General features: G+C 71.2%; 50 protein-coding genes and 1 pseudogene (2 of these 51 running past the window's edge). 28 read left to right on the top strand and 23 right to left on the bottom strand.

What is annotated here, in order from left to right; genetic code table 11:
* Positions 1–119, bottom strand: the start of a protein-coding gene (locus ABTU92_RS13860; protein ID WP_408091539.1) for a hypothetical protein. The gene continues 265 nt to the left of window position 1, outside the view; the window shows 119 of its 384 coding nt (coding positions 1–119); the start codon lies at positions 117–119; its stop codon lies beyond the left edge, outside the window.
* 268 nt (positions 120–387) lie between these two features.
* The gene (locus ABTU92_RS13865) at positions 388–1,449 is read right to left on the bottom strand and encodes a hypothetical protein (RefSeq protein ID WP_408091541.1); all 1,062 of its coding nucleotides are present in this window, start codon (positions 1,447–1,449) and stop codon (positions 388–390) included.
* Positions 1,450–1,616: 167 nt separating this feature from the next.
* Between ABTU92_RS13865 and glmU the strand changes: the two genes are divergently transcribed.
* The 4 genes from glmU to ABTU92_RS13885 all read left to right on the top strand — a co-directional run bounded on the left by glmU (position 1,617) and on the right by ABTU92_RS13885 (position 6,462).
* A complete protein-coding gene (glmU, locus tag ABTU92_RS13870) occupies positions 1,617–2,978 on the top strand; it encodes a bifunctional UDP-N-acetylglucosamine diphosphorylase/glucosamine-1-phosphate N-acetyltransferase GlmU (protein ID WP_408091543.1) in 1,362 nt (453 codons plus the stop codon).
* 108 nt (positions 2,979–3,086) lie between these two features.
* Positions 3,087–4,910 (top strand): glutamine--fructose-6-phosphate transaminase (isomerizing), encoded by a 1,824-nt coding sequence (gene glmS / locus ABTU92_RS13875; protein WP_408091545.1) that lies wholly within the window; start codon positions 3,087–3,089, stop codon positions 4,908–4,910.
* Between the two features lie 105 nt (positions 4,911–5,015).
* The gene (locus ABTU92_RS13880; RefSeq protein ID WP_408091650.1) at positions 5,016–5,858 is read left to right on the top strand and encodes a DUF502 domain-containing protein; all 843 of its coding nucleotides are present in this window, start codon (positions 5,016–5,018) and stop codon (positions 5,856–5,858) included.
* A gap of 22 nt (positions 5,859–5,880) precedes the next feature.
* The gene (locus ABTU92_RS13885) at positions 5,881–6,462 is read left to right on the top strand and encodes a hypothetical protein (protein ID WP_408091547.1); all 582 of its coding nucleotides are present in this window, start codon (positions 5,881–5,883) and stop codon (positions 6,460–6,462) included.
* Between the two features lie 188 nt (positions 6,463–6,650).
* Here ABTU92_RS13885 and ABTU92_RS13890 read toward each other — a convergent pair whose 3' ends face one another.
* From ABTU92_RS13890 to recG, 3 genes are all read right to left on the bottom strand, one after another.
* A complete protein-coding gene (locus ABTU92_RS13890) occupies positions 6,651–7,061 on the bottom strand; it encodes a flagellar basal body rod protein FlgC (protein ID WP_408091549.1) in 411 nt (136 codons plus the stop codon).
* Between the two features lie 329 nt (positions 7,062–7,390).
* Positions 7,391–7,747, bottom strand: a complete 357-nt coding sequence (locus ABTU92_RS13895; protein ID WP_408091551.1) for an HdeA/HdeB family chaperone — start codon at positions 7,745–7,747, stop codon at positions 7,391–7,393.
* Positions 7,748–7,896: 149 nt separating this feature from the next.
* Positions 7,897–9,996: an ATP-dependent DNA helicase RecG gene (gene recG, locus ABTU92_RS13900; protein ID WP_408091553.1), complete on the bottom strand. Its 2,100-nt coding sequence runs from the start codon at positions 9,994–9,996 to the stop codon at positions 7,897–7,899.
* A 254-nt stretch (positions 9,997–10,250) separates the two neighbouring features.
* Here recG and ABTU92_RS13905 point away from each other — a divergent pair, with 254 nt between their 5' ends.
* The 4 genes from ABTU92_RS13905 (at position 10,251) to mfd (ending at position 15,021) form a co-directional block, all read left to right on the top strand.
* Complete coding sequence (locus ABTU92_RS13905) at positions 10,251–10,820, top strand: DUF2087 domain-containing protein (RefSeq protein ID WP_408091652.1); 570 nt, start codon at positions 10,251–10,253, stop codon at positions 10,818–10,820.
* A gap of 193 nt (positions 10,821–11,013) precedes the next feature.
* Complete coding sequence (locus ABTU92_RS13910) at positions 11,014–11,304, top strand: succinate dehydrogenase assembly factor 2 (protein WP_111359882.1); 291 nt, start codon at positions 11,014–11,016, stop codon at positions 11,302–11,304.
* A gap of 49 nt (positions 11,305–11,353) precedes the next feature.
* Positions 11,354–11,533, top strand: coding sequence for a hypothetical protein (locus ABTU92_RS13915; RefSeq protein WP_408091555.1), 180 nt, complete (start codon positions 11,354–11,356; stop codon positions 11,531–11,533).
* On the top strand, positions 11,491–15,021 hold the full coding sequence (gene mfd / locus ABTU92_RS13920; protein WP_408091557.1) for a transcription-repair coupling factor: 3,531 nt from the start codon (positions 11,491–11,493) through the stop codon (positions 15,019–15,021). The genes ABTU92_RS13915 and mfd overlap by 43 nt, the downstream gene beginning before the upstream one ends.
* A gap of 159 nt (positions 15,022–15,180) precedes the next feature.
* On the opposite strand, the gene ABTU92_RS13925 is transcribed toward mfd, so the two are convergent.
* Positions 15,181–15,894 (bottom strand): DsbA family oxidoreductase, encoded by a 714-nt coding sequence (locus tag ABTU92_RS13925; protein WP_408091559.1) that lies wholly within the window; start codon positions 15,892–15,894, stop codon positions 15,181–15,183.
* A 211-nt stretch (positions 15,895–16,105) separates the two neighbouring features.
* Between ABTU92_RS13925 and ABTU92_RS13930 the strand changes: the two genes are divergently transcribed.
* Positions 16,106–16,288 (top strand): hypothetical protein, encoded by a 183-nt coding sequence (locus tag ABTU92_RS13930; protein ID WP_408091561.1) that lies wholly within the window; start codon positions 16,106–16,108, stop codon positions 16,286–16,288.
* A 24-nt stretch (positions 16,289–16,312) separates the two neighbouring features.
* Here the strand turns inward: ABTU92_RS13930 and ABTU92_RS13935 are convergent, their stop codons facing one another.
* From ABTU92_RS13935 to ABTU92_RS13945, 3 genes are all read right to left on the bottom strand, one after another.
* Complete coding sequence (locus ABTU92_RS13935; RefSeq protein WP_408091563.1) at positions 16,313–17,590, bottom strand: GGDEF domain-containing protein; 1,278 nt, start codon at positions 17,588–17,590, stop codon at positions 16,313–16,315.
* Between the two features lie 115 nt (positions 17,591–17,705).
* Positions 17,706–19,274, bottom strand: coding sequence for an AMP-binding protein (locus tag ABTU92_RS13940; RefSeq protein ID WP_408091565.1), 1,569 nt, complete (start codon positions 19,272–19,274; stop codon positions 17,706–17,708).
* Between the two features lie 85 nt (positions 19,275–19,359).
* Complete coding sequence (locus ABTU92_RS13945; RefSeq protein ID WP_408091567.1) at positions 19,360–21,159, bottom strand: extracellular solute-binding protein; 1,800 nt, start codon at positions 21,157–21,159, stop codon at positions 19,360–19,362.
* 483 nt (positions 21,160–21,642) lie between these two features.
* Between ABTU92_RS13945 and ABTU92_RS13950 the strand changes: the two genes are divergently transcribed.
* The gene (locus tag ABTU92_RS13950; protein WP_408091569.1) at positions 21,643–22,410 is read left to right on the top strand and encodes an invasion associated locus B family protein; all 768 of its coding nucleotides are present in this window, start codon (positions 21,643–21,645) and stop codon (positions 22,408–22,410) included.
* A gap of 304 nt (positions 22,411–22,714) precedes the next feature.
* Here the strand turns inward: ABTU92_RS13950 and hspQ are convergent, their stop codons facing one another.
* Together hspQ and ABTU92_RS13960 are read right to left on the bottom strand one after the other, a co-directional pair.
* Complete coding sequence (gene hspQ / locus ABTU92_RS13955) at positions 22,715–23,047, bottom strand: heat shock protein HspQ (RefSeq protein ID WP_408091571.1); 333 nt, start codon at positions 23,045–23,047, stop codon at positions 22,715–22,717.
* A gap of 152 nt (positions 23,048–23,199) precedes the next feature.
* Complete coding sequence (locus tag ABTU92_RS13960) at positions 23,200–24,243, bottom strand: HpcH/HpaI aldolase/citrate lyase family protein (RefSeq protein WP_408091573.1); 1,044 nt, start codon at positions 24,241–24,243, stop codon at positions 23,200–23,202.
* A gap of 297 nt (positions 24,244–24,540) precedes the next feature.
* Here ABTU92_RS13960 and ABTU92_RS13965 point away from each other — a divergent pair, with 297 nt between their 5' ends.
* On the top strand, positions 24,541–25,503 hold the full coding sequence (locus ABTU92_RS13965; RefSeq protein WP_408091575.1) for an AEC family transporter: 963 nt from the start codon (positions 24,541–24,543) through the stop codon (positions 25,501–25,503).
* A gap of 118 nt (positions 25,504–25,621) precedes the next feature.
* Here ABTU92_RS13965 and ABTU92_RS13970 read toward each other — a convergent pair whose 3' ends face one another.
* Positions 25,622–26,827, bottom strand: coding sequence for a UbiH/UbiF family hydroxylase (locus ABTU92_RS13970; protein WP_408091577.1), 1,206 nt, complete (start codon positions 26,825–26,827; stop codon positions 25,622–25,624).
* Between the two features lie 222 nt (positions 26,828–27,049).
* Between ABTU92_RS13970 and ABTU92_RS13975 the strand changes: the two genes are divergently transcribed.
* The 4 genes from ABTU92_RS13975 (at position 27,050) to ABTU92_RS13990 (ending at position 31,192) form a co-directional block, all read left to right on the top strand.
* Positions 27,050–28,126, top strand: a complete 1,077-nt coding sequence (locus ABTU92_RS13975; RefSeq protein ID WP_408091579.1) for a YeiH family protein — start codon at positions 27,050–27,052, stop codon at positions 28,124–28,126.
* Positions 28,127–28,283: 157 nt separating this feature from the next.
* Positions 28,284–29,159, top strand: coding sequence for a LysR family transcriptional regulator (locus ABTU92_RS13980; RefSeq protein ID WP_408091581.1), 876 nt, complete (start codon positions 28,284–28,286; stop codon positions 29,157–29,159).
* A 147-nt stretch (positions 29,160–29,306) separates the two neighbouring features.
* Entirely contained in the window at positions 29,307–30,272 is a 966-nt protein-coding gene (locus ABTU92_RS13985) for a DUF2182 domain-containing protein (RefSeq protein ID WP_408091583.1), read from the top strand.
* A gap of 167 nt (positions 30,273–30,439) precedes the next feature.
* Entirely contained in the window at positions 30,440–31,192 is a 753-nt protein-coding gene (locus ABTU92_RS13990; RefSeq protein ID WP_408091585.1) for a TerC family protein, read from the top strand.
* Between the two features lie 197 nt (positions 31,193–31,389).
* Here ABTU92_RS13990 and ABTU92_RS13995 read toward each other — a convergent pair whose 3' ends face one another.
* The 4 genes from ABTU92_RS13995 to ABTU92_RS14010 form a co-directional block, all read right to left on the bottom strand.
* Positions 31,390–32,202, bottom strand: coding sequence for a DeoR/GlpR family DNA-binding transcription regulator (locus tag ABTU92_RS13995; protein ID WP_408091587.1), 813 nt, complete (start codon positions 32,200–32,202; stop codon positions 31,390–31,392).
* A gap of 198 nt (positions 32,203–32,400) precedes the next feature.
* Positions 32,401–33,393: a 4-hydroxythreonine-4-phosphate dehydrogenase PdxA gene (pdxA, locus tag ABTU92_RS14000; RefSeq protein WP_408091589.1), complete on the bottom strand. Its 993-nt coding sequence runs from the start codon at positions 33,391–33,393 to the stop codon at positions 32,401–32,403.
* A gap of 3 nt (positions 33,394–33,396) precedes the next feature.
* On the bottom strand, positions 33,397–34,710 hold the full coding sequence (locus tag ABTU92_RS14005; RefSeq protein WP_408091591.1) for a four-carbon acid sugar kinase family protein: 1,314 nt from the start codon (positions 34,708–34,710) through the stop codon (positions 33,397–33,399).
* A 1-nt stretch (position 34,711) separates the two neighbouring features.
* Positions 34,712–35,734, bottom strand: a complete 1,023-nt coding sequence (locus ABTU92_RS14010) for a 2-keto-3-deoxygluconate permease (protein WP_408091593.1) — start codon at positions 35,732–35,734, stop codon at positions 34,712–34,714.
* A gap of 291 nt (positions 35,735–36,025) precedes the next feature.
* Between ABTU92_RS14010 and ABTU92_RS14015 the strand changes: the two genes are divergently transcribed.
* Entirely contained in the window at positions 36,026–37,255 is a 1,230-nt protein-coding gene (locus ABTU92_RS14015) for an MFS transporter (protein WP_408091595.1), read from the top strand.
* A 170-nt stretch (positions 37,256–37,425) separates the two neighbouring features.
* Positions 37,426–39,546, top strand: a complete 2,121-nt coding sequence (locus ABTU92_RS14020) for a sodium-translocating pyrophosphatase (RefSeq protein ID WP_408091597.1) — start codon at positions 37,426–37,428, stop codon at positions 39,544–39,546.
* A gap of 116 nt (positions 39,547–39,662) precedes the next feature.
* On the opposite strand, the gene ABTU92_RS14025 is transcribed toward ABTU92_RS14020, so the two are convergent.
* A complete protein-coding gene (locus tag ABTU92_RS14025; RefSeq protein ID WP_408091599.1) occupies positions 39,663–40,130 on the bottom strand; it encodes a MarR family winged helix-turn-helix transcriptional regulator in 468 nt (155 codons plus the stop codon).
* A 376-nt stretch (positions 40,131–40,506) separates the two neighbouring features.
* Here ABTU92_RS14025 and ABTU92_RS14030 point away from each other — a divergent pair, with 376 nt between their 5' ends.
* Positions 40,507–42,369 (top strand): phosphoenolpyruvate carboxykinase (GTP), encoded by a 1,863-nt coding sequence (locus ABTU92_RS14030; protein ID WP_408091601.1) that lies wholly within the window; start codon positions 40,507–40,509, stop codon positions 42,367–42,369.
* 149 nt (positions 42,370–42,518) lie between these two features.
* On the opposite strand, the gene ABTU92_RS14035 is transcribed toward ABTU92_RS14030, so the two are convergent.
* The gene (locus ABTU92_RS14035; protein WP_408091603.1) at positions 42,519–42,989 is read right to left on the bottom strand and encodes an outer membrane protein assembly factor BamE; all 471 of its coding nucleotides are present in this window, start codon (positions 42,987–42,989) and stop codon (positions 42,519–42,521) included.
* Positions 42,990–43,350: 361 nt separating this feature from the next.
* On the opposite strand from ABTU92_RS14035, the gene ABTU92_RS14040 reads away from it, so the two are divergent.
* The 6 genes and pseudogenes from ABTU92_RS14040 (at position 43,351) to ABTU92_RS14065 (ending at position 48,684) form a co-directional block, all read left to right on the top strand.
* Entirely contained in the window at positions 43,351–43,896 is a 546-nt protein-coding gene (locus ABTU92_RS14040; protein ID WP_408091605.1) for a YceD family protein, read from the top strand.
* 141 nt (positions 43,897–44,037) lie between these two features.
* Positions 44,038–45,087, top strand: coding sequence for a phosphate acyltransferase PlsX (gene plsX, locus ABTU92_RS14045; RefSeq protein ID WP_408091607.1), 1,050 nt, complete (start codon positions 44,038–44,040; stop codon positions 45,085–45,087).
* Complete coding sequence (locus ABTU92_RS14050; RefSeq protein WP_408091609.1) at positions 45,084–46,061, top strand: beta-ketoacyl-ACP synthase III; 978 nt, start codon at positions 45,084–45,086, stop codon at positions 46,059–46,061. Before plsX ends, ABTU92_RS14050 begins: the two co-directional genes overlap by 4 nt.
* A gap of 178 nt (positions 46,062–46,239) precedes the next feature.
* The gene (locus ABTU92_RS14055) at positions 46,240–46,548 is read left to right on the top strand and encodes an integration host factor subunit alpha (RefSeq protein WP_378476215.1); all 309 of its coding nucleotides are present in this window, start codon (positions 46,240–46,242) and stop codon (positions 46,546–46,548) included.
* Between the two features lie 25 nt (positions 46,549–46,573).
* Positions 46,574–46,838: pseudogene (locus tag ABTU92_RS14060) on the top strand (MerR family transcriptional regulator); the annotation flags it as partial.
* 607 nt (positions 46,839–47,445) lie between these two features.
* Positions 47,446–48,684, top strand: coding sequence for a lipid A biosynthesis lauroyl acyltransferase (locus ABTU92_RS14065; RefSeq protein ID WP_408091611.1), 1,239 nt, complete (start codon positions 47,446–47,448; stop codon positions 48,682–48,684).
* Between the two features lie 148 nt (positions 48,685–48,832).
* Here ABTU92_RS14065 and ABTU92_RS14070 read toward each other — a convergent pair whose 3' ends face one another.
* From ABTU92_RS14070 to ABTU92_RS14080, 3 genes are all read right to left on the bottom strand, one after another.
* The gene (locus ABTU92_RS14070) at positions 48,833–49,690 is read right to left on the bottom strand and encodes a universal stress protein (RefSeq protein ID WP_408091613.1); all 858 of its coding nucleotides are present in this window, start codon (positions 49,688–49,690) and stop codon (positions 48,833–48,835) included.
* A gap of 1,854 nt (positions 49,691–51,544) precedes the next feature.
* Positions 51,545–52,111, bottom strand: coding sequence for a glutathione peroxidase (locus ABTU92_RS14075; RefSeq protein ID WP_408091615.1), 567 nt, complete (start codon positions 52,109–52,111; stop codon positions 51,545–51,547).
* Positions 52,112–52,361: 250 nt separating this feature from the next.
* Positions 52,362–52,688, bottom strand: a complete 327-nt coding sequence (locus ABTU92_RS14080; protein ID WP_408091617.1) for an ATPase inhibitor subunit zeta — start codon at positions 52,686–52,688, stop codon at positions 52,362–52,364.
* A 359-nt stretch (positions 52,689–53,047) separates the two neighbouring features.
* Between ABTU92_RS14080 and ABTU92_RS14085 the strand changes: the two genes are divergently transcribed.
* Both ABTU92_RS14085 and ABTU92_RS14090 read left to right on the top strand, forming a co-directional pair.
* Positions 53,048–53,293 carry a hypothetical protein gene (locus tag ABTU92_RS14085; RefSeq protein ID WP_408091619.1) on the top strand — a complete coding sequence of 82 codons (246 nt, stop codon included), beginning with the start codon at positions 53,048–53,050 and terminating at the stop codon, positions 53,291–53,293.
* A gap of 106 nt (positions 53,294–53,399) precedes the next feature.
* Positions 53,400–53,990, top strand: a complete 591-nt coding sequence (locus ABTU92_RS14090) for a nucleoside deaminase (protein WP_408091621.1) — start codon at positions 53,400–53,402, stop codon at positions 53,988–53,990.
* 39 nt (positions 53,991–54,029) lie between these two features.
* On the opposite strand, the gene ABTU92_RS14095 is transcribed toward ABTU92_RS14090, so the two are convergent.
* Complete coding sequence (locus tag ABTU92_RS14095; protein ID WP_408091623.1) at positions 54,030–54,203, bottom strand: hypothetical protein; 174 nt, start codon at positions 54,201–54,203, stop codon at positions 54,030–54,032.
* Between the two features lie 279 nt (positions 54,204–54,482).
* Here ABTU92_RS14095 and ABTU92_RS14100 point away from each other — a divergent pair, with 279 nt between their 5' ends.
* Positions 54,483–54,665 (top strand): hypothetical protein, encoded by a 183-nt coding sequence (locus tag ABTU92_RS14100; protein ID WP_408091625.1) that lies wholly within the window; start codon positions 54,483–54,485, stop codon positions 54,663–54,665.
* A gap of 47 nt (positions 54,666–54,712) precedes the next feature.
* On the opposite strand, the gene ABTU92_RS14105 is transcribed toward ABTU92_RS14100, so the two are convergent.
* On the bottom strand, positions 54,713–55,177 hold the full coding sequence (locus tag ABTU92_RS14105) for an SRPBCC family protein (RefSeq protein ID WP_408091627.1): 465 nt from the start codon (positions 55,175–55,177) through the stop codon (positions 54,713–54,715).
* 163 nt (positions 55,178–55,340) lie between these two features.
* Here ABTU92_RS14105 and ABTU92_RS14110 point away from each other — a divergent pair, with 163 nt between their 5' ends.
* Positions 55,341–56,089: the start of a DUF2339 domain-containing protein gene (locus ABTU92_RS14110; RefSeq protein WP_408091629.1), read on the top strand. The gene runs 2,053 nt beyond the window's last position; 749 of the gene's 2,802 nt are visible here — the first part of the coding sequence; its start codon is at positions 55,341–55,343; its stop codon lies off the right edge, out of view.

Raw genomic sequence — 56,089 nt, forward strand, 5'->3', positions numbered from 1 at the left:
CCGACGGGGGTGTTCTCGATCACCAGGTAGCGGATCCACAGGGCGGCGCCGAGCGCCAGGAAGCCGACCGTGATCAGCCCGTTGGTGGAGCGGCAGGAGGGCAGGAAGCGGGTTCGCATGGGGGCCTTTTGCTCTCGTCCATCGAGGGCTTTGCACGGTCATTCCGGGGCGGCGCACCGCGCCGAACCCGGAATCCAGCCCAGGATATGGCGTTCGCCGCTGGATTCCGGGTTCGCGCCGGAGCCTGCGCCCGGACGGCGCAAGCGCCGATCCGGGTGGCGCGCCCCGGAATGACGAAGCCTGCAAAGCCGTTCGGTTCGCAGAGAACCCCGATCGCCGCGTCGGCGCAAGGGTGCCGAAGCGTCGCTGCGCGGCGTGGAGCGTGCGTCAGGGCAGGGCGAGCATCTGGCCGTCGTAACTCGTCGCCCGGCAGGCGACGCCGGCGATGGCGACCGAGGCGCACAGCCGCGACGCGGCGAGCGCGCTCGCCACCGGGCCGGCGACCAGCCGCATCTCGACCAGGCCGGGCTTGCCGCCGTCGCGCAGCGCGATCGCCGGCTTCACCTCGGTCAGGAACTCGCCGGCTTGGCTGTCGCGCACCTTGGCCCACAGGCCGCGCAGGCTGTCGATGCTGTTCGGGCCGCCGATCTCGATGGCGAAGCGCTTGCCGGGCTCGGGAGCGGCCGGGACCGGGGCGGGCGCCGGCGTCGCCGCGGTCGCCTCGCCTTGGGCCGCCGCCCGGGCGGCGAGCGTCTGGGCGTTCGGGTTCGGGCGCGGCAGCGGGATCTCGCTCGGCGGCATGCCGGCGACGGTGCCGGCGACCGACGTGGCGACCGAGGTGGCGCCCGCCGGGGCGGGCTCGTCGGGCGCACTCGCGACGGCCGGCGGGACCGTGGCTGTCGTGACCGGGTCCGAGGCGTCGATCGGCGGCAGCGTTCGCGGGTCCGCGGCGGCGACCGGCGCCAGGGCCGGGCGTGCCGGCTCGGCCCCGGCCGGCGGCCGGAACGTGCCGGCCGCGGCGCTCGGCGGCACCGCCATCAGGTCGCCGAGATCGGACCCGGCGGGGCTGCGCTTCGCCGCCTGGATCGCCGCGACCGACCCGGTGAGGTCCTCGATCTGGCTTTCGAGCTTGGCGATCCGGCCGGCGAGCGTGTCGCGATCGGCCGCGAGCGCCCGCACCGTCTCGGCGAGCCGCTTCGCTTCCCGCTCCGCCTCGAAGGCGCGCAGGACGGCCTGGTTGGCCGCCTCGCGCACGGCCTCGCCCGGCACGGACGCCGCGACCGGTGTCGTCGCGGCGGCCGCGACGCGCCGCTCGCCGATCTGCGATTGCGCCGCCAGGACGGCGACGGCCAGCGCGCCGGCCGCGGTGAGGCCCCACACGACGGTGCGCAGCAGCGGGCTCATTCCGCCGCCGTCGTCGCCGTCGTCCAGGAGGGATTGCCGGGCCACGTCCGCCATGTCGCCTTAAAACTACGAATCGACTGACGAAAACCTACCAGAATTCGGCCGCGACCGCCGTGTCCGGCAGGCACCGGTTCCGACTTTTCGGGGGGCTTTCGGCAGGCTATGAGGGCGCAGTCTTCGGGGCCGAGGCCCGGATGCAACGAGGGGTTCTCATGTCGGCGCGATCCTGCCTGACCGTCGTCCTCGCCGCGGGCGAGGGTACGCGCATGCGCTCGTCGCGCCCGAAGGTGCTGCACGCGATCGCCGGCCGCCCGCTGGTCGGCCACGTGCTCGCCGCCGTGCAGGCGACCGGCAGCCGCGTCGCCGTGGTGGTCGGGCCGAACGCCGACGCCGTGACGGCCGCCGTCACGGCCCAGGTGCCCGATGCCGCCGTGTTCGTGCAGGCCGAGCGCCGCGGCACCGCGCATGCGGTGCTGGCCGCCCGCGCCGCACTGGAACAGGGCGCCGACGACATCCTCGTCGCCTTCGCCGACACGCCGCTGATCCGGCCCGAGACGCTCGCGGCGCTGCGCGCCCCGCTCGCCGCCGGCGCCGCCGTCTCGGTGCTCGGTTTCCGCCCGGCCGACCCGGCCGGCTACGGGCGCCTCGTCACGCAGGGCGACGACCTCGTCGCCATCCGCGAGGAGAAGGACGCGAGCGCCGACGAGAAAGCCATCCGCCTGTGCAATGCCGGCCTGATGGGGATCTCGGGAGCGCACGCGCTGGCGCTGCTCGACCGCATCGACGCCAACAACGCCAAGGGCGAGTTCTATCTCACCGACGTGGTCGAGCTCGCCCGCAAGGCGGGATTTCGCGCGGTCGTCACCGAGGCTGCGGACGACAGCGAGGTCTTGGGCGTCAACACCCAGGCGCAGCTCGCCGAGGTCGGCGCCGTGCTGCAGCACCGGCTGCGCGGCGCGTTGCTCGACGCCGGCGTCACCATGGCGGCGCCCGAGACCGTGCACCTCGCCTTCGACACCAAGATCGCGCGCGACGTGACGATCGAGCCCTATGTCGTGTTCGGCACCGGCGTGAGCGTGGCGGAGGGCGCCGTCATCCGCGCCTTCTCGCACCTGGAAGGGGCGACGGTGGGCCCCGGCGCGATCGTCGGCCCCTATGCGCGGCTGCGGCCCGGCGCCGTGCTGGAGCGCGACGTCCACGTCGGCAACTTCGTCGAGATCAAGGCCGCGACCGTCGAGGCCGGCGCCAAGGCGAACCACCTCACCTATATCGGCGACGCCCGGATCGGGGCGAAGGCGAACATTGGCGCCGGCACCATCACCTGCAACTACGACGGCATCCTCAAGCACAAGACAGACATCGGCGCAGGCGCCTTCATCGGCTCGAACTCCTCGCTCGTCGCGCCGGTGAAGATCGGCGACGGCGCCTATGTCGGCTCCGGCTCGGTGATCACGGCTGACGTCCCGGCCGACGGCCTCGCGGTCGCCCGTGGCAAGCAGACCGTCAAGGAAGGCTGGGCGGCGCGCTGGCGCGCCGTGATGGCCGCCAAGAAAAAGCCGCGATCGGCGCCCTGAGGTCGGCCCGTTCGGGCGGGTGCCGGTCCTGTTCTTGCTTCGCACCGACGCCGCCGGGTCCTCCGGCCGCGCGTCGGCGATCCGCTCGCGAAAAGGGGTGCTCCTCCCATGTGTGGAATCATCGGAATCCTCGGGCGCGAGGCGGTCGCGCCGCGGATGGTCGACGCGCTCAAGCGGCTCGAGTACCGCGGCTACGATTCGGCTGGCGTCGCCACCCTGGAGCACGGCCACCTGACCCGCCGCCGCGCCGAGGGGAAGCTCAAGAACCTGGAGCACCGGCTGGAGCGCGAGCCGCTCGCCGGCACCATCGGCATCGGCCACACCCGTTGGGCGACGCACGGCCGTCCGAACGAGACCAACGCGCATCCGCATGCCGGAAAGCGCGTCGCCGTCGTCCACAACGGCATCATCGAGAACTTCAACGAGCTGCGCCACGAGCTGCAGGGCAACGGGGCGAGCTTCGTCACCGAGACCGACACCGAGGTGGTGGCGCACCTCGTCGACCACCTGATGGGGACCGGCCTGTCGCCCGTCGAGGCCGTCAAGGCGGCGCTGCCGCGGCTGCGCGGCGCCTTCGCGCTCGGCTTCCTGTTCGAGGGTGAGGAGGATCTCCTGATCGGCGCGCGGCGCGGCTCGCCGCTGGCGGTCGGCCATGGCGACGGCGAGATGTATCTCGGCTCCGACGCGATCGCGCTCGCCCCCTTCACCTCGACGATCAGCTATCTCGAGGACGGCGACTGGGTGGTCCTGAAGCGCGGCGGCCTGCAAGTCTACGACGAGTCCGGCGCGCCGGTGAAACGGACGACGATGAAGTCGGCCGCGTCGGCCTTCCTGGTCGACAAGGGCAACTACCGCCACTTCATGGCGAAGGAAATCCACGAGCAGCCCGAGGTGGTCGGGCACACGCTGGCGCACTATGTCGACTTCGCGAACGAGCGCGTGGTCCTCCCGGACCTGCCGTTCGACTTCCGCACCGTGCAGCGCGTCACCATCGCGGCCTGCGGCACCGCCTATTACGCGGGGCTGACCAGCAAGTACTGGTTCGAGCGATTCGCGCGGCTGCCCGTCGAGATCGAGATCGCCTCCGAGCTGCGCTACGGCGACGCCCCGTTCACGCCCGGCAACCTCTCGGTGTTCGTCTCCCAGTCGGGCGAGACCGCCGACACGCTGGCGACGCTGCGCCACGCCAAGGCGAACGGCCAGCACGTCGTCTCCGTCGTCAACGTCCCGACCTCCACGATCGCCCGCGAGAGCGACGTGGTGATGCCGACGCTCGCCGGCCCGGAGATCGGCGTCGCCTCGACCAAGGCGTTCACCTGCCAGCTGGTGGTGCTCGCCTGCCTCGCCATCGCGGCCGGCCGTGCCCGCGGCAATCTGTCCGAGGACGACGAGCGCCGCCTGGTGCGCGCCCTGATCGAGGTGCCGCGCCACATGACGGCGGCGCTGGCGCTGGAGCCCGAGGTCGAGAAGCTCGCCCGCGACATCGCCAAGAGCCGCGACGTGCTCTATCTCGGCCGCGGCACCAGCTTCCCGCTGGCGCTCGAAGGCGCGCTGAAGCTCAAGGAGATCTCCTACATCCATGCCGAGGGCTACGCGGCCGGCGAACTCAAGCACGGGCCCATCGCGCTGATCGACGAGACGATTCCGGTGATCGTCATCGCCCCGCACGACCGCGTCTTCGAGAAGACCGTCTCGAACATGCAGGAGGTCGCCGCCCGCGGCGGCAAGATCATCCTGCTCACCGACCCGCAGGGCGTCGCCGAGGCGACGGTCGATTCGCTCGCCACCGTGGTGCTGCCGCACATGCCGGCCTCCGTCACACCCATGGTGTACGCGGTGCCGGTGCAGATGCTCGCCTACCATGCGGCCGTCATCATGGGCACCGACGTCGACCAGCCGCGCAACCTCGCCAAATCGGTCACGGTCGAATAGATTCGACGGCGATCTCCGGGCCGCGCGCGCCACGCCGCGCGGCCGACCGCGAAGACAGGGCCGACGATCGTGACCGACACGCCGAAGCCGCCCGCGGACCCGCACATCGGGGCGTCGCACACCGGGGCGCCCAAGTCGACCGACAAGCCGCTCGTCCACCCGGCGCCGTCGCTCGGGGGCGGCGCGCGACTGCGCAACTACTTCCTCACCGGCCTCGTCGTCGCCGGGCCGGTCGCCATCACGCTGTGGCTGACCTGGTCCTTCGTCACCTGGGTCGATGCGCTGGTGCAGCCCTTCATCCCGGTCCAGTACCGGCCCGAGACCTATCTGCCCTGGCGCATCCCGGGCACCGGCCTGATCATCGCGTTCCTGGCACTGACCATGCTGGGCTTCTTCACGGCCAACCTGGTGGGGCGGACGCTGGTCGAGTTCGGCGAGCGCCTGCTCGACCGCATGCCGCTGGTGCGCTCGCTCTACAAGGGCCTCAAGCAGGTGTTCGAGACGCTGTTCTCCGAGACCGGCTCGAGCTTCCGCAAGGTGGCGCTGATCGAGTTTCCCTCGCCCGGCATGTGGTCGCTGGTGTTCCTCTCCGCCTCGCCGGGCCAGCAGGTCTCCGACCGGCTGCCGGCCGGGGAGCACGTCTCCTGCTTCATGCCCTGCACGCCGAACCCGACCACTGGCTTCTTCTTTTACGTGCCGAAGAGCCGGATCATCGAGCTCGACATGACGGTGGAGGCGGCCGCCAAGCTGGTGATGTCGGCCGGCATGATCCAGCCGAACGGCAACGAGGGGCAGAAGAAGCTCGCGGCGCTCGCCGCGGCGGCGCAGACCATCCAGGCCGCCGAGGCGGCCGGCAAGGCGGCGGCCGCCGAGCACGCCGCCGAAGATCGCGAGGGCGCCGGTCGGGACGGCGACGCGGCCCGCAAGGCCGCGGCCACGGCGGGCTGAGCAGGCGGCGGACCGGGCGCGCATGGTTCAGGTCGTGGTGCCCGGCGTGCTGCCGTCCGATTCGCTCCAGCCGGAATCGTTGCACGGCATGCGTGCGGCCGAGGCGCTGAGCAGCCGCCTGCTGCTCACCCAGCTCGCCACGCGCGCCCTGGAGGACTGGTGCCGCGCCCGCGGTCTCGGCGCCGGCCGCATCACGGTGCGGCGGCACGACCGGCCGGCCCCCGCCGTGCTCGATCCCGACAGTCTCGCGGCGCTCGGCGGGGACGCCCGCGGGACGACGCTGCGGCGGGTCGATATCCGGCTCGGCGGTCTGGTGCTCGTCGATGCCGTGAACTGGTACTTCGCCGATCGCCTGACCGCGGCGATGCGCGAGCGCCTGCGCGGCGACACGCCGTTCGGCGAGGCGATCGCCGACCTGAAGCCGCGGCGCCGAACCTTCCACGTCAGCGTCGCACCGGCCGACGTGATCGAGGCGGCGACCCGGGACGCCGGGCCGGATGCCGCGGCCGTCCACGTCTTCGAGCACCGCGCCGCGCTCGACCTGCCGGACGGCACGCCGGTCGCCGTGGTCCACGAACGCTACCGGGCCGTGCTGGTGCGATAGCGCCTCTCGCCCGTGGAGGCCTTGGCAGAATTCGTCATTCCGGGGCGCCCCGAAGGCGCGAACCCGGAATCCAGCGGCGAGCTCGAGTCTGGGCTGGATTCCGGGTTCGGCGCGGCGCGCCGCCCCGGAATGACCGAATAACGCAAAGCCCGCCAGTGGTGATTGGGCGCGCCGCGCCGGCGCGCCGATCACGCCTTGGCGTCGAGCAGCGTCCTGGTCATCTCGTGGCCGGTCTTCATCACCCGCGCATTGGCCGTGAACGTGTAGCTGGCGATCACCTGCTCGACCATCTCGCGGGTGAGGTCGACGGCGGGCGCCGCCACCATGCCGTTCGGATCGGCGAACGGCGCCTGCGGGTCCGGCGTCGGGACCGGCGGCTCGCCCGTGGTCGTGACGGTCGTCTGCGTGCCGCCGGTCGCGGCTGCCGTCTGGTTGACCCGCAGCGTCGCGTAGGCGCTCGGCTGACCGGCCGGCACGGTGCCGGTCTTGCCGGGCAGGGCGCCGGTCGAGCGGACATTCGCGACGTTGCTGGCCGACACCTCGACGCGGCGGACAGCCGCCGTCATGCCGGACAGTGCGATGGTGGCGATGGTGCTCACGCGGGCCCTCGTGGCGTCGGATCGACGTCCGCCGAGTGGGCCACGCGATCCGCCAAGGCCGCGTTGACGCGGCCGCCGAAACGGGGGCTGCGTCTTTCACGGTTCGTTAAGGATGCGGGGAGGGCGAACCTGTCAGCGCATGCTCGAGCGCTGGACCTGTCGCCGGTCGTGCTCCGCGAAGGCGGAGCACCCAGTACGCTGAAGCGCTTCGACGTCCTGTCGGGCGTCGGTGGATACTGGGTCGTCCGCCTGCGCGGATGACGACCATCGAGAGGCCGAGATCGGGTCGAGCGCCGATCTGGTCACGCTTTCGCGTCAGGTCTCGCAGATCAGTCGAACAGCTTGTCCGCCGCCGTGATCACGCCGACGTTCGGGTTCTCGCTGCAGTATTGCGCGAGCTTCTTGGTGTTCGCCTCGAGTCGCTCGGTGTCGATGATCGGCGGATCGTCCTCGTCGCGGTAATAGGCGTCGAGCCAGGCCAGCGTGATGGTGATGTCGTCCTTGCTGCTCGACAGGAACTGCTTGCAGGAGAGTGTCGAGAGATCGAACTTTTCGGCCGCGGCCGGCGCCGCGAGGCCGATCACGAGGGCGGCGGCGATAATCGCGGGCGAGAACCGTCCGCGCGAGAACCGTCCGCGCGAGAAACGTCCGGGGGAGAAACGTCCGACCGAGAAACGTCCGATCATGGGGCTCAGGCTCCTGGTGAAAACGGGCGACCATGCGTCGCCCGCTGCCTCGGACCGAGGCGGCGCGCATTATGCTGAGAGTGCGGAGCTTCGTCCCCGGCGACCTGCGAAAAGTTCGCGACGGCCGCGCACAAGCCCGTGATCGCGTGTCACCCGGCGCGGATCAGGCGCACCGCCTCGTCGCGGCCGAAGAGGTAGAGGAGGGTGCGCAGCGCCGCGCCGCGCTCGCCGTCGAGGCCGCCGTCGCGCTCCATGATCAGCTTGGCGTCGTCGCGCGCCGCCTGCAGCAGCTCGCCGTGCACCTCGATGCGGGCGACCCGAAAGCCCGGCAGGCCGCTCTGTCGCGTGCCGAGCACGTCGCCCTCGCCGCGTAGCTTCAGGTCCTCCTCGGCGATGCGGAAGCCGTCCTCGGTGTCCCGCATGGTGGCGAGCCGCGCCTTCGCCGCCTCGCCGAGCGGCGCTTTGTAGAGGAGCAGGCAGGTGGACTTCTCGGCGCCGCGGCCGATGCGGCCGCGGAGCTGATGGAGCTGGGCGAGGCCGAAGCGCTCCGCGTGCTCGATCACCATCACGCTCGCGCGCGGCACGTCGACGCCGACCTCGATGACGGTCGTGGCGACCAGCAGCATGGTCTCGGCGGCGGCGAACTTCGCCATCGCCGCGTCCTTCTCGGTGCCGCGCATCTTGCCGTGCACGAGGCCGACCACGCCCTCGCCGAACACCTCCGACAGATCGCGAAAACGGTCCTGGGCGGCGGCGAGATCGATCGTCTCGGACTCCTCCACCAGCGGACAGACCCAGTAGACCTGCCGCCCCTCCGCAATGGCGCGACCGACCGCCGCGACGACGTCGTCGATCCGGTCGAGCGCCACGGTGCGGGTGTCGATCGGTTTTCGCCCGGCGGGTTTTTCACGCAATTCCGAGATGTCCATGTCGCCGAAATACGTCAACACGAGTGTTCGCGGAATCGGCGTCGCCGTCATCACCAGCACGTCGACGGCGCGGCCCTTCTGCGCCAGCGCCAGGCGCTGGTGGACGCCGAAGCGGTGCTGCTCGTCGACCACGGCGAGGGCGAGATCCTTGAACGCCACCTCGTCCTGGAAGATCGCGTGGGTGCCGACCAGAATGTCGATCTCGCCGTCGGCGAGCTTTTGCAGCGTCTCGCCGCGCTCGCGGCCGCGCTCGCGGCCGGTCAGGATGGCGACGCGCAGGCCGGCCTTCTCGGCGAGCGGCGCGATGGTCTTCAGATGCTGCCGTGCCAGAATCTCGGTCGGCGCCATCAGGGCGGCCTGGCTGCCGGCCTCGACGGCCGCCGCGCAGGCGAACAGCGCGACGACCGTCTTGCCGGAGCCGACGTCGCCCTGCAGCAGCCGCAGCATGCGCTCGGGCTTCTCCAGATCCGCCGCGATGTCCTCGACGGCCTTGGCCTGCGAGGCGGTGAGCGTCCAGGGCAGGGCGGCGCGCAGCTTCTCACGGATGCGGCCGTCGCCCGTGGTCGAGCGGCCGGCGGCCTTCTTCATGCGGGCCCGCATCATCATCAGCGCGAGCTGGCCGGCCAAAAGCTCGTCATAGGCGAGGCGTGACCATGCGGCCTTCTCCGGCGCGGAATCGTCGGGCGACGACGGGCGGTGAACCGCGCGCAGCGCGTCGCCGAAGCTCGGAAACTTTCGCGTGGCCATGAAGGCCGCGTCCTGCCATTCGGGCAGCGCCGGCACCTTTGTGAGCGCCGCCTCCACGGCGCGTCGCACGCCCCACGGCGACAGGCCCTCGGTGAGCGGATAGACCGGCTCGACGGCCGGCATCTTGGCGACGTCCTGCTCGGTGACGACGCGATCGGGATGCACCATCTGCAGCATCCCGTCATAGGTCGCGACCGTGCCCGACACCCACCGCGTCTCGCCGACGGGGAGGAGCTTCTCCATCACCTCGGGCCGCGCCTTGAAATAGGTGATGATCAGGTCGCCGGTGCCGTCGCTCGCATAGATGAGATACGGGGCGCGCGAGCGGCCCGGCGCCGGCGGGCGATGGCGGTCGACCGTCACCAGAACGGTCGCGATCTGGCCCGGCTTGACGTCGCGCAGCAGTGGCCGCGCCCGCCGGTCGACCACGCCGGTCGGCAGATGGAAGACGAGGTCGAGCACCCGCGGCTCGTCGCGGTCGAGCAGGCGGCGGTACAGCCGCTCGAACTTCGGCCCGATCCCCGTGAGGGTGGTCACCGAAGCGAACAGGGGATTGAGGGCGGTGGGTCTCACGGTCTCGTCCGGCGGCGGCCGTGCGGGTGCTTGCACGGCGTGGATCGCTGCCGTATATCGCACCTCGGTCGGCAGTTCACCCAGGCGTCGCCGCCCCGCAAGGGGAGCTAAACCTGCCAGCACGTCTCGTCACGGTCGACACCCTGTCTCCGGACAACATGTTTCCGGACACCCTGTCCCGTGCCACGTCGAAGCCGGCGACCACGACGGTCCGTCAGGATCGGGCAAGAGCCCGGCACGGCGAGGATCAGATGATGTCCCGTCAGATCTTTCCGTACATCGCGGACGACATGTCCGCGCTCGCCCGCGCCCTGAAGGGCGAGGTCTCCCGCGCTCTCGCCGCGAACGGCGGCGAGCCGCCCGGCCATGTCGAGCTGCTCAACATGCTGGCGCGCGCCGCCGGCTGCCGCAACTTCCAGCATTTCCGCGCCCAGGCCGAGGCGCGCGAGCGGCTGGAGAACCCGGCTCCGCCGGCGGCGCCCGAGCCGCCGGTGGATTTCGTCAAGGTCGAGCGCATCGCCAGGTACTTCGATGCGGAAGGGCGGCTCGTCCGCTGGCCCGGCAAGCACTCCGACCGGCTTCCGTGCCTGTGGGTGATGTGGTCGCGGCTGCCGACCCGCACGGTGCTGTCGGAGCCCGCCGTCAACGAGGCCCTGAAGGCCGCGCACCGGTTCGGCGATCACGTGCTGCTGCGCCGCGAGCTGGTCGATCTCGGCCTGCTCGTCCGCACCCCGGACGGCCGCGAGTACCGCCGCGTCGAGCAGCCCCCACCGGCGGAGGCGCGGGCGTTGATCCGGCATCTTTCGGCACGAGCGCTCCCGTAGAACGGGCGACGGCGTCGTCGCCGTTGCCCGCCCGGTCCGACCTCACGCCGCGCGACACTGCGGGCATGCTTCGCAGGCCCGCCCTCCGACGTTGGAGATTCGGCCCCGGGTCGCTATATCGATCCCGCGCCCGGCCTCGTCCGGGCTTTCGGCGTTTTGACTAGGCGGGCGCCCCGGGCGCCGGGAGGGTGCCATGACCGGAACCACACGATCGAGCGCGGGGCTGTCGGAGCGGCGGCGGCGACTGTTGTTCCGGGCCTGGCGGCGCGGCACCCGCGAGCTCGACCTGCTCACCGGGCGCTTCGCCGACGCCGTGATCGCCGACCTCACCGAGGACGAGGTGACCGAGTTCGAGGGCTGGTGCGCGGCGCCCGACCTCGACCTCTACGCCTGGATCACCGGGTCGAAGCCGGTGCCGCCCGAATACGACACGCCGCTGTTCCGCCGCCTCAAGGACTTCGACCACGGCGCCGCGGCGGTGTAGGGCCGTCGACGCAGTCGGGGTCGACTAAGCCAGTATCACCGACGCCGTCATGGCCGGGCTCGTCCCGGCCATCCACGTCTGCTTCGGCCGCGACCGTCCGGCCGAGGACGCCGAATGCAGTGCCATCGTGGATGGCCGGGACGAGCCCGGCCATGACGATGCCGAGTTCAAGATCGCTGGTCCGACATGGCACGAACTGCCCCCGCAAATTCCCCCGCCGCCCTGCTGAAGCCCGGCCGCGCCCTGACCCTGTCCAGCGTCGCCGACGGGGCCGAGGGCTTCGTCCTCGGCGATCTCGCCCGCGCCGTCGCCGCCCGCACGGACGCGCCCGCCGTCTCGCTCCTCGTCGTCTGCCGCGACGGCGCCCGCATGGCGCAGCTCGCCCGCACGCTGCGCTTCTTCGCGCCCGACCTCGTCCAGCTCCAGTTCCCGGCCTGGGACTGCCAGCCCTACGACCGCGTCTCGCCGCATGCCGGCATCGTCGCCGAGCGGATGATCACGCTGGCCCGGCTCGCGCGGCTGAAGGGCTCAGAGAAGCCGACCGTGCTGCTCACCACGGTCAACGCCGTGGTGCAGCGCGTGCCGGCGAAGCGCCAGATCGCCGGGCAGGCGCTCTCCGCCGCGCCGGGCAACCGCATCGCCATGGACGGCATCACCCGCTGGCTCGAGCTCAACGGCTATCTGCGCACCGCGACGGTGCGCGAGCCCGGCGAGTACGCGGTGCGCGGCGGCATCATCGATCTCTATCCGGCCGGCCGCGACGAGCCGGTGCGCTTCGACTTCTTCGGCGACACGCTGGAATCGATCCGCACCTTCGATCCCGAGACCCAGCGCACCCAGGACCAGCTCCACGCGCTCGACCTCGTGCCGGTCGCCGAGTTCCAGCTGATCACGGAGACGATCAGAAAATTTCGCCAGTCCTATGTGTCGACCTTCGGCACGGCGGGCTCCGAGGATCAGCTCTACGAGGCGGTGAGCGAAGGCCGCCGCTATCCCGGCATGGAGCACTGGCTGCCGCTGTTCCACGACCGGATGGACACGCTGTTCGATTACGTGCCGGACACGCCCGTGGTGCTGGAGCCGCTGGCCGAAGAGGCCGCGCACGAACGGCTCGCGCAGATCGCCGACTACTACGAGGCGCGCAAGCAGGCCGTGGCGATGGACGGCGGCGGCCCGCCCTACAAGCCGCTGCCGCCCGATCGTCTCTACTTGGGCGAAACGGAATGGCGCGACAAACTCGCCGACGCTTCGCTGGTGCGCGTCACGCCCTTCGCGTCGCCGGAGGGCGCCGCTGAAAAAGGCGCTGTCGTCGACATCGGAACCCGGGCCGGCCACAACTTCGCCGACGAGCGCGCCAAGCCCGACGGCAACGTCTTCGAGGCGCTGAAGCAGCACGTGGAAAAGCTGCAGGGCGCCGGCAAGCGCGTCGTCGTCGCGCTGTGGAGCGAGGGCGCCCGCGACCGTACCGGCAACGTGCTGACCGACCACAAGCTGGTCAATCTGCGTCACGTGTCGAGCTGGCCCGAGGCGAAGTCGCGCCCCGCCGTCGAGGTGTCGCTCGCCGTGTTCGGCATCGAGGCGGGCTTCGAGACCGACGACCTCGCCGTCATCGGCGAGCAGGACATTCTCGGCGATCGCTTGGTCCGCCAGCGTCGCGCCAGCAAGAAGGCGGAAAACTTCATCGCCGAGGTGACGAGCCTGTCGGCCGGCGACCTCGTCGTCCATGTCGACCACGGCATCGGCCGCTTCGTCGGGCTGAAGACGATCGAAGCCGCGGGCGCGCCGCACGATTGCCTGGAGCTGCATTACGCCGGCCAGGACAAGCTCTACCTCCCGGTCGAGAACATCGAGCTGTTGTCGCGCTACGGCTCGGAGGATACGGCGGTCGAGCTGGACCGTCTGGGCGGTGCCGGCTGGCAGACGCGCAAGGCGCGGATGAAGCAGCGCATCCGCGAGATCGCCGGCGAGCTGATCAGGATCGCGGCGGAGCGCCAGCTCCACGAGGCGCCGCGGCTGACGCTGGGGCAGGGCGTGTACGACGAGTTCTGCGCCGGCTTCCCCTACGACGAGACCGAGGACCAGAACAACGCGATCAACGCCGTGCTGGACGACCTCTCGGCCGGCCGCCCGATGGACCGCCTGGTGTGCGGCGACGTCGGCTTCGGCAAGACCGAGGTGGCGCTGCGCGCCGCGCTCGCGACCGTGATGAACGGCAAGCAGGTCGCCGTCGTGGTGCCGACGACGCTGCTCGCCCGCCAGCATTTCCGCACCTTCGCGACGCGCTTCCACGGCTTTCCGGTGAACGTCGCGCAGCTCTCGCGGCTCGCCACCTCGAAGGAGACTTCCGCGGCCAAGAAGGGTCTCGCCGAGGGGCAGGTCGACATCGTCGTCGGCACCCACGCGCTGCTCGGCAAGGCGATCAAGTTCAAGGATTTGGGCCTCGTGATCGTCGACGAGGAGCAGCATTTCGGCGTCGCCCACAAGGAGCGCCTGAAGGCGCTGCGCTCCGAGGTGCATGTCTTGACCCTCACCGCGACGCCGATTCCGCGCACCCTGCAGCTCGCCCTCACGGGCGTGCGCGAGCTGTCGATCATCGCGACGCCGCCGGTCGACCGCCTCGCCGTGCGCACCTTCGTCACCCCGTTCGATCCGCTCACCGTGCGCGAGGCGCTGTTGCGCGAGCGCTATCGCGGCGGCCAGGCCTTCTACATCTGCCCGCGCATCGAGGACCTGGCCGAGGCCAAGACGTTCTTGGACAAGCACGTGCCGGAGGTGCGGGTCGTCACGGCGCACGGGCAGATGGCGCCGGCCGTGCTGGAGGACGTCATGTCGGCCTTCTACGACGGCAAGTACGACGTGCTGCTCTCCACCACGATCGTCGAGTCGGGCCTCGACATCCCGACCGCCAACACGCTGATCGTGCACCGTGCCGACATGTTCGGCCTCGCCCAGCTCTATCAGCTCCGCGGCCGCGTCGGCCGCTCCAAGACGCGCGCCTATGCGCTGTTCACGATCCCGGCCGGGCGCAAGATCACGCCGACGGCGGAGCGGCGCCTGAAGGTGCTGCAGTCGCTCGACACGCTCGGCGCCGGCTTCCAGCTCGCCTCGCACGATCTCGACATCCGCGGCGCCGGCAATCTCTTGGGCGACGAGCAGTCCGGCCACATCAAGGAGGTCGGCTTCGAGCTCTATCAGCAGATGCTGGAGGAGGCGGTCGAGAGCCTCAAGGCCGGCGTCGCCGCACCCGTCGAGGACCGCTGGTCGCCCCAGATCACCATCGGCATGCCGGTGCTGATCCCGGAGGACTACGTGCCGGATCTCTCGGTGCGGCTCGCCCTCTACCGGCGCCTCGCCGACCTCGACGACGAGCGCGAGATCGACGGCTTCGCGGCCGAGCTGGTCGACCGGTTCGGCACGATGCCGGTCGAGGTCGAGTATCTGCTGCGCACCGTGCTCCTGAAGGCGCTGTGCCGCCGCGCCAATGTCGCGAAGATCGATGCCGGTCCGAAGGGCGCCGTCATCGCGTTCCGCGACGACAGTTTCGCCGATCCGGCCGGCCTCGTGCACTACATCCGCAAGCAGGGCGTGATGGCGAAGGTGCGGCCCGACATGAAGGTGGTGTTCTTCGAGGACTGGGAGGAGCCGGTCGACCGCCTGAAGGGCTCGACCGCGATCCTCCGCGACCTCGCCGCGATCGCGACCAAGAAGGCGGCGTAGCAGCCGAGAAAGCGGCCGCGTGCCCCGGACAAGGCGCGTCGGGCCAGCGGGCCCGATGCGCCGCAGATCCGGGGCCCAGGGGCAGCTCGGCACAGCCTTGTCCGTTCGCCCCTGGGTCCCGGCTCGCGGTGCGTTGCACCGCGTCCGGGACACGAGGTCTCAATACGGCCGCCGGTCCGGATCCGCGATCTCGCCCGTCGCCACCTTCTGCTGGAACGTGCCAAAAGCCCGCCGGATCGCCTCCGCGAGATACTCCGGCGACTGGGCGCCCGAGACGGCGAGCACGCCGCCGAAGACGAAGCACGGGACGCCCTCGACGCCGGCGCGCTGCGCCGCCTCGGCCTCCTCGGTGACGGCGGCCTCGTCCTGGTCGGTGGCGAGGCGGGACCTGATCACGTCCGCGTCGAGGCCGATGTCGGCCGCGGCCTGAACCAGCACGCCGCGTTCCGACAGGTTGGCGGCTTCGGAGAAGTACAGCTCCATCAGCCGCTGCTTCATGGCGCCGGCCAGCGCCGGCTGCTGCTCGCCGGCCCACTTGATCAGGCGGTGGCAGTCGATGGTGCTGGGCTGCCAGGTCATCTTGTCGATGGCGTAGACGAGTCCCTCGGCCTCGGCGGCGGCGATCATGCGGGGCGCGTTCGCCATGTAGCGCTCGACCGAGCCGAACTTCCGTTCCAGATACGCCCGCCGGCTGATGCCGTCGCGCGGCACCCACGGATTCAGGAAATAGGCGCGCCAGCGCACCGTCACCGGGACGTCGGGGACCGCCTCGAGCGCGCGCTCGAGGCGCCGCTTGCCGATGAAGCACCACGGGCAGACGACGTCGGAGACGACGTCGATCGGCATTTTTTCCAGCACGAGGGTGTCGGTCATCGGGGGCTCCACGGAAGAACAGGCTCGGGTCGCCCGCGAGAATAGGGTCGCCTCGGCGCCCGACAAGCCCGATCTGTCCGGCCCTGTGTGATCCGGATCACCGAACCGTCGGGCGCGCCGGCGCAGGATCGGCGCTCCAGGAGGAACCGCCATGCAGAACTCCGTCGCGCCGTCCCCCGTCGAGCCGGACCGTGGGGAGCCCCGGTCCCGCGTGTCGCGTCGCACCGCCGCCGTGCTGGTCGCGGTCCCGTGGACGGTCGGGATGCTGTGGGCGAGCCCGCCGGCCGGCATGGCGGGAGTCGTCATTCTCGCCGTGGCCGGAGCACTCTTCGGCGTCGCGTGGGTGTGGCTGTTCGGTTGGGTGATGCGGCGGATCGGCGTGCCGGTCTGGTGAGCTGCGCCGTGGCGCGTCCGAACGTCACTCCGCCGCCACGGGCGCCGGCTCGGAGACGCGCGCGAGCAGGCTCTCCACCGTGTCGGTGGACTTGAGCATGGCGAGCGTCACGGAGGCGTCGATGCGGCCGGTCGGATCGTCGGCCGGCGCCAGCATGGTGTGGCGCAGCACGCTGGCGATGCGGCGCGCCACCGCGTGGGCCTTCTCCAGCGGGGTCGCCTGGAACGTCACCAGGATCGAGCCGTCGCTCGCCCGGCAGGCGAAGTCGACATTGCGGACGACCCGCACGGCGAGCCGCGCCGCGTCGAGGCTGGCGCGCTGATCGAGCGTCGGCGGGAACGAGAAGCGGGCGATGGACAGCGCCTGGCCGCGGGTCTTGGCCTCCTCGACGGCGCGGGCGAGATCGCGCAGAAAGCCCGTGACGGTGAACAGGCCGGTGACCGGATCGACCAGCCCCTGCGCGTCGAGCGCGGCGAGCTGGCGCCTCAGCCGCGCCTCGAAAGCGTGCAGCCGCACCAGCGGCACCAGCGCATCGACGACCGCGGCCGGCTCGCCCGAGAGGTTTTCCAGATTGGGCAGCCGCACCGCGTCGAAGGTCGCGGGCAGCTCGGGCAGCAGCGCGACCGGGAGGTCGCGGAAGCGCGGATCCTCGGCGAGCGCGGTGAGGAAGGCTTCCAGCGTGCGCGGGCCGAAGCCGTCGCCGACGACGATGCCGTCGACGTCGCGGGCGTTGAGATAGCGGGCGGCGGTCTCGATGCCGAGCGCGCCGATCAGGCCGAGCCGCTCGCCGACCGCGGTGCCGAGCCCCGGATAGGTGCGGCCGCGGCCGCACACCAGCACGGTCGCGTCGTCGAGCGGGTCGGTAGCGGGATGCGTCGCGGCATCGACCGGCGCATCGGTCTCCGGCGCGACCAGGGCGGCGCGACGCGCGACGGTCGCATGCAGGGTGCGGACGCGCTGCGCCGAGTCGAGCCGCGCCACGATGCGCTCGCACGGTGCGTCGGCGGCGATCGGCAGTGCGTCCGGAAGATGATCACGAAGCCCGTCGACCGGCGCGGCGAGCACCGGCGTGAATACGGCGAGGTCGGCGAGCGCCTGTCGGATCTTGTCGAGCACCTTGGCGGTCGGCGCATCGGCCGCCTGCGGCATCACGAGGCCGGCCGGCGCCTGCTTGGCGATCGTCGCGGCGGCCTTCGACCAGGGCGCCGCGATCACCGGGGCGGCCCCGGCGAGTTCGAGCGCATGCGCGAGAACCGGATCGGCGTCCTCGGCGATCACGATCACGGGGCCTTGCAGCGACATCGGCACTCCTCGGGCGGGGCACCGTGCAGCCTATGCGAACGCCGTTAACGCGGCGTCAACGCTTCCGTGAATGTGCGCCGCGTCACGTCGGCCGCACCGCGGCCCGCCGACGTGATCACGCCGCCGCCGACGCGGCCGGCGTGCGGCGGTCCCGGAAGGCGGCGACGACGAGCGGCGAGACGCCGCGCTCGGTCAGCGCCGCGCGGGTCTCCTCGCCGTGGCCGGCATGGCCGAACAGGCGCTGGCCCATGAGGATGTCGGGCAAGGCGAGCAGCGTCGTGCCGGGCGCGATCTCGTCGGTGACCCGCTCGATCTCGGCGAGCGCCACCCGGTAGCCGCCGATCGAGACGAAGCCGGAGGGCGGCGCCGTCACGGTGAGCACGTTCGTCGACTTCTCGACCCGGCAGGGCTGGCGGGTGTCGACGTGGAGATCGGAGCCGATCTGCAGGAACGGCGCGTTGCCGCGCTCGGCGCCGGGCGGGAACGGGTGGCGCGGCACCATCGAGCCGCGGATCGTCAGCGTGCCGAGGTCGGAGCGCGCGATCTCGGCGACGAGCGTCGCGCCCGGCGTGGTGCGCGGCGCCGTCACGGCGCCGGCCGTTATGGCGGCGGGGCGCCCGTCTGTTCCGCGGCGGGCGGCGATCAGGCCGGTCTCGCCGAACACCTGGAGATCGACCAGGGCGCAGTCCCGTGTCGGCCAGTCCGCCGCCGCGGCGAGGCGCTCCGGCGTCCGCCATACGGCGATGACGCTCGACAGCTTCGGGGCGCGGCCGAGCACGCCGGCCTCGGCCAGCCGCTGGGCGAGCGGGCCGGGCAGGGTGAGGACGCGGGCGTCGAGCGCGTCGAGCTGGTCGCCGAGCACGCCGGCGTCGAACGGCGGGTGCAACGCGAGCGTGCCGCCGAGCAAGAGCCACGGCACCAGGCCGGTCGAGAGGCCGGCGAGCGACGACGGCTGCAGGGTCGAGACCACCGTGGTGGCGTGCTCCATCCGGCATTCGAGCGCGATGGAGAGGCCGGCGGCGAGCAGCTCGACCTGGTTGCGACCGACCGCGACGGGGCCGCCCAGATCGGTGTCGAAGGTGACGACCGCCACATGCGCGGCCGGGTTGACGGGCCGGTCGACCGGCGGCACCGGCCCGGCGGCGGGCTCGCTCAGCATTGGGTCGAGCGGCACCATGCCGTCCGGGAGATCCGGCCCGAAGCCGGTGACGCAGCGCACCGTGAAGCAGTCGGCCGCCGCCGTCATGGCGAGGTCGACGAGGCGCGTGTCGCCGACCCGGCCGCCGGCGACGATCGCCTTGGCGCCGACCCGGGAGAGCGCCTCGCGCAGCTCGGCGCGGCGCCACAGCAGCGGCAGCGGCGCCGCGATCATGCCGGCCCGCACCACCCCGAGCAGCGCGAGGATCTGCTCGGCCGTGTTCGGCCCCTGCAGCGCCACCACGGCGTCGGTCGGCAGCCCCAGGCTGCGCAGCCGCTGTGCGATGTTTCCGACGATGCGGTCGACCTCGGCCCAGGTGAGGCTCAGCGGACGTCCGCCGCAGGCGGTCGGCCGGTGCGGCGCGTCGACGAGGGCGATCGCGTCGGGGGCGCGGGCAATGGCGCGGGCGATCAGGTCGTCGAAGGTGACCCGGCCGGCGTGCTGCGCCTGCAGAAGCTCGTCCGGAGAGGTGTCGCCGAGAATCATCGTCGCGTCCCAGAGGATCTGATCACGTGCCCGCGGCCGTGGCCCCGGCGCGCGAATCGTCCGAGCGATCCAGCGACGAGATTAGCTAGCGGCCGTCCGCGCGCCACCATGTTTCCGGCAGCCAGCCATACAGCGACGTCGCCGCCGGGTGACGGACATCGCTCCATCGGGCGAGCCACTGGGTGGGCAGGTGATACAAAGGGACGACGTAGTGGCCGGAGATCAGCACCCGGTCGAGCGCCCGCACGGCCGAGACGAGGTCCTCGCGCGAGCGGGCGCGCAGCAGCGCCGCGATCGTCGCGTCGACGGCCGGCGACCGCACCCCCATGTAGTTGCGGCTGCCCGGCTCGTCGGCGGCGGCGGACCCCCAGTAGAACGCCTGCTCGTTGCCGGGTGACAGCGACTGGTCCCAGCGGTTGGGGATCATGTCGAAGTCGAACTGGATGCGGCGCTGCTCGAACTGCACGGCGTCGACCACCCGGATCGACGGCACGATGCCGGCCCGCTCCAGCGAGCGGGCGAAGGCGAGCGCGAGGCGCTCGTGGTCCTTGGTGGTGACCAGGATCTCGAAGGTCAGTGGCTGCCCGGACGCGCGGTGCCGCAGCACGCCGCCGTCGAGCACATAGCCGGCTCGGGCGAGCAGATCGAGCGCCGCCTTCAGGGCGGCACGGTCGCGCCCGGAGCCGTCCGACACCGGCGGCGCGTCGGTGCCCGCCATCACGTCGGGCCGCACCGCGTCGGGGAAGGGGGCCAGCAAGGCGCGCTCGGTCGCGTCGGCCGGGCGGCCGCGATGCGACAGCTCGCTCCCCTCGAAGAAGCTGCCGGTGCGGCGGTAGCGGTCGAAGAACAGATTGTGGTTGATCCACTCGAAGTCGAACAGGCGGACGATCGCCTCGCGCACGGCGATGTCGGAAAACACCGGCCGGCGCGTGTTGAACACGAAGGCCGCCATGCCGCGCGGCAGCCCGGTCGGGAACTCCTCCTTGACGACGCGGCCGTCGCGCACCGCCGGGAAGCCGTAGGCGGTCTCCCAGCGGCCCGGATCGGTCTCGACCCGGATGTCGTAGAGACCCTTGCGGAACGCCTCGAACCAAGCGTTGTCGTCGCGGTAGAAGTCGAACCGGATGGTGTCGAAGTTCCACTGGCCGCGATTGACGGCGCGGTCGCGGCCCCACCAGCGCGGGTTTCGCGCCAGCGTGACGCTCTTGCCGGCGTCGACGCTCTCGACCACGTAGGGGCCGCTGCCGAGCGGCGCTTTCAGCGTCGTCTCCTCGAAATGCGCCGGGTCCACGGCGTGGCGCGGCAGCACCGGCATCAGGCCGAGGATCAGCGGCAGCTCGCGATCGTTCGCGCCGGCGAGGTCGAAGCGCACCTCGCGCGGACCGAGCGCCTCGGCCTTTGCCACCTTGGCGTAATAGGTGCGGTAGTTCGGCCGGCCGTGGTCGCGCAGGAGCGCCCAGGAGAAGATCACGTCGTCGGCCGTCACCGGCGTGCCGTCCGAAAACGTCGCGTCGGGGTCGATCGTGAAGGTGACGACGCTGCGGTCCGGGTCGGTCTCGACCCGGCTCGCCAGCAGGCCGTAGAGCGTGAACGGCTCGTCGTAGCCGCGGGTGAGCAGGCTCTCGTAGACGTGCCCGCGCACCGCCTGCACGGGCACGCCGCGGACGATGAACGGGTTGAGGCTGTCGAAGGTGCCGAGCACCCCCATGGTCAACCGGCCGCCCTTCGGGGCGTCGGGATTGGCGTAGCGGAAGTGGGAAAAATCCGACGGCAGGGCCGGGGCGCCGTGCATGGCGATGGCGTGGGTCGGCGTGGCTCGGGTCGGCTCGCCGGCGGCGACTTGGCCGGTCGGGAGGAGGGCGGCGAGCACGAGACCCGCGAGCACGAGCGCGGCCGGCAGGCCGTGTCGGAGCAGGCCGGGTGCGAGCAGGCCGGATGCGAGAAGGCGGGTCGCGGCCGCAGCCGATCGGCGCCGTCGGTCCGCCGGATGGCGGTCCGGGCCGGCGGCTGAGGGGCGGCAGGCGATTCGGTCTCGTCGCATCGCCGGAACGCTAGCACGGACACGAGCGTGGACGCCGGTCCGGGATCTGCTACCGTCGGGCGTCACCGTGACACCCCCGCGCCGGGCCGTTCCCCGGGCCTGCGGCGAAAACCGAAAACCCTTGCCGTAAGCGCGTTAAGGTCGCCCACCGGGCCACTTTACTGCCGCATTTAGACGGTGTTACAGCCCTCGCCAGGGGACGCGTCGCCCGCCGGTGCATCGACGACCAGGCCGCCGCAGCGACACGGCAACGCAAAGAGGATTTTCATGACCCGTCTGAGCCCATTTGCGCCGGCTCGTCCGGTGCGGCGATCGCTTTCGAAGGCAATGGCGGCGTTCGTGTCGATCTCGGCGCTGGCGGTTCCGGTCGCGCAAGCGCAACAGCCCGCGCAGCCGGCCCAACCGGCCCGCCCGGCGCAAGCCCAGCCCGCCCGCCCCGCCCAGCCGGCGCAGCCCGCCCGGCCGCCGGCGGCCGCCCAGCAAAAGCCGGCCGCGCCTGCTGCGCCCGCGGCGCCGCAGCAGGCCCAGCAGGGTCAGCAGCAGGGACCGCAGCTCATCTACTCGCCGTGGGCGAAGTTCTGCGGCAAGGGCCAGGACGCCAATGCCAAGCAGGTCTGCTTCACCGGCAAGGACGCCCGCACCGAGGCCGGCCAGCCGGTCATCGCCGCTGCCCTGATCGAGCCCGAGGGCGAGCCCAAGAAGCTGTTCCGCATCACCCTGCCGTCGCCCCTGCAGCTGCAGTACGGCACCCGCGTGATCGTCGACCAGCAGCAGCCGATGACGGGGCCGTTCTTCACCTGCTTCGCCAACGGCTGCATGGCCGACTACGAGGCGACGCCGGACATGATCGCCAAGCTCAAGGCCGGCCAGATGCTGACCATACAGGCCATCAACCTGGCCGGCGCCGCGATCTCGTTCCCGCTGCCGCTGAGCGACTTCAAGAAGGCCAACGAGGGCCCGCCCACCGACCCGAAGGTGTTCGAGGAGCAGCAGAAGAAGCTTCAGGAGGAGCTCCAGAAGCGGGCCGAGGAGGCGCGCAAGAAGCTCGAGGGCCAGGGCGGCGCCCCGGCCGCCGGAGCCCAGCCGGGCCGCTGAGATCTCGCTTCAACGAACACGAAAAAGCGCGCCGAAGGGCGCGCTTTTTTTCGTTGGGGCGCGGGCGGCTCGAGCTCGGCTTCCGCCCTCGTGGTGAGGAGGCCGCGAAGCTCCGTAGGGTGGGCAAAAGCGAAGCGTGCCCACCGGCGGCACGACGACCGCTGCTCGAGAAAAGCGTGTACGGAGGCAAAGACTGCACGACAGCACAGATGAAAGCATAATCGGCGTGGGCACGGCGCTGCGCGCCTTTGCCCACCCTACCGGCTCCCCGCCGGGGATCACCGCGAGATCGACGCCGACGAGTTCAGTTCAGCACCTCGAAGCGGCGGCGGTAGGAGCCGTCCTCACCGCGCTCGAACACCTCGGAGACCTGGGGGTGGCGGAGCGGCTCGCCCGAGTCGTCGGGCAGCAGGTTCTGCTCCGACACATAGGCGATGTACTCGGTCTCGGCGTTCTCGGCGAAGAGGTGGTAGAACGGCTGGTCCTTGCTGGGCCGGACCTCCTCGGGAATCGCCTCGTACCACTCCTCGGTGTTGGCGAAGACCGGGTCGACGTCGAAGATCACGCCCCGGAACGGATAGATCCGGTGCCGCACAACCTGGCCGATCGTGTACTTGCCGACGCGCGTCTTCCTCATGGTCCGGAAAATAGCGCATTGACGGGCCGCGGAACAGGGTCTCGGCCCTTCCCCGGTTGCAGCCCTGGACTTCGCCCCGGAGGCCCACCCCGAGGTCGCGGGCGACCAGCCGGCGGTGCCGCCGGCCGGCGCGCGCAGCGTCACATCCGCCGTCACAGCCCGTAGCGGGCGGCCATCTCGGGATCCTTGGCGGCGACCAGGCGGGCGAGGTCGTGCACCACTTTGGCCTGCTTCCAGGTGGCGTCGTCCTGCATCTTGCCGTCGATCATCACGGCGCCGGTGCCGTCCGGCATCGCCTCGAGGATCTTGTTGGCGAGCTTCACCTCGGCCGGATCGGGCGAGAACACCCGCTTGGCGATGTCGATCTGGCTCGGATGCAGCGACCAGGCGCCGGCGCAGCCGAGCAGGAAGGCGTTGCGGAACTGCGCCTCGCAGGCCTCCGGATCGGAGAAGTCGCCGAACGGGCCGTAGAACGCCTTGATGCCGGCCGCCGCGCAGGCGTCGACCATGCGGGCGAGCGTGTAGTGCCACAGGTCCTGCTGGAAGCCGGTGCGCGGGCCGCCCTCCGCCGTCGCGTCGGCCAGCACCTTGTACTCGGGATGGCCGCCGCCGACCCGGGTCGTCTTCATGGCCCGCGAGGCGGCGAGATCGGCCGGGCCGAGGCTCATGCCGTGCATGCGCGGCGACGCGGTCGCGATCCCTTCGACATTGTTGACGCCCTCCGGGGTCTCCAGGATGGCGTGGATGAAGATCGGCTTGCGCAGGCCGTAGCGCGCCTCCAGCTGCGCCAGCAGCTGATCGAGATAGTGAATGTCCCACGGCCCCTCGACCTTGGGGATCATCACCACGTCGAGCTTGTAGCCGACCGCCTCGACGATCTCGAGCAGATCGTCGAGCACCCAGGGCGAGTTCAGCGCATTGATGCGCACCCACAGGCCAGTGGCGCCGAAGTCGGTCTGCCGCGCCATCTCGATAAAGCCGCGGCGGGCCTCCTCCTTGCAGTCGGCGGGAATCGCGTCCTCGAGATTGCCGAGCACGACGTCGACCTGGCCGGTCAGCTCGCGCACCTTGGCGCGGAGCTTCTCGATGTGGGGCGGCACGAAGTGGATCATCCGCTCGAGCCGCACCGGGAGCTCGCGGCAGGGCGCGGGCGCGCCGATGGCGAGCGGCTTGTAGAAGTTGCGTGGAAGCTTCATCGACCCTGTTCCGCCGTTGTCGGGACCGTTCGGGACGGCGCGCGCGCACACCGGAACCGGGAAACGCCGCGACGTTCTGCATGGGCTGCCTGCGCGGCGTGGCGCTGCGCTGGCCGTCGGGAAATGCTCTAAGTAGGATCGCGTTCTCGCCCGCCGAGCCTAGTGGAAGGAGGGGCCGTCGCCAAGCCGGACGGCGCGGCCGGCATCCTGCGACCTTCGTCGGGACGACGGCCGCGAGCCGCCCGAGAGCCGATCCGACAGCCGACCCGTTCACCGCCGCCCGCCCGTGACCGCCGCATGATCGACGTCCTCAATCTCGCGCTGCCGTTCTTCGGCCTGATCTTCCTCGGCATGGCCTGCGGCCGGTTCGCCCGCATCCCCGATTCCGGCCTCGCCTGGATGGACTTCTTCGTCATCTGGGTGGCGCTGCCGTCGCTGTTCTATCGCGTCCTCTCGCAGACCCCGGCCGGCGAGCTCGGCCAGGTGTGGTTCATCGTGGCGACGACGCTCGCCACCTTCGTCGCCTTTCTGATCACGTTCGGCATCGCCTTGGCCTTGCGGCGTGGGCGGCTCGCCGAGGCGACCATCATCGGGCTCGCCGGCTCGTTCGGGAATGTCGGCTACATGGGGCCGGGGCTGGCCGTGTCGGCGCTCGGCACCGAGGCGGCGGCGCCCGTCGCGCTGGTGTTCTGCTTCGACACGCTTCTGGTGTTCTCGCTCGCGCCGTTCCTGATGGCGGTGGCAAGGGGTGGAGGGGCGGGGGCGTTCGCGACGCTGCTTCTGGTGCTGCGGCGGATCGCCCTGCATCCGTTCATCGTGGCGAGCGTGCTCGGCGTCGCCTCGGCGGCGCTGGAGGTGCGGCCGCCCGTGGCGCTCGACCGGCTGCTGCAGTTCCTGCAGAACGCCGCGGCGCCCTGCGCCCTGTTCGCGCTCGGCGTCACGGTGGCGATGCGGCCGGTCGACCGGCTCTCGGCCGAGATGCCGATCGCCATCGCCGTGAAGCTTCTGGTCCACCCGCTCGTCGCGCTGGCGCTCCTGTCGCTGCTCGGGCCGTTCGCCGAGACCTGGGTGGCGACCGCCGTGCTGCTCGCCGCGCTGCCGACCGCGCTGTCGATCTTCGTGCTGGCCCGGCAGTACGACACCTGGGTCGCCGAGGCGTCGAGCCTGATCATGGTCGGCATCGTCGTCTCGGTGTTCACCGTCACGACGGTGCTGTGGCTGATCAAGACGCACCGGCTGCCGCTGAATTTTTTGGGGTAGGGGGTGATGGTCATTCCGGGGCGGCGCGCGGCGCCGAACCCGGAATCCAGCGGCGGCGTCGGAGCTCGGGGCTGGATTCCGGGTTCGCGCGTTCCGCGCGCCCCGGAACGACGCCGCATCACCCCAGCCTCTCGCCCCTCAGAAGCTTCGGCTCGGAGAGCGCCGGGGCGACGCCCTCGCGCATGACGAGCCGGCGCAGCGGGCCGAGGCGCGAGAGCATCCACAGGCCGGCGCCGCGGGCGCCCTGCACGGGCAGCAGGTCGCTCAGCAGGCTGCGATTCAGAAGGTCGACGGCGAGCGTCCGGCTGGTGACGTCGCCGCGCCGGCGCCGGTCGTACTCGGCCGTCAGGGCGGCACCGCCCGGATCGTGGCCGTCGCGAAGCGCTTCGGCGACCAGCTCGGCCACCGTCGCCGCATCGCGAAAACCGAGATTGAGGCCCTGGGCGCCGATCGGCGGCACCACGTGGCCGGCCTCGCCGACCAGCACGACCCGATGCGCGCCCAGCGCCCGCGCCGTCTCGGCGGCGAGCGGGAAGGCGCCGCGGCCGGGCTCCACCGTCACGGTGCCGAGGATCGAATGCGAGCGCCGCTCCATCTCGGCGTCGAGCGCAGCAGCATCGAGTGCCTGAAGGCGCTCGGCCTCGGCGGGAGCGACGACGCACACCACGCTGACCCGCCGGCCAGGCAGCGGCACGAGCGTGAACGGCCCGGCGGGCGAATGGAATTCGGTCGAGATGTCCTGGTGATCGCGTGACACGCTCAGATTGAAGGTGAGCGCCGTCTGGGGATAGCGCCAGCCCCGCGTGGCGATCCCGGCGGCGTCGCGCACCGGTGACTTCCGTCCGTCGGCGCCGACCGCGAGGCGTGCCGTGACGGTGCGGCCGTCGGCGACCGTCACGGTCACGGCGTCGTCGCCGATCGCCACGGCGCTGGCGTCGTCGCGGATCACGGTCAGGTTCGGAAAGGCGGCGGCGCGCGCCTCCAGGGCGGCGACCAAGTCGCGGTTGGCGATGTTCCAGCCGAAGGCGTCGAGGCCGATCTCGTGCGCGTCGAACCGCACCTCGGGGGCGCGCCACAGCCGGCCGGTGTCGTCGACGATCCGCATCGCCCGCAGCGGCGCGGCGTGCTCGCGGCAGCCCTCCCAGACGCCGAGCGCAACCAGGGCATAGACCGACCCGGCGAGCAGCGCCGTCGTCCGGTTGTCGCGGACGATCGGCTTTCCCGCGACCAGCACCGTGTCGGCGCCGGTCGAGGCGATCGCCACGGCCGCCATCAGCCCGGCCGGCCCGCCGCCGACCACCACGACGTCGGAGGTCTTCGTCATCGCGCCGCTGCCGTCCGTCATTCCGGAAACCCTTTTGCAATCGGCCGCGATCGCGACGCGGGCCTGCGCCCGTCTTTAGTCGATCCGGTGGGCCGGTGCGAAGCTGCGGCAGCGTCGCGGGATCGAATAATCGATTTTGCAGATTGTATCGAGCGTTATAATTTGTTGGAATGATCAAGCTGCATTCGGCTTTTCTGGTGCCGAGCCATCCAGGAGAGCCCGATGCCGCCCGTCGTCAGAACCGCACCCGCCATCGTCCAGGAAGCCGCATGCCCGGCGCCGCCCCGAAAATTCCCGCTCCGCGCGCTGTTGCCCGGCCTCGCCCTGGCCGGTGGAGTCGCGGCGGCCGCGCTGGCGCTGCGGCAGGTGCCGGGCGTCGCGGTGCTCTCGCCGATGATCCTGGCGATCGTCGTCGGCATCGCGGTTCGCAACCTCTTGGGCACGCCGGCCGCGGCGCAGCCGGGGCTCGGCTTCGCCATGCGCCCGGTGCTGCGGGCCGCGATCGTGCTGCTCGGGCTGCAGCTCACCGCCGCCGACATCGTCGAGCTCGGCTGGTCGAGCGTCGCCATCCTGGCCGCGACGCTCGGCGCGACCTTCCTGTTCACGCTGTGGCTGGGGCGGCGGCTCGGGGTCGAGCCGGGGCTCGCCCGGCTGGTCGCCGCCGGCACCTCGATCTGCGGCGCCTCGGCCGTGGTGGCGGCCAACACGGCCGCCCGTGCCCCGGACGAGGACGTCGCCTATGCGGTCGCCTGCGTGACTCTATTCGGCTCGCTCGCCATGGTGCTGTATCCGCTGCTGCCGGAGGTGCTGCATCTCGGGCCGCGCGCCTACGGCCTGTGGGCCGGCGCCTCGATCCACGAGATCGCCCAGGTGCTGGCGGCGGCGTTCCAGGCGGGCGGCGAGGCCGGCCATGTCGGCACCATCGCCAAGCTGTCGCGGGTCATGATGCTGGCGCCCGTGGTGCTGCTGCTCGGCCTGTGGATGGCGCGCAGCGGCGGGACGACGGAGGCGGACGGGGCGGGCGACGCGACGGCGCGGGCAAAACAGCCGGTGCCGTGGTTCGTGTTCGGATTCCTGGCGCTGTGCGGCCTGAACAGCGTGATCGCGATCGACCCGCAAGTGCGGAGCTGGATCGTGCTCGCCACCACGGGGCTGCTGACCGTGGCGCTCGCCGCCATGGGGCTGGAGACCGACGTGCGGAAGCTCGCCGCCAAGGGCCTTCGGCCGCTGGCGCTCGGCGCTGCCGCGACGCTGTTCATCGCGGTGTTCAGCCTCGGCCTGGTGGAGATGTTCGGCTGACCCGGCGCGCCACGAGGATCGTCATTCCGGGGCGCGGGCACGGCCCGCGAACCCGGACTCCAGCGACACGCTCCGAACTCTCGGCAGGATTCCGGGTCCGGCGCGGCGCGCCGGCCCGGAATGACCGCTTTGGACGCCGCCACCTGCGGAGGCCGTCGTGACGCTGGAGCAGCTCCGCATCTTCGTCGCCGTCGCCGAGCGCCAGCACATGACGCGCGCCGCCGAGGCGCTCGGCCTCGTCCAGTCGGCCGTCAGTGCCGCGATCGCGGCGCTCGAGGCGCGCCACGCGACCGTCCTGTTCCACCGGGTCGGCCGCCGCATCGCGCTCACCGACGCCGGCCGCACCTTCCTGCCCGAGGCCAAGGCCGTGCTGGCGCGCGCCGCCGCGGCCGAGCTGGCGCTCGCCGAGACCTCCGGGCTCGCCCGCGGCAGCCTCACGGTCGCGGCGAGCCAGACCATCGCCGGCTACTGGCTGCCGGAGCGGCTGGTGGCGTTCCGCCGTGCGCATCCGCGGATCGCCGTCCGGTTGATCGTCGGCAACACGGCGCAGGTCGCCCGGGCGGTGGCCGAGGGCGAGGCCGATCTCGGCCTGGTCGAGGGCGCCGTCGACCTGCCGGCGCTCGCCGACCGGGCCTTTCCGGGCGACCGGCTGATCCTCGTCGTGCCACCGGGCCATCCGCTCGCCGGGCGCGCGACGATCGCGCCGGCCGCGCTGCGCGACGCCGATTTCGTGCTGCGCGAGCCGGGCTCCGGCACCCGCTCCGAGTTCGAGGACGCGTTTCGGGTCGCCGGCGGGGACCCGGGGCGGCTGCGGGTCGTTCTCGAGCTTCCGTCGAACGAGGCGGTGCGGGCAGCCGTCGAGGCCGGCGGCGGCGTCACGGTGATCTCGGCGCTGGTCGCGGCGCCGGGGCTGCGGGCCGGCCGGCTCGTGCAGGCGCCGTTCGCCCTGCCGGTGCGGAGCTTCCACCTGCTGCGTCACTGCGAGCGGTATCAGAGCCTCGCCGCCCGCGCCTTTTCGGCCCTGATTCCCTGACGCCACGTCCGCACCCGGCGGGGGTGAAGGGGTCCGCAGCCGTCCGCATGCGCCCGCCGCACGGATGCGCTATGGACGATATGTGGCGACCCCCCGCAGTCGCCGGCGAGACGGCGCGTGCCGATCGCCGGCCGAACGAGCCCGAGCATGACCGACACGGCCGATCCCTCCCGTCTCGCCGACCCGCCGAGCGGCCGGCCACCCGGCGTGCCTCTGCTGGCGCGGCCGATCGTCGTCGCGCTCGCCTGCCTGGTGGTGCTGGCCGGGCTCGGCTGGGTCTATCTCGGCCTGATGGTGGCCGGCATGGCGAGCGCCGGCACGCCCGGCGGCGGCATGGCCGGCTCGGCCGCCGCGATGGGCCCCGGCATGGGCCTGTTCGATCTGGTGACGGGCGGCGTGCCGCTCGACGGCTTCGCCAAGGCGCTGGCCGACGCGATCTGCAGCCCGAGCTTCGGCCACCAGGCCGGCTTCGGGGTCGCCGGGATCGCGACGCTCGCCGGCATGTGGGCCGCCATGGCGCTCGCCATGATGCTGCCGACCGCGGGCCCGATGATCCTCGCCTATGCCGAGATCGCCGCGACCGCCGAGCGCCGCGGCGAGGCGGTCGCCTCGCCCGTCGCTTTGATCGCCGGCTATGCCGGGGTGTGGCTGCTGTTCGCGCTGGTCGCCGCCGCCCTCCAGGCGGCGCTCACGAACGCCGCGCTGCTCGATCCCGCCATGGCCTCGGCGAGCCCGCTGTTCTCCGGCGCCGTCTTCGTCGGCGCCGGCGTCTATCAGTTCTCGCCGCTGAAGTTCGCCTGCGTGACGCGCTGCCAGCGGCCGTTTCCGTTCTTCCTGCTGCGCTGGTCGAGCGCCACGGCGGCGGTGTTCCGCCTCGGCGTCCGGCAGGGCCTGTACTGCCTCGGCTGCTGCTGGGCCATGATGCTGGTGATGTTCGCGGTCGGGGTGATGAACGTGGTCTGGATGGCGCTGCTCGGCGTCGTGATGGGGGCCGAGAAGATCGCCGTGACGACCCGCTTCTCCAAGGCGATCGGCGTCGTGTTCCTCGCCATCGGGGCGTGGATGATCGGCGATGCCGTCGTGGCGCACTGGCCTCTCGCCCGCACGGGCTAGCCAGATCGGCCGAGGGGGTTGCGGCAGGCTGACGCGGCTTGACGCCGCGGGCCGGAACCCTTGCGCCCGGCCGGACCTCCCCGGATAAACCCGAGTACCTGCACACCTTGCCGCACCCCCGCCGGTCGGTCCGCACCGCCGGCCGTTTCGAGAGAGCCGCCCCGACCATGCTCGACCTTCTGACCGACCCGCACGCCTGGGCCGCCCTCGTCACCCTGAGCGCGCTCGAGATCGTCCTCGGCATCGACAACGTCGTGTTCATCTCGATTCTGGTCTCGCGCCTGGATCCGAAGATCGCCGACAACGCGCGAAAACTCGGGCTCGCGCTGGCGCTGGTGTTCCGCATCCTGCTGCTGTTCACGCTGACCTGGCTGATGAGCCTCTCGGCGCCGCTGTTCTCGGCGATGGGCCGGTCGTTCTCGTGGCACGACATCATCCTGATCGCCGGCGGCCTGTTCCTGATCGCCAAGGCGACGCACGAGATGCACGCCGAGATCGAGGCGGCCGAGGAGGAGGAGGCCGGCGCCGGCCCGGTGATCAAGGCGGCGTTCGGGCTCGTGATCCTGCAGATCATCGTCATCGATCTCGTCTTCTCGATCGACTCGATCGTCACGGCGATCGGGATGGCGCAGGACATCCGCATCATGGTCGCGGCCGTGCTGATCGCCGTGACCGTGATGTTCATCGCGTCCGGCCCGGTGGCGCGCTTCGTCGCCGCGCATCCGACCACCAAGATGCTGGCGCTCGCCTTCCTGGTGCTGATCGGCGTCGCGCTCGTCGCCGACGGCTTCGAGGTGCATATCCCGCGCGGCTACATCTACTTCGCCATGGCCTTCGCGGGCGCCGTCGAGGCGTTCAACATCGTCGCCATGCGCAAGCGCCGCCGCCGCCGGCTGATCGAGCCGCAGCGGCCGCATTGAGCCGCGAGGCAAGACGGAAGGATCTGTTTCCGTCCTCATGCTGACCTGTTTCCGTCCTCACCCTGAGGAGCCCGCGAAGCGGGCGTCTCGAAGGGCGAGGATGGCCCCTCGTGGGGGCCACATGGTTCGAGACGCGCGCCTTCGGCGCGCTCCTCACCATGAGGGGCGTGTCGGTGAATTGCGGCGCCGTGAGAGACTCAGTCGAGCGCGTCTTCGAGGTCTTCGGCGGCGGGACGGGGGCTCGGCTCGGCCGGCGCGATCACCACCGTGACGCCGGGCAGGGCGCGGAACGGCGCGAGCTGCGCCTCGCTCGCGCCGGCGTCGGTGACCAGCGTCCAGGGCCGGTTCAGCGGCAGCCAAGCCGGTTGATGGGCGTTGCCGAGCTTGGAGGAGTCGGCGAGCAGGAACACGGCGCTCGCCTGCGCGACCATCGCCTCCTTGAGGGCGACCTGCTCCTGCGTCGCCTCGCACAGGCCGCGGCCCGCCACCACGCCGTCGGCGCCGAGGAAGAGCTTGTCGGCCGTGAGCCGGCGCACCGCGAGCTCGGCGAGCGGCCCGAACGTGCCCATGCTGATCGAGCGCACCGTGCCGCCCAGCACGGTCAGCGTGATGGTCTCCGACTGGGCGAACACCGGCACCAGGGCGAGATTGTTGGTGACGATCGAGAGCGTGCGCTCCTTCAGCCGCAGCCCGAGCGCCTCGACCGTGGAGCCGACGTCGAGCAGCACGCGCTCGCCGTCCTGGACGAGCGCGGCGGCCGCGTCGGCGATCGCCTGCTTGGCCTGCAGGTTGATGTGCTCGCGGCTCGACAGCGACGCCTCGGGCGCCGCACGCGAGAGAATCGCGCCGCCATAGGTGCGGGTGACGACGCCCGTGTCGGACAGGCGCTGCAGATCGCGCCGGATGGTCGACAGCGACACGTCGAGCCGGCGCGCCAGCTCCTCGACATTCTCCTCGCCGGACCGGATCAGGTCGAGGATCTGCTGTTCGCGTTCGCGTCGTCGCCGCATGACACCTTTGAACTGTCTCTCCGACGTGTCCGATTGTTCGGTGGCGCGAGCCCGTCCTTGTCATCCGGCCACGGAGGGCGTGTCGTCCGTGTCCGGACCGAACCGCCCACCGCGCCATTAAAATCCCGACGGGCCGCGAAAGCGACATCCACAAATGCACATCGGGTCGGGCGTGACATGCATGGCCGAACCCGAATATCAGCGACGGACCGCCAGCTCGGCCGCCTGCCGCAGCGCCTCGATCATGCTGCCCTCGTCCGCGATCCCGCGGCCGGCGATGTCGAACGCGGTACCATGATCCACCGAAGTGCGGATCACAGGCAAGCCGACCGTGATGTTCACGCCCGCTTCGAGCCCCATCACCTTGATCGGGATGTGCCCCTGGTCGTGATACATGGCGACGACGAGGTCGAAATCGCCCCGATAGGCGCGGAAGAACAGCGTGTCGCCGGGGAGCGGCCCCTCGACCGACCAGCCGCGCGCCTGGCAGGCCTCGATCGCCGGGACGATCTTCGCCGCCTCCTCGCCGTGGCCGAACAGGCCGTTCTCGCCGGCATGTGGGTTGATGGCGCAGACGCCGATTCGCGGCTGGGTCATGCCGGCGGCGACCAGGGTGGCGCGGCCGCGGGCGATCACCCGCTCGACCAGGCCGGGCTCGATCTTCGCCACCGCGTCGACGAGCCCGATATGCGTGGTGACGTGAATCACCCGCAGCTTCGGGCCGACCAGCATCATCGACACCTCGGGCGTGCCGGTGAGATGGGCGAGCAACTCGGTATGGCCCGGGAACTCGTGGCCGGCGGCGTGCAGGGCCTCCTTGTTGAGCGGCGCCGTGCAGATCGCGTCGGTCTCGCCGGTCCGGCACAGCTCCGCCGCCTTGGCGATGTAGCGATAGGCAGCCTCGCCCGAGGCGGCGAGCATCTGGCCGAACGGGTGGCCGGGCGGCACCGCCTTCAGGTCGATGCAGTCGATCGTGCCGACCGTGCCGAGCGCGTCGGCGGGCCGGTCGATCACGTGGATCACCGGCGACTGGCCGACGATCTCGGCCGCCTCGGCGAGCCGGACGGCGTCGCCGATCACCACGGGCCGGCACATCGCGTAGACGTCGGCGTGGGCCAGCGCCTTGACGACGATCTCCGGACCGATCCCGGAGGGGTCGCCCATGGTGACGGCAATGACGGGTCCGGGCATCGGTCAGGCTTTCTCGGAGGCGGAGGAGGTGAGGCGGTCGAGGCAGTGGAGCAGGGTGGCGTCGGTGCCGAAGCCGCCGGCCTTGGTGGCGATCGGCAGCGCCAGCGCGCCGACCGTGACGCCGAGCGGCACGCCGGGCTCGACCTCGTCGACGAGGCGGATGCCGGTCACGCCGATGCGGCCGAGCAGGGCGCAGACCGTGTCGCCGCCGGTGCAGACCAGGCCGCCGAGATGGGCGGTCGCCGGGCCGACGAGATCGGCGAGCCGCGCCGCGACGGCGCCGCCCGCGGCGAGGTCGCTGCCGGGTCCGAACTCGGTGACGACGAGGACATGGCCGTCGCCGAGCGCCGCGCCGATCTTGGCGGTCAGCTCGCGGCCGGCCGTCTGGGCACCCGGCGCGTCGCGCAGCACCGCCTCGGGCACTTGAACAGGGGTGACCCGGCCGGAGGCGGCGAGCGTCTCGGCGGCGGCCCGCGACGCCTCGGCGACGCTGCCGACCAGCACCAGCACGGGGCCGGTCACCGCGGGCAGGGCGGGCGGCGGCGGCTCGTCGGGGGCGACCAGCCGGGCGAGCGCCGAGGCCAAGCCGCCGGTGCCGACGAACAGCATCCTGTCAGCGAGCGGCAGCACCGCCTCGGCGGCGACCAGGAGGTCCTCGGGCGTGGCGGCGTCACAGACGACCGCGTCGCAGCCCTCCGCCATGGCGTTCTCGACGATGCCGCGCACGACGCCGGCGCCGCGGCGGAGCTGGTCGAGCGGCACGACGCCGGATTCGAGCCCGGCGGTCTTCAGCACGTCGGGCAGGGACCCCGAATCGTAGCTGTGGTCGCGGGCGAAGATCGGCGTGTCTTCGAGTCGCTGGCCGTTCACCAGCACCCGTCCGGCCTCGGTGGTGCGGCCGGTGGCCGGAAAGGCCGGGGCGACGAACGCGATGGTGCGGTGATCGTGACGGCGCAGATCGGCGAGCAGGGCGGCGGTCTCGGCCGCCGGCTGGCCGCGCAGCGTCGAGTCGATCTTCTTGTAGACGATGCGGCCGGGCGTCTGGTGCGCGGCGAGCGCCGCCGACTGGCGCGCCGCGGCGGCCGGCGCCGGCAGCCGGCGGCTGTCGGCATCGACGGCGATCACCGGCACGTCGCCGGCCAGCTGGTCGGCGGCATGTCGGAGGCTGGCGTCGCCCCAGGTCTCCCCGTTTCGCCAAGTCACCACGGTCGCGAGACCGCGCCGGGCGAAGGCGATGCCCGTGTCGGCGGCGCCGGTGAGGTCGTCGGCGACGATGAGCCAGGCACGCGGCACGTTGCGTGGGGCGACGGCCGTCATGTCACGCTCCCTTGGCCTCGGTCGGGGCGGCCATGGCTTCTGCTTCGGCCGGCTCGTCGGGGAGATCGGCGGGAGCGCCGACCAGGCGGGCCGTCCAGGCCGTCACCAGCGGCACCAGGATGGCCGTCACCACCACGGCGGCGGCGACCAGGATGGTCGCGTGCTTGGCGGCCTCGGTGTAGACCGGGTTCGACGCCGCGATGATGGCCGGCACGGCGGCGGCATTGCCGGCCGTGGAGGCGGCCGCGACGCCCGCGACACCGGTTCCGCCGGTGAGCCGGTCGGCGAAGAACAGCGGGATGCCGGTCAGCACCACGACGGCGACGCCGAGGCCGACGCCGAGCAGCCCGGCCTGCCACACCTTGGTGAGATCGAGCCCGGCGCCGAGCGCGAAGGCGAAGAACGGGATCATCACCGGCACGGCGCGGGCGAGGAAATCGCGCAGCTCGCGGTCGAGATTGCCGAGGATCATGCCGACGACGAGCGGCAGGATGCCGCCGACCAGCGTCTGCCAGGGGAACGCCGACAGGCCGGCGACGCCGAGCGTCACCATGGTCAGGAACGGCCCCGACTCGAGCGACATGATCGTGTAGGCGCCGACGTCGCGCGGCTTCCCGTACTGGCCCATCAGGGCCATGTAGAGCCCGCCATTGGTGTCGTTGAACGCCGCCACCACGGCGAGCGTCGAGATGCCGGCGAACAGGCCGCCGTCGATCGGCGCCTCGCCGAGCAGCCGCCCGAGCACGACGCCGGCGAGCACGCCCATGCCGATCTTCACGGCGAACAGGGTGCCGCCCTTCTTGACGATGTAGGGCGTCGCCTTGAAGTCGATGCTGGCGCCCATGCACACGTAGAAGACGGCCAGGATGGTCAGGGCACCGGTGAACAGGGCGCCCGTGAAGGAGCCGAAGAACTTCGGCGTGCCGGGAGCGAGCGTCGCGATGATCGCGCCGAGCATCAGTGGGACGACCATCATGCCGCCGGGGACGCGCTCGACGGCGCGCTTGATCGGAATCTGTTTCACGAGAAGACCTCTCTGTGATCGAAACGCGCAGTATGGGATCGCGAAAGCCGGCGCGTTGCGAAACGGAACGGGTCGATGACATAGGAAGGCAGCAGAAAACGCCGTCAATAATTGCGCAGTTCGCGCATAAATCAAGTGGATGTGCGTCTTGTACGCAGTTTTCCGACAGGTTTTTCGAGCAGCCTTCGGCCCGGGCCCGTCCGGGTCGCCCGCGATCCCGCGACGTCGAGAAAATTCTTGCTGTTCGGGCTCCGGGCGGGAACTCTCCGGCGCCTGCCTTCGGAGCCTTCCATGACCGTCCTCGCCGAAGCGCCCGCCGGGATCGACGACCGGCTGGCCCGCCGCAACGCCCTCGTGCTCGCCGTCGCCCAGGCGCTGGCCGGCGGCAACACGGCCGTGGTGTTCGGCACGGCCGGCCTGGTCGGCACCATGCTGGCGCCCGATCCGGCGCTCGCCACCGTGCCGGTGTCGACCTTCGTGGTCGGGCAGTGGATGGGGACGCTGCCGGTCGGGGCGATCGCCAAGCGGTACGGCCGGCTCGTCACCTTCGAGCTCGGCACCCTGATCGGCCTGTTCGCCGGCCTGATCTGTGCGGCCGGGGTGATTCTCGCGAGCTTTCCGCTGTTTTGCGCCGGGACGCTGTGCGGCGGGCTCTACGCGGCGGCCCACCTGACCTATCGATTCGCCGCCGCCGACACGGCGAGCGACGCCTTCAAGCCGAAGGCGGTGTCCTGGGTGCTGGCCGGCGGCGTGATGGCCGGCGTGTTCGGCCCGCAGCTGATCATCGCGACCAAGGACATGCTGCCCCAATACGTGTTCGCGGCGAGCTACCTGGCGCAGGCGGGCGTCGCCGTGGTGGCGGCCGTGGTGCTCCTCCTGGTGCGCTTCCCGGACCAGCGGTCCGACGCGGTGCGGGCGGTGGCGCCGCCGCGGCCCCTCGCCGTGATCTTCCGCCAGCCGCGCCTGATCACGGCGGTGATCTGCGCGCTGGCGAGCTACGCCACCATGAACCTGATGATGACGGCCGCACCGGTCGCCATGATCGCTTGTAACCACTCGGTGACCGACGCGGCGCTCGGGTTGCAGTGGCACGTGATGGCCATGTACGCGCCGAGCTTCGTCACCGGCTCGCTGATCGTGCGCTTCGGCACCGGCCGGGTGATCGGCGCCGGGCTCGCCCTGACGGCGGTCTCCGCCGTGGTCGGCTGGGCCGGCACCTCGCTCGCCCATTTCTGGGGCGCCCTGATCCTGCTTGGGATCGGCTGGAACTTCGCCTTCGTCGGGGCGACCGCGCTGGTGACCGCCTGCCACACCGCCTCGGAGCGCAACAAGGTCCAGGCCGTCAACGACTTCCTCATCTTCGGCACGATGGCGCTCGGGTCCTTCGCGTCGGGCCAGATGCTGGCCCGGGACGGCTGGCCGCTGGTCGCCGAGGTGGTTCTCGGCGCCGTCCTGGTGGCGGTCGCGCTGCTCGGCTGGGTGGCGCTCGCCGGCCGCCTCCGGAACATCCCGGAGGCGTGACGGCGGGCCTTCGACCTTCGCCCGAGAACCGGTTGTTTCGATTGCGTCGCAATAGGCTTTTTGGCAATGTCCGCCGCGCGGAATTGCTGACGGCCGGCCTGGTGGGGCTCCGGCCGTGATGTGCGCCCCGCCTGGGGCACTTCTGCCAGCGACACAATCGAGGGTCTTCAATGACAGCTTTGTGGGTCATCGTCCTTTGCGGGGCGCTATCGATCGTCTACGCCGTCTGGGCCGTGCGCTCGGTGATGGCGTCGGACGCCGGCACCGCGCGGATGCAGGAGATTTCGGAGGCGGTGCGCGAGGGTGCGCAGGCCTATCTCAAGCGCCAATACACTTACATCAGCATTGTCGGCGTTCTCATTTTCCTTCTGCTCGGCGTCTTCCTGGGCTGGCTCGTGGCCGTCGGCTTTGCCATCGGTGCGATACTGTCGGGGGCGGCCGGCTTCATCGGCATGAACGTGTCGGTGCGGGCCAATGTGCGCACCGCCCAGGCGGCGATCTCGTCGCTCGCCGGCGGCCTCGACATGGCCTTCAAGGCCGGCGCCATCACGGGCCTTCTGGTCGCCGGCCTGGCGCTGCTCGGCGTCACGGTCTATTTCGGCTTCCTGGTCGGCACCCTCCACATCAAGGCCGACGACCGCCTGGTCATCGACTCCCTGGTGGCGCTCGGCTTCGGCGCCTCGCTGATCTCGATCTTCGCCCGTCTCGGCGGCGGCATCTTCACCAAGGGCGCCGACGTCGGCGGCGACATGGTGGGCAAGGTCGAGGCCGGCATCCCGGAGGACGATCCGCGCAACCCGGCGACGATCGCCGACAACGTCGGTGACAATGTCGGCGACTGCGCCGGCATGGCGGCCGACCTGTTCGAGACCTACGCGGTGACGACCGTCGCCACCATGGTGCTGGCGGCGATCTTCTTCCGCGGCACCGACCTCCTGATGCCGATGATGACCCTGCCGCTCGGAATCGGCGGCCTGTGCATCATCACCTCGATCATCGGCACCTTCTTCGTGAAGCTGCCGGCGAACGAGTCGATCATGGGCGCGCTCTACCGCGGCTTCATCGCCACCGCGATCCTGTCGCTGATCGGCATCGCCGGCGTCGTCGCCCTGCTGATCGGCTTCGGCCCGCTGCCCGGCGTCGGCTACTCGGGGTGGGCGCTCTATCTCTGCGGCATCACCGGCCTCGCCGTGACCGGCCTGATCGTGTGGATCACCGAGTACTACACCGGCACCGATTTCCGCCCGGTGCAGACCATCGCCAAGGCGTCGGTGACGGGTCACGGCACCAACATCATCCAGGGCCTCGCCGTGTCGCTCGAGTCGACGGCGCTGCCGACCATCGTGATCATCGCCGGCATCCTGATCACCTATGGGCTGGCGGGCCTGTTCGGCATCGCGGTCGGCGTCACCACCATGCTGGCGCTGGCCGGCTTCGTGGTTGCCCTCGACGCCTTCGGCCCGGTCACCGACAACGCCGGCGGCATCGCCGAGATGGCGGGCCTGCCCAAGGAGGTGCGCAAGTCGACCGACGCGCTGGACGCGGTCGGCAACACGACGAAGGCGGTCACCAAGGGCTACGCGATCGGCTCCGCCGGCCTCGGCGCCCTGGTGCTGTTCGCGGCCTACAACGAGGACCTCAAGTACTTCATCGCCAACGCGTCCGCCCACCCGTACTTCGCCGGCGTGAAGCTCGACTTCGCGCTGACCAATCCCTACGTGGTCGTCGGCCTCTTGTTCGGCGGCCTGCTGCCGTACTTGTTCGGCGCCATGGGCATGATGGCGGTCGGCCGCGCCGCCTCGTCGATCGTCGAGGAGGTGCGTCGCCAGTTCCACGAGCGGCCCGGCATCATGGCCGGCACCGAGCGGCCCGACTACGGCCGCGCCGTCGACCTGCTGACCAAGGCGGCCATCAAGGAGATGGTGATCCCGTCGCTGCTGCCGGTGCTGTCGCCGATCGTCGTCTACTTCGCCATCTACGTGATCGCGGGCGGCGGCGCGGCGGGCAAGTCCGCCGCCTTCTCGGCGGTCGGCGCCATGCTGCTCGGCGTCATCGTCACCGGCCTGTTCGTCGCCATCTCGATGACCTCGGGCGGCGGCGCCTGGGACAACGCCAAGAAGTACATCGAGGACGGCCACTACGGCGGCAAGGGCTCGGAGGCCCACAAGGCCTCGGTGACCGGCGACACCGTCGGCGATCCCTACAAGGACACGGCGGGCCCCGCCGTGAACCCGATGATCAAGATCACCAACATCGTGGCGCTGCTGCTCCTCGCGATCCTCGCCCACTGAGCCTCGGCACAAGGCCGAACGACGAAGCCCCGCGGCGCGCCGCGGGGCTTTTTCATGTCGGGCGGAGTGCCGGCCGGCCGGCGTTCGACCTGGGCTCTCAGGACCTGCCTGGGCTCTCAGGAGGCTGCGAGCTTGCGTGCCTCTGCATCGAGGGCGGCGGCGAGGTTCGACTTCACCGCGACGAGGCCGTCGCTCAACCCGTGCTGCTGCTCCGCCGTGAGCCCGTTCAGCATCTCGGTCCGGGTCGCGAGAATCACCTCGGTCACCTGCGCGATCAGCGGACGGGCCCGCTCGGTCAGATGCACTCGCCACAGCCGCCGGTCGCTCGCCAACGGTCGGCGCTCGACGAGGCCGCTCGCCTCGACGTGATCGATCAGCCGCCCGACCGTCGACTTCTCGATCTCCAGCGCCTCGGCGAGCTCGGACTGCGACAGGCCGTCCCGCCGGACCAGCATCGCGAGCACGGCCCATTGGGCGCGTGTCAAGCCGAACGGCTGCAGGCGGCGATCGATCACCTTACGGAGCAACCGTGCGGCGTCGCCGAGCAGAAACCCGAGGCCCTTGTCGTCTTCTTGAATGATCATCGGACGCCTCCTGAGTACAGCGGAGCGGCGCCGACCGGCAAGGCCCGACACGTCAGTCGCCGCGATCTCGTTCGGTCGACCGATAAGCATACAGTAAGCAAACAGACGATTGCCACGCTGATTAAATCACGTTTCCCGGCCCGGTTAGTCTGCCCGGCTGCGGCAAATGACTGTTTCGGTCTTGGATGGGATGAGCGCACACGGTAAGTAATGTATCAGACGTAAAAGTGGATATCTGCTGGGTCCAATGTATAGGAATAATCGAAATCGTGTGATCCCGGACAAAAGTCAATGCAACTGAAGCCCGGTGCCGGCAGAATGTCGCCGATTGCTCGACCGGCGGGACGATCTGCCGGGAGCCCGAGGGGAGATGCCGATGGATGCCGTCGTGACCAGCCCGACAGTCAATTCCAAGCTGCGCACCTGGGTCGACGAGATGGCGACCCTGTGCAAGCCCGATCAGGTCGTCTGGGTCGACGGCTCGCAGGAGGAGTACGACCGGCTGTGCGACCTGATGGTCGCGGCCGGCACCTTCATCCGCCTCGATCCCGCCAAGCGTCCGAACTCGTTCCTGGCCCGCTCCCACCCGTCCGACGTCGGCCGGGTCGAGGACCGCACCTTCATCTGCTCGGTCAATCGCGACGACGCCGGGCCGACCAACAACTGGAAGCCGCCGGCCGAGATGCGGGCGACCCTGCGCGGCCTGTTCGACGGCTGCATGGCCGGGCGGACCATGTACGTCATCCCGTTCAGCATGGGCCCGATCGGCTCGCCGATCGCCAAGATCGGCGTGCAGATCACCGACAGCCCCTATGTGGTCGCCAACATGCGGATCATGACCCGCATGGGGAAGGCCGTGCTCGACGCACTCGGCCCCGACGGCACCTTCATCCCGTGCATGCACTCGGTCGGCGCGCCGCTCGCGCCCGGCCAGCAGGACGTGCCGTGGCCGTGCGACGGCGACATCAACCGCAAGTACATCGTGCATTTCCCGGAGACCTACGAGATCTGGTCCTACGGGTCGGGCTACGGCGGCAACGCGCTGCTCGGGAAGAAGTGCCTGGCGCTGCGCATCGCGTCGGTGATGGCGCGCGACGAGGGCTGGCTCGCCGAGCACATGCTGATCATGGGCATCCAGGCGCCGAGCGGCGAGAAGACCTATCTGGGCGCCGCGTTCCCCAGCGCCTGCGGCAAGACCAACCTCGCCATGCTGGTGCCGCCGCCGGCCTTCGACGGCTGGAAGGTGCTGACGGTGGGCGACGACATCGCCTGGATCAAGAAGGGCCCGGACGGCACGCTGCGGGCCATCAATCCGGAATCGGGATTCTTCGGCGTCGCGCCGGGCACCAACACGAAGTCGAACCCGAACGCGATGAAGACGATCGAGAAGAACACGATATTCACGAACTGCGCGCTGACCGACGACGGCGACGTCTGGTGGGAGGGCATGACCGACCAGCCCCCGGCCCATCTGATCGACTGGAAGGGCGAGGACTGGACGCCGGGCTGCGGCCGCCCCGCCGCGCATCCGAACGCGCGCTTCACGGCACCGGCCGGCCAGTGCCCGTCGATCGATCCGGCCTGGGAGGATCCGGCCGGCGTACCGATCAGCGGCTTCGTCTTCGGCGGCCGCATGAGCCGTGAGATGCCGCTGGTGTTCCAGGCGTTCAACTGGAGCCACGGCGTCTATCTGGCCGCCACCATGGGCTCGGAAGGCACCGCCGCGGCGATCGGCCAGGCGGCGATGCGGCGCGATCCGATGGCGATGCTGCCGTTCTGCGGATACAACATGGCCGACTATTTCGGCCATTGGCTCAATGTCGGGCGCAAGGTGCCGAACCCGCCGCGCATCTTCCGGGTCAACTGGTTCCGCAAGGACGAGAACGGCAAGTTCCTGTGGCCCGGCTTCGGCGAGAACATGCGCGTCCTGAAGTGGATCGTCGATCGCCTGCACGGCCGCGGCTACGCGGTCGAGAGTCCGATCGGCTGGATGCCGCGGCACGAGGACCTCGAATGGACGGGCCTCGACTACCCGGCCGACACCTTCTACGCGCTGATGGCGGTCGGCCGTGAGGAGGGTGCCAAGGAGGCGCACGCCCACGAGGAGCAGTTCGACAAGTTCTTCGACCGGCTGCCCAAGGAGTTCATCTTCGAGCGTGAGCTGCTGCGCTCGCGGCTGTGGCGCTCGCCCGATCGCTGGGAGCTGGCGCACGAGGACGTGGTGCGGCCGGCCGTGTGAGGGACGTGGTCCGTCCGGCTGTGTGAGGTCGGACGGGCCGCTGGACCGCAGCGTGGCAGGCCGAAGGGTCACGGGCGGGCAGGCGTCAGGGTCAGGCGTCGCTCGCCCGCTCGGCGTCGGTCTGAACCGACGCCGCGGTCAGGCCCGGCTCACCACCACTTCAACGCCTTGAGGGCGTAGCTCAGATAGTTGAGCTCCTGGCCGGCGGTCGGGGTGGTGCGGCTGACGAAGTCGAACACGCGGCCATCCTTGATGCCGTAGTTGGCGAGGCGCTCGACCTTGCGGTTCTTGTCGAAGTAGACGGCGACGACGCGGCGGTCGACCTCGTTCTGGGGCAGGAAGGAGGTCTGCTCGGCGCGCTGCGAGATGTAGTAGAAGACCTCGCCCGAGACGGTGGCGACGGTCGAGGGGGTGCCGAGCACGATCAGCACCTGCTCCTGCGAGGCGCCGAGCGGGATCTGCTCGAGCGCGCCCTCCGGAACGATGTAGCCGCGCTGATAGGTCTGGGTGATGCAGCCCCCGAGCAGCAGCCCGAGCGCGAGCACGGCGGCGCTCGCGATGGTCGCGCGCCGGGTCCGGCGACCCTTGCACCCTGGACTGTCGCAGTTCGTCTGACGCACGTCGTACCCCCCATCGGCGGCGGCCGTCCGGCCCGCCCGGCCACGACCCGTCTGGTCGCGACCCGTCCGCCGGCGCCGGCCGGGACCGCCCCGAGGTCCCTGGCCACCCTGTCCCCAGTGTTCGGCCGCACCATTGTCGCCCTCTATGGCGCGATCGTGGCGCGCGGGCCGCATGCCGCCCATATCTGGCACGGGGAGGCGAAAGGGAGAGCGATCGGGGCGGGGGCGAGCCCCGTGACGGAGCGGCCGGCCCGGCGTAAGAGGTTGCCACGTGCCGGGCGCCTGCAGCGTCGCCCGCGCCGAAATGAACCATCCTGGACCGTTCGAACGGACCGGCCTCGTCGCGTGAAGGAGTGTCGCCATGCCGAATCCCGATCGTCCCTGGAGCGTGCCGGTACGCCTCGGCGACGTGCCGGAGGACGGCCTCGTCATGTCGCTGACGGCCGACTCGCCGGTCCGCGAGGCGATCGCCCGGCGCGGCGGGCTCACCGGCCTGCCGCGGCTCGAGGCGCGGTTCGCGGTGACCCGACGCGGCTCCGGCCTGCATGTCGGCGGCACCGTCTCGGCGACGGCGGGACAGGTCTGCGTCGTCACGCTGGAGCCGATGGAGAGCGCGATCGAGGAGGAGGTCGACCTTCTGTTCACCCCCGACGCGCCCGAGGAGGAGCCGGGGCCCGCGCGCGATCCGGAGGCCGAGGATCCGCCCGAGCGGCTCGTCGACGGGACAGTCGATCTCGGCGCGATCGCGACCGAGTTCGTCCTGCTCGGCATCGACCCGTACCCGCGCAAGCCCGGGGTGAGCTTCGAGCCGGTGGAGACCGGGCCGCGCGATCCCGGCCCCTTCGCGGCGCTCGCCGCCCTCAAGGAGAAGGGCGGGGCGGGCGGCGGCGGAGATGGCGGTGGATGAGCCGAAGGGCAACTCCGTATCGGTGATTTCAGCCATTGTCAGGCGAAGCGAACGCGGTATTGTCGCCGCCTCTTCAACCCAGCGACTGGTCCGCGTCGGCCGGTCACCGGTGCGGTTGCGCACCGCCGGCAATGTCGGTTCATGTCTGAGAAGGTTCGCATCGCGCTGGACGCCATGGGAGGGGACCACGGAGCCGCGGTGGTGATCGCCGGCGCCGACATCGCCCTGACCCGGCATCCGGACACCAGCTTCATCCTCTACGGCGACGAGGCCGTGGTCGGTCCGCTGCTCGATGCGCGGCCGGCCTTGAAGGCCGCCTCGCGGCTGATCCACACCGACGTCGCCATCAAGATGGACGAGAAGCCGAGCCAGGCGCTGCGCCACGGCCGCTGGCGCTCGTCGATGTGGCTCGCCATCGACGCGGTGAAGAAGGGCGACGCCGACGTGGTGGTGTCGGCCGGCAACACCGGCGCCCTGATGGCGATGTCGAAGTTTCACCTGCGCATGATGCCGGGCGTGTCGCGGCCGGCGCTGGCCTGCCTGTGGCCGACGCTGCGCGGCGAGTCGGTCGTGCTCGACGTCGGCGCCTCGATCGGGGCGGACGCGCCGCATCTCGCCCAGCTCGCCGTGATGGGCAGCGCGATGGCGAGCGTGGTGTTCGATCTCGACCGGCCGAGCGTCGGCCTCCTCAATGTCGGGGTCGAGGAGGTCAAGGGGCTGGAGGCGATCCGCGAGGCCGCCCAGCTGCTGCGCAACGGCGCCTACGGCCAGATCGACTTCAAGGGCTTCGTCGAGGGCGACGACATCGGCGCCGGCACGGTCGACGTGGTGGTGACCGAGGGCTTCACCGGCAACATCGCCTTGAAGACCGCCGAAGGGACGGCTAAACAGCTCGCCTCGTATCTGCGAAGCGCGATGAGCCGCACGCTGGCCGCCAAGATCGGCTACCTGTTCGCGCGGGCTGCCTTCAAGACCCTCAAGGACAAGATGGACCCGCGCAAGGTCAACGGCGGTGTCTTCCTCGGACTCAACGGCGTGGTGATCAAGAGCCACGGCGGCACCGACGCGGAAGGGTTCGCGGCGGCCGTCGATCTCGGCTACGACATGGCCCGCTACGAGCTCCTCGCGAAGATCGGCCGGACCCTCGGGCAGTCGGCACCCGCCGCGGTCGCCGGAGAGGTAGCGTCGTGACAGTCATCCGTTCGGTCGTCCGCGGCTGCGGCAGTTATCTCCCGGCCCGGATGCTCACCAACCACGATCTGGCCGCGATGGTCGACACCAGCGACGACTGGATCGTCCAGCGCACCGGCATCCGTCAGCGCCACATCGCCGCCGCCGGCGAGCACACGTCGGACCTCGCCGTGACGGCAGCCGAGCGGGCGCTCGCCGCCGCCGGCATGGCGCCGCAGGACATCGACCTGATCGTGCTCGCCACCGCGACGCCCGACAACACGTTTCCGGCCAGCGCCGTCGCCGTGCAGGCGCAGCTCGGCATCACGGGCGGCGCCGCCTTCGACATGCAGGCGGTCTGCTCGGGCTTCGTGTTCGCTGTCGCCACCGCCGATTCGATGCTGCGCGCCGGCGACTTCAAGCGCGCCCTGGTGATCGGCTCGGAGACCTTCTCGCGCATCCTCGACTGGAAGGACCGCACCACCTGCGTGATCTTCGGCGACGGCGCCGGCGCCATCGTCCTGGAGGCGCAGGAGCAGCCTGGAACCACCGCCGACCGCGGCGTGCTCGGCGCCAAGCTGCGCTCCGACGGCCGCCACAAGGACAAGCTCTACGTCGACGGTGGCCCCTCCACGACCGGCACGGCCGGCTTCCTGCGGATGGAGGGCAAGGAGGTGTTCCGGCACGCCGTCGGGCTGATGACGGGCGCCATCACGGACGTGCTCGCGGCCACCGGGACGACCGCCCAGGAGGTCGACTGGTTCGTGCCCCACCAGGCCAACCAGCGCATCATCGACGGCTGCGCCCACAAGCTCGGCGTCCCGAGCGAGAAGGTGATCTCGACCGTCGCGCAGCACGGCAACACCTCGGCCGCGTCGATCCCGCTGGCGCTCGACACTGCGATCCACGACGGCCGCATCAAGCCGGGCGATCTCGTGATGATCGAGGCGATGGGCGGCGGCTTCACCTGGGGCGCGGCGCTGATCCGCTGGTAGCGCGACGCCGCCGGCCTGGTCCGGGCATGGGCCGTCGCCGGCCCCGGCCGCGCCCGAACAAAATCCCATTCAAATCTTCTGCCGCGTCGCACGGGCGGTGTTGACCCCGGCGGCCGATGCTCATATCGTTGTAAATTCAGTAACATATAAAAGTCTATGGGTAGGCGCTGGGGCCACGATGAGCGCGAAGACTGTAACTCGGGCGGACCTCTGCGAGGCCGTTTATCAAAGGTTGGGACTTTCTCGCACCGAATCGGCCGCTCTGGTCGAGCTGGTCCTCAAAGAGATCACCGATTGCCTGGAACGCGGCGAGACCGTGAAGCTCTCCTCGTTCGGCTCCTTCGTGGTGCGCAAGAAGGGGCAGCGGATCGGTCGCAATCCGAAGACCGGCAAGGAAGTGCCGATCTCGCCGCGTCGCGTGATGGTGTTCAAGCCGTCCGCGATCCTCAAGCAGCGCATCAACGCCGACGGCGCGGCGGAGCCGTGACCGCGGCCGGGGTGGGGGGACTGGCGTGAACAAGGCGCCGGAAGCGTTCCGCACCATCAGCGAGGTCGCCGAGGAGCTCGCCCTGCCGCAGCACGTGCTGCGGTTCTGGGAGAGCCGTTTCCCGCAGGTCCGGCCGATGAAGCGCGGCGGCGGGCGGCGCTACTACCGTCCCGACGACGTCGACCTCCTGCGCGGCATTCGCCATCTGCTCTACGGCGAGGGCTACACGATCCGCGGCGTCCAGCGCATCCTGCGCGAGCAGGGTGGGCGCTTCGTCCAGACCGTCTGGCAGGAGGGCGCGCCGCAGCCCGAGCGCGTGCCGGAGTTCGACGGGACCGACATCGAAGCTGCCGACCACGAGGGCGAGGACGCCGAGGTCGCGGCGCTCGCCCCGGACGAGGCGGGCGAGCGGGCCGAATCGGCGGCGCCGGCCGACGATACCGAGGCGCCGGAGCCGGATCTCGACACCGATCCTTACGGCCGCCGCGAGCCGTCCTTCGGTCCGCCGGCCGCCCCGGCGAGCCGGCCGATGCAGCGGACGAATCTCGTGCCGCTCGCGCGCGGCGAGCTGGCGGCCGCACCGTTCGCCCCGCCAGCCGTCCAGCCGGTCGTCGCGCCGCCTGTCACGGCGGCGAGCCTGCGCGAGACGCTCCGCCCGGTCGCGCAGGAGCCGGACGACGAGCCGAACGACGAGCCGGACGACGACGCGGAGGCGCCGGCCGTGGTCGTGCGCGCCGCGGCGGTGCCGCTGCCGCCGGCCGGTCTCTCGGCCGCCGAGCGTGAAAAGCTCGGCGTCGTGCTGGGCGAGCTCGAGGCCTGCCGGCGCCTGCTCGCCGAAGCGCTGGCGGAGGCGGGGCGGGCGCCGTAGAAGAGGCGGCGTCCCATTTCCCGATCCGCATGACCGACCGGACCTACGCGTACCGCGCGCATCCCTTCACGTCCGAGAAGACCTTTCGCCTGGAGTCCGACGGGCTCGCCTGGGACGATCGCGGCCGGCCGGGCCGGCTCGCCTTCGCCGACGTCGTCGCGACGAAGATCTATCAGGAGCGCATTCCGGGCTCGGCCAAGTCCTACTGGGCCTGCGTGCTCTATCGGCGTGGCGGCGCGGTGAAGCTGTCGGCAGCGCACCGCACCGGCCTGCTGTCCGCCGAGGACCGCTCGGCCGACTATCTGCCCTTCGTCGCCGCGCTCACCGAGCGGCTCGCCGCGGCCCGGCCCGGCCTGCCGATGCGCGAGCACCGGAGCCTGCTCGCCCGCATCGACACCGGCGTCGGCCGGCTCGGGGTCGGGCTCCTGCGCCTCCTCGGCCGCTTCGATCTCCGCCGCACGGCGGCCGCGGCGGGCTGGCTGATGCGCAAGATCGGCCCGCGCCTGAAGGGACACCGGGTCGCCGGCGAGCAGCTCGCGATGGTGTTCCCGCAGATGACCGAGGCCGAGCGTGAAAGAACGCTCGCCGGCATGTGGGACAATTTCGGCCGGCTGTTCATCGAGTACGCGCATCTTCAGCGGATCTGGGACTACGACTGGCGCGAGCCCGGGCGCATCGGCCGGATCGCGGTCGACGACGCCACGCATGCCGCGCTGATGCGGCTGCGCGCGACCGAGGGCCCGGTGCTGTTCTTCACCGGCCATCTCGCCAACTGGGAGATCGTCCCGCTCGGGGCGAAGACCCTCGGCCGGGCGATCTCGGTGGTGTTCCGGGCGCCGCGCATCGGCCCGTTCGTCGCCGAGATGATCCGGGCCCGCGAGGCGGGCGGCATGACCGTGATCGCGGCCGGGCCCGACACGCCGCTGCGCCTGCGCGAGTCGCTGCGCCAGGGCCGCTTCACCGGCATGCTGGTCGACCAGCACTACGCCCGCGGCATCGACGTCACGTTCTTCGGCCGCGGCTGCAAGGTGAACCCGATGCTGGCGCGCTTCGCCCGGCTGTTCGAGTGCCCGGTCTACGGGGCGCGCGCCGTGCGGCTGCCGGACGAGCGCTTCCGGTTCGAGCTCGTCGGCCCGCTCGACCTGCCGCGCGACGACGAGGGCAAGGTCGAGGTGCAGGGCGCCATGCAGCGCGTCACCGACCAGATCGAGGCCTGGGTGCGCGAGCATCCCGAGCAGTGGCTGTGGCTGCACCGCCGCTGGCGGTGACGCGGCCCGAGGCTCCACAGTGAGCCGTCATTCCGGGGCGCGCGGGAGCGCGAACCCGGAATCCAGCCCGCAATGCCGAGGTCGCCGCTGGTTTCCGGGTTCGCGGCTTCGCCGCGCCCCGGAATGACAACGTCCCGGCCGGCCGCGCTCAGTGGGCGGTCAGCACCGGGATCTCGGCATAGGTGAGGATGTGCCGCGTGGTGCCGCCGAAGATCATCTGGCGCAGACGGCTCTGGGTGTAGGCGCCCTTGACGATCAGGTCGCAGCCGGCCCGCTGGGCGTGGTCGAGGATGATCGGGCCGGCGGTGCGGTTGTCGCCGCCCTTGATCGAGGCGAGCGACGTCTTGATGCCGTGCAGGGCGAGATTGGCGGCGAGCTGCTCGGCCGACGGCCCCGGCACCACGGCGCCTTCGACGGTGAGAATCGTCACCTGGTCGGCGCGGCCGAGAAACGGCATCGCGAAGGCGGTCGCGCGGGCCTGCTCGGTCGAGCAGTTCCAGGCGATCAGCACGTGGCGTCCGACCGTCGCCGAAGGCTTGGGCGGGGCGAGCAGGATCGGCCGGCCGCTCTCGAACAGCCCGGCCTCGAACGTGCTCATGTGCGGGCCCTGCGGATCGGTGCTCGGCCGGCCCATCACGATCAGGTCGAAGATGCGGCCGTAATGGCCGACGAAATTGTCGCCCTCCGGCGCATCGTCGAGCCAAGCCCAGCTCGGCGCCGTCTGCGGCGCCCGCGGCTGGCCGGCCGGGGGCGCCGCCGGCACGGCGTGGTCGGCCATGAACTTGGCGAACAGGTCGCGCGATTGGCGGGCCGCCTCGGCGTTCTCCTCCTCGAAGAAGGCGAGCGAGGCGGACGGGGCGACGTCCATGGCGACGACGGTCGGCACCGAGACCCGCACCGCGAAACCCTCGAGCCGGCTGCCGAAGGTCTTCGCGGCCGTGAGGGCGGTCGACAGGGTCGACCACATGGCATCGTTGGGCTCGGTGGGGACGAGAATCGATTTCATGGCGGCTCGGACCCTCTGTGGCCGGTGGCGCCTGCGGGCGGGCCGGATCGCATTTCGTGATGAACGAGGCGCGTCCGCGGCGTGATCGATGCACGACACGAATAGGATGGAACCCGCCCTCCTGTCGAGCACGGCGGCGACTGTCGGACGATCGTGTCGCAGCGCGGCGCGCGTGCGGGTCGCGTGTAAATGGCGGTCGTCCGATCGTCGCAAACCAGCGCGCGCAGCGGCGTTCGGCGGGCGCCAATCCCGGGCGCGGCGCGCCGCCGACCAGGTCCTAGGGGCGATCGGACGTGGTCGCGTCCTCGCCGCCCATCATGCGGACGCCCGTCGTGCGGATGCCCGTCGTGCGGATGCCCGCCGTGCGGATGCCCGCCGTGCGGACACCGTGATGCGGCCCCTGGGTCCCCGCCTTCGCGCTTCGGGATGCACCATCTCGAATAGCTGCGACGTTTCAGTGAGAGATGAACATGCTGGCCGCCCGCTCCGACGTCATCGCCGGGCTCCGACCCGGCGATCCATCTCTCTGCGACAAAATGAATTCTGATGAAGGTGATGGATGCGCGGGGCGCGCCCCATAGGGGCCGAGTTCAGATCCGAAGCCTCTCCGTCGTCATGCTCCGCGAAGGCGAGGGCTTTGCATCAGCCAGTCATTCCGGGGCGGCGCGCAGCGCCGAACCGGAATCCAACCCAGAATGCCGAGTTTGCCGCTGGATTCCGGGTTCGCGCCTTCGGCACGCCCCGGAATGACCAACTCTGCAAAGACCTCGCGAAGGCGGAGCACCCAGTACGCCGCAGCCTTTCGACTGAAACAACGAACGCCGGTGGATACTGGGCCGTCCGCCTGCGCGGACGGCGACCACCGAGAGGCAGTGCCTTTACGTCTAACTCAGCGCCTATGGGGTCGTGCCCGCGCATGACGCTCGCATGCGTGGCACGCGATGTGTGCACCCCGGAGCGCCTTCGCGGGGACGAGCGGAAGCCGGGCTCCGATTCATCACGGCCGAAAGCTGCCAACGGGCAAAGCCGCTCGGTGGTCGTCGTCCGCGCCTGCGAGCATCAGGAGCGCGCTTCGGTGGCCTGATCACGGCGCTCGTCGATCTGATCACGTCGGACCATCGAGGTAAGCGGAGAAGGGGCCGAGTTGAGCGGAGACGAGGCGTGCAGGACGGCGCGCGCGGGTGCGGGCGATCCGACCACAACAAAAAACGCTCGCTGCGGAGCAGGAGCGTTCGGTCGGCGTCCATCTGTAACGAAAAGGGTAGGCGATGATCGGAAGCGGTCTATGTGGGCTTTGCCTCACTGATGCAGCCCGAGGGGACCGCTTCCGACCTGATCCGTTGTGGGGGTAGCCGCTCCACCGAGATCCCAACGAAGACCATCAGTGTTTAACGCGGCTTTGCGAGCCCGGTGGCATTTCACCTCCCGCTCTCTGCGCCGGTGCTCACGAGCTGGGTAACAGCGCGTCAGCCGCCTGGCTCATCATCGGCTTCGACCGGTTCTTTGGATCAGTGGATCGACCGGAACCATCTCGAAGCTGACGATGAGATGGTCGCGCCGATGCCGGGTTTTGTCAAGACGATCGCGACTCGATGGGTGAATTTCTTGTTGCGATGGTCGGGCGCTCGACCACTGCGCTGCAGCATCGCGCGCTCATGCCGGCGGGCGAGGAGACCTCGGGACGAGGAGGACACGGGACCGGAGGTGTGGCGACCGCGCCGGCCGACGTGGCTGTCAAACGCATCGCCACCCTCCGCGCATCACGAGCCCACACGGCGGGCGTGATATCTCACGTCATCTGATCACGTGAGCGCGACTGATCACGCGAGCACGACGGATCACGCGAGCACAGGATCACGCCAGCATCGTCGCGACGGCCGTCACGATCCGCGTGTCGGTAGGCTCGACCGGTGCGCCGAACGCCGCGGCGATGCGGCCGTCGCGATCGACCAGGTACTTGTGGAAGTTCCAGCGCGGCGTGTCGAGTGGCCGCTCGAGCGCGGCCCAGCGGTAGAACGGATGCGCGTCGGCGCCGCGCACGCGCGTCTTCGCCGCGATCGGGAAGGTCACGCCGTAACGATGCGTCGTGTGGTCGATGCTCGCCGGGTCGCCCGGCTCCTGGCCGCCGAAGTCGTCGGACGGCACGCCGACGACGAGGAGGCCGGCGGCGCCGAAGCGCTTCCACAGCGCCTCGAGCCCGGCATACTGGGGCGTGTATCCGCACAGCGACGCCGTGTTGACGACGAGGATCGGCTTGCCGGCATGCGCCGCCAGGCGGATCGGCGCCGCGTCCGGTCGGGCGAAGGTGTGGGTCCACGCATTGGCGCGGCTGCGGTCGGTCGCGAGCGCGGCCGAGGTCGCGCCCGCCGTGGCGGTCGACGCGATCAGTGATCCGAGCAGGGTTCGACGATCGATCGTCACGACATGCCTCGATGCAGTCCGACCAGCAGCGATCTCATCACAAGCAGACGTGATCAGGACAGAGCAACGTGCGGCGGTGAAATCGCCGCCGTGATCTCGAGCGATGTCCACCGACGGTGCGCCACTCTCCGCTCATGCCCGTGAAAGCGGGCATCCAGGTCCAAACGTCGTGACGCCCCCGGAGTCCCCGCCTTCGCGGGGACGAGCGGAGGTCGGGGTCGGGTCGAGACGGCCGAGCGTCGCTCCAACGTCAGTCGGTGGCGCTGAGCTGGCCCATGGCGTCGCGGTGCAGCTCGCCGATCTTGCTCGCCACCGCGTCGCGCGAGATCGGCACGCCGGCGCGGTTGAGGTCGTACCAGAGCTTCTGCACGATCGCCTCGCTGCCGTTCATCGTGCCGGAGGCATGCACCTCGGCCGCATAGATCGCCAGCGTGTCGTCGCGCATCCGCATCAGTCGCCCGGCCCACAGGCCGGCCAGCGCGTTGCGGCGCGCCGGAATGCTGTCGCGGGTGTCGGCTTCGGGGCACCAGTCCTGGGTGGTGGCGCGGCGGGCGATCGTCTCGACTTCCATGGTCATGCGGGGTTTCCTCCGGTCGTTCGATACGGACGGCTCCTGGCCGATACGTCGGAGCACCGGCGTTGGAGCAGTCTGCGATCGGCCCGGTTCGACGAGGCCCATGCGACAGCGCGCGTCGGGGCCTCGGCCGTCGTCCGGTCCTGATCAGGAGGTTTACTTATAGACGAACGTCGCATCTGTCCAGCGACGGGAGGCCGCGCCGGGCCGCACGGGTCGGATGTAGCCGCATCGGTTTAGCCGCGCGCCTGGCGCACGTCCCTTCGAACCCGGGCGCGCATCGCCGGCACCAATCGCGATCGGACCGCCGGCCGACCCGGCGGTCGCACCCCGACGGGAGGAGGCCGATGGTACGAAGGCGGATGGCACGACGACTGCGCGTTCTGACGGTGGGCCTGCTGCTGGGCGGGATCGGCGCCGCGACGGCGAACGCCCAGGGCGAGTATCGCGGCACGCCGGCCCAGCAGCGGGCCTGCCGACCGGACGTGTTCCGGCTGTGCGCCGGGGAAATCCCGAACGTCAAGGCGATCACGGCCTGCCTGGCCGCCCGGGTCAGCCGGCTGAGCCCGGATTGCCGCGCCGTGTTCGAGGCGGCGGGGTACCGGTAGCGCGCGTCGGGCCGCCCCGCGCCCGATCGGCGCCGCCGAACCGGCTTTCGGTCGGCTTGTTTGTCGGCGCCGCGTTCCGCACAATCCCGTCCGGGTGAGGGCGGGCATGGACGTGGGACGGATCGGGGCACGCGACGAGCAGATGATGCGCCGGGCGATCGCGCTCGGCCGCGGCGGCGGCATGCGCGAACTGCCGTTCGCCTGCGTGATCTGCCGCGACGACGAGGTGATCGCGGAGGCGACCAACGCGGTGCGACAAGCCCAGGACGTCACGCGCCACGCCGAGATCGTCGCGATGGCTCAGGCGCGTCGCGTGCTCGGCCGGCGCAGCCTCGCCGGCTGCACCCTCTACACGACGGTCGAGCCGTGCGCGATGTGCTCCTTCGCGATCCGCGAATCGCGCGTCGGCCGGGTCGTCTTCGGGCTGCGCTCGCCCCTGATGGGCGGCCATTCCAAGTGGAGCATCCTCGCCGAGCCCGAGCTGTCGCGCGCCATGCCGGAGGTGTTCGGGGCGCCGCCCGAGGTCCGGCCCGACCTGCTCGCCGGCGAGGTGGAGCGGAGCTGGCTCGGTTGGAACCCGCTGATCTGGACGATCATCCGGATGCGCGGGTGCTTCACGGTGCATCCCGGGGCGGAGACGCCGGCCGTGGCCCGGCCGCGCCGGCGCATGCTGCGGACGCTGTTTCCCGGTTTCTGATCCCGCGTCACCGGATCGTGTCGTCACCGGATCGTGTCGTCACCGTCGCGCTGTGACGCCCGCCAGCGGGCCGGCCGGGTCGCCGACGCCATGGGCGCCGCGCATCGGCAGCATCAGGCCGAGCATCAGGCAGGCGAGGAACACCAGCGCAAGGGCGATCGCCAAGGTCCGGCCGGGACCGGCCGGCAGCGGCGGAAGCGAACGGACGGTCATGCGAGCCTCCTCGAAACGGACGACTTCGACCAGAGACGACCGCGAACGCAGATGTCCTCGGACGCGACGGTCGGGCGGCTCATCGGCCCGGCACGACGAGCCTGCGCCGGTGCCCCGGCGGCGCCATGCGCCACGTCAACAATCGGCATTCGTCGGAGGTTCGTGACCGGCAAGACGGCGGTAACCACCGCAGCCGGTGCGGGCGATCATGGTGCTGAGGGCTCGAACGCGGCGACGGCCCGGCGCGACAACACCACACCTCCGCAACGGACCGCGCCGATGTCGCCGCTCGAACGCCTCGCCTACGCCGCCGCCGGCCTCGCCTTGGTGCTCGGCGGGCTCGTCTCGACCGAGCTCGGCTCGTCCCGTCGGCTCGCCGCGGCGCCGCCGGTCGTCGCGGCCGGTACGCCGTGCATGATCGTTCCGGACTGCCTGCGTCCGTCGCGTCCGGCCGGCGGGTGAGGCGGATCATGCGGGTATCGCGCTCGGCCGCCGGCGAGGCGGCGTGCTCAGCCGCGGCGCAGGCGTGCGACGAGGCCCTGGTGGCCCTGGCGCATCACCACGTCGTGGTTCCAGGCGAAGGCTCTTCGGGCGAGCGGGGCGACGAGACGCAGCCCCGGCGCCGCGACCGTCACGGTCCAGTCGTAGGTGACGCGGGTGCCGCCGCGGATCGCGGCGAGCCGCCAGCAGCCGGTGCCGTCGAGCGTGCCCGAGGCGCGGCCCGCGATCAGCGCCAGCGGCTCGACCCGGGTGGTGAGAATCTCGAAGGCGAAGCGGTAGGGCAGGGCGGTCTTCCATGCGAAGCGGATGCGCGAGCCGACGCCCGCGGCGTCGCCCGGATCGATCACGTCGGCCCGGGTGACGGCGGGCCACCAGGCCGGCCAGTCCTGCGGGCGCATCAGCTCGGCCCAAACCCGCTCCGGCGGGGCCGGAACATCCCAGGTGGTCAGCAGATGAAAATCGGCGCGCGACATGCGCGATCCTGCGCGGGCGAATGCGGCCCGGCGAGGGCGCCGCCGTATTCGACCCTCGCGCTTCACCGGCCGCGAACGCTTTCGTCGTAGGCTCTTCGTTCCCAAGGATACCTTCGCCGCGCGCGGGTGCCGCCGCTGCGTGCGCCGACGCAGAGAGGCCGACATGGAAGTGCTCGCGCTGCTGGCCGCCCTCGCGGCGATCATCCTGGCCTGGAGCGAGACGCGCCGCGTCGCCGCGCTGAAGGCGCGGCTCGCCGGACTCGAGCAGCAGGTGATCGCCCTGCGCGAGGAGCTGCGGAGCGACCCGCCGGTCAGGCCGGTGCGTCGCGACGCCTGGCGGCCCGAGGCGGGCGCGCCGGCCGCGGAGTCCGCGGCCGAGCCGGCGCCACCGTCGCCGCCCGAAGCGACCGGGACGAAGGCTCCCGACGAGACCGCGGCCGCCGCCGCACCGCCTCCGGTGCCTCCCGGTCCGCCGTCCTCCGTGCCGCCGGTGCGGACCGCCGCCGCGACGGGCGCTGCCGCGCAGCCTCCGGCGCCGGTGTCCGCGCCGGAGCCCGAGCGTGGATTCGAGGAACGCTTCGGCACCCAGTGGGTCGTATGGATCGGCGGCGTCGCGCTGGCGCTCGGCGGCATCTTCATGGTCCGCTACTCGATCGAGCAGGGCCTGCTCGGCCCCGGCGTGCGGGTCGCGCTCGGCGCGCTCTTGGCGGCCGCGCTGGTCGCTGCTGGCGAGTGGACGCGGCGCAACGAGGTGCGCCTCGGCGCCGTCGCGGTGCCCAGCGCGCATGTGCCGAGCATCCTGACGGCGGCCGGCACCACGGTCGCCTATGCGACCGTCTACGCCGCCTATGCGCTCTACGGCTTCCTGTCGCCGCCCATAGCCTTCCTGCTGCTCGGCGTCGTCGCGCTGGC

This window comes from Rhodoplanes sp. SY1 (genome assembly GCF_046000175.1).
Taxonomy (GTDB): domain Bacteria; phylum Pseudomonadota; class Alphaproteobacteria; order Rhizobiales; family Xanthobacteraceae; genus Rhodoplanes.

Excerpts from the sequence above, each read along its gene's own strand:
- ABTU92_RS13995 (WP_408091587.1), bottom strand. The coding sequence starts at position 32,202 with ATGCGGCGACGACGCGAACGCGAACAGCAGATCCTCGACCTGATCCGG.
- ABTU92_RS14030 (WP_408091601.1), top strand. The coding sequence starts at position 40,507 with ATGGATGCCGTCGTGACCAGCCCGACAGTCAATTCCAAGCTGCGCACC.
- ABTU92_RS14090 (WP_408091621.1), top strand. The coding sequence starts at position 53,400 with ATGGACGTGGGACGGATCGGGGCACGCGACGAGCAGATGATGCGCCGG.
- ABTU92_RS14095 (WP_408091623.1), bottom strand. The coding sequence starts at position 54,203 with ATGACCGTCCGTTCGCTTCCGCCGCTGCCGGCCGGTCCCGGCCGGACC.
- ABTU92_RS13910 (WP_111359882.1), top strand. The coding sequence starts at position 11,014 with ATGACCGGAACCACACGATCGAGCGCGGGGCTGTCGGAGCGGCGGCGG.
- ABTU92_RS14065 (WP_408091611.1), top strand. The coding sequence starts at position 47,446 with ATGACCGACCGGACCTACGCGTACCGCGCGCATCCCTTCACGTCCGAG.
- ABTU92_RS14040 (WP_408091605.1), top strand. The coding sequence starts at position 43,351 with ATGCCGAATCCCGATCGTCCCTGGAGCGTGCCGGTACGCCTCGGCGAC.
- ABTU92_RS13970 (WP_408091577.1), bottom strand. The coding sequence starts at position 26,827 with ATGACGAAGACCTCCGACGTCGTGGTGGTCGGCGGCGGGCCGGCCGGG.
- ABTU92_RS13895 (WP_408091551.1), bottom strand. The coding sequence starts at position 7,747 with ATGATCGGACGTTTCTCGGTCGGACGTTTCTCCCCCGGACGTTTCTCG.
- ABTU92_RS13975 (WP_408091579.1), top strand. The coding sequence starts at position 27,050 with ATGCCGCCCGTCGTCAGAACCGCACCCGCCATCGTCCAGGAAGCCGCA.
- ABTU92_RS14025 (WP_408091599.1), bottom strand. The coding sequence starts at position 40,130 with ATGATCATTCAAGAAGACGACAAGGGCCTCGGGTTTCTGCTCGGCGAC.
- ABTU92_RS14080 (WP_408091617.1), bottom strand. The coding sequence starts at position 52,688 with ATGACCATGGAAGTCGAGACGATCGCCCGCCGCGCCACCACCCAGGAC.
- ABTU92_RS13950 (WP_408091569.1), top strand. The coding sequence starts at position 21,643 with ATGGCGGCGTTCGTGTCGATCTCGGCGCTGGCGGTTCCGGTCGCGCAA.
- plsX (WP_408091607.1), top strand. The coding sequence starts at position 44,038 with ATGTCTGAGAAGGTTCGCATCGCGCTGGACGCCATGGGAGGGGACCAC.
- ABTU92_RS13915 (WP_408091555.1), top strand. The coding sequence starts at position 11,354 with ATGGCCGGGCTCGTCCCGGCCATCCACGTCTGCTTCGGCCGCGACCGT.
- ABTU92_RS14055 (WP_378476215.1), top strand. The coding sequence starts at position 46,240 with ATGAGCGCGAAGACTGTAACTCGGGCGGACCTCTGCGAGGCCGTTTAT.
- ABTU92_RS14085 (WP_408091619.1), top strand. The coding sequence starts at position 53,048 with ATGGCACGACGACTGCGCGTTCTGACGGTGGGCCTGCTGCTGGGCGGG.
- ABTU92_RS13905 (WP_408091652.1), top strand. The coding sequence starts at position 10,251 with ATGTCCCGTCAGATCTTTCCGTACATCGCGGACGACATGTCCGCGCTC.
- ABTU92_RS14105 (WP_408091627.1), bottom strand. The coding sequence starts at position 55,177 with ATGTCGCGCGCCGATTTTCATCTGCTGACCACCTGGGATGTTCCGGCC.
- ABTU92_RS14020 (WP_408091597.1), top strand. The coding sequence starts at position 37,426 with ATGACAGCTTTGTGGGTCATCGTCCTTTGCGGGGCGCTATCGATCGTC.
- ABTU92_RS14015 (WP_408091595.1), top strand. The coding sequence starts at position 36,026 with ATGACCGTCCTCGCCGAAGCGCCCGCCGGGATCGACGACCGGCTGGCC.
- ABTU92_RS13960 (WP_408091573.1), bottom strand. The coding sequence starts at position 24,243 with ATGAAGCTTCCACGCAACTTCTACAAGCCGCTCGCCATCGGCGCGCCC.
- glmS (WP_408091545.1), top strand. The coding sequence starts at position 3,087 with ATGTGTGGAATCATCGGAATCCTCGGGCGCGAGGCGGTCGCGCCGCGG.
- ABTU92_RS13940 (WP_408091565.1), bottom strand. The coding sequence starts at position 19,274 with ATGATTCTCGGCGACACCTCTCCGGACGAGCTTCTGCAGGCGCAGCAC.
- ABTU92_RS13885 (WP_408091547.1), top strand. The coding sequence starts at position 5,881 with ATGGTTCAGGTCGTGGTGCCCGGCGTGCTGCCGTCCGATTCGCTCCAG.
- mfd (WP_408091557.1), top strand. The coding sequence starts at position 11,491 with ATGGCACGAACTGCCCCCGCAAATTCCCCCGCCGCCCTGCTGAAGCCC.
- hspQ (WP_408091571.1), bottom strand. The coding sequence starts at position 23,047 with ATGAGGAAGACGCGCGTCGGCAAGTACACGATCGGCCAGGTTGTGCGG.
- ABTU92_RS14005 (WP_408091591.1), bottom strand. The coding sequence starts at position 34,710 with ATGACGGCCGTCGCCCCACGCAACGTGCCGCGTGCCTGGCTCATCGTC.
- ABTU92_RS13965 (WP_408091575.1), top strand. The coding sequence starts at position 24,541 with ATGATCGACGTCCTCAATCTCGCGCTGCCGTTCTTCGGCCTGATCTTC.
- pdxA (WP_408091589.1), bottom strand. The coding sequence starts at position 33,393 with ATGCCCGGACCCGTCATTGCCGTCACCATGGGCGACCCCTCCGGGATC.
- ABTU92_RS14100 (WP_408091625.1), top strand. The coding sequence starts at position 54,483 with ATGTCGCCGCTCGAACGCCTCGCCTACGCCGCCGCCGGCCTCGCCTTG.
- ABTU92_RS13925 (WP_408091559.1), bottom strand. The coding sequence starts at position 15,894 with ATGACCGACACCCTCGTGCTGGAAAAAATGCCGATCGACGTCGTCTCC.
- ABTU92_RS14070 (WP_408091613.1), bottom strand. The coding sequence starts at position 49,690 with ATGAAATCGATTCTCGTCCCCACCGAGCCCAACGATGCCATGTGGTCG.
- ABTU92_RS13985 (WP_408091583.1), top strand. The coding sequence starts at position 29,307 with ATGACCGACACGGCCGATCCCTCCCGTCTCGCCGACCCGCCGAGCGGC.
- glmU (WP_408091543.1), top strand. The coding sequence starts at position 1,617 with ATGTCGGCGCGATCCTGCCTGACCGTCGTCCTCGCCGCGGGCGAGGGT.
- ABTU92_RS13935 (WP_408091563.1), bottom strand. The coding sequence starts at position 17,590 with ATGTCGCTGCAAGGCCCCGTGATCGTGATCGCCGAGGACGCCGATCCG.
- ABTU92_RS13990 (WP_408091585.1), top strand. The coding sequence starts at position 30,440 with ATGCTCGACCTTCTGACCGACCCGCACGCCTGGGCCGCCCTCGTCACC.